The organism is Xenorhabdus griffiniae, assembly GCF_037265215.1.
Lineage (GTDB): Bacteria > Pseudomonadota > Gammaproteobacteria > Enterobacterales > Enterobacteriaceae > Xenorhabdus > Xenorhabdus griffiniae.
Map to the genome: position 1 here is coordinate 3072596 of NZ_CP147737.1, position 57671 is coordinate 3130266.

Genomic DNA, 57671 nt, shown 5'->3' on the forward strand with positions numbered 1-57671 from the left:
TTCTCTAATATACCAATCTAACTTCAAGATGCGTGTGGTTTCTCCCCGCGATGCGGAGGAAATCAGGTTCCATATCATGTTGTAAATTGCAATTTGAAGTTTAATGTGTATAGATTTTTATGGAATTTAGAATGATTTTTCAAATAAGAGGTTCAAGCCGGAGCCCCTATTATCATTTTAAAAACTCGGCCACTCTCGAAAGTTATACATCATTAGGTGGGGAATCGAGAATTCTGCTGGCTGGAATTATGAGAATGAAAACAGTTTCAATCCATCTGGCAGTAACTGGAAAACACTAAAAAATGTGAAGCATTTGAGGTAGAATTTAATGCTTTTTATTATTTTAAAGTAAGTAATTGTGACTTTAAATACTATTTAATTATTTCTAAGTGTAACGTTTTTCTATATAACTTTTCATAATTATGAGAGTTTCATATTTCCTGTTCCTTTCCAACAGGTTGCTGAAGCGGTATTCAAGAAAATCTTAACTCTTTTGATGAGCTGCCACATATATTGGCAACAATGATTGCGTGTCACCGTTTCATGGAGTGATTGCCATAATCGTTCTATTTTGTTTAACCAGGGCGAGTAGACTGGAAGAAATAGAAGTGTCATGGTAGGATTATTCAACAGCCATTCTCTGACCTTCTTACTTTTATGGATACTGTAATTATCTAAAATCACGCTCAGCATTTCTGCATCACGATAGATTCGCTTTAATACTTCTAACATATTGATAAATAAATCCGAGCTTTTTCTCATGCCCCCCGTAGACACGATCTTTCCTGTTTGGGCATCAAGACAACCGGCAAAATAATATTTTTGATTTTGACCGGGTGTCACAACCCGTTTTTGTTGGCCTTTAAAGTACCAGTCAGCGCCAATTTTAGGATTGAAATCAATATCAACTTCATCTTCATAAACAACAGGATGTTTTTTGCAAGCCTGAGAAAGTGCTTCAGTAATACGCGCCATTTTTTCGTCATATTCGGGAGCAGATTGTTTTAAGGTAGGGGCCGCTCGTCGCCAGACAATGCCTTGCTTGCAGAAGTAACAGTAAAGTGTGCTGATGGAAAGAGCAATATGCATATATTTTCTGAGTAAAAACACAAAAAATGAAAGACTCCAGCGAGAACCGAGATAGCCAAATTGCTGGGGCATGCTCCAAAAAATAAGAGAGAAGAGGCAGATAACGTGCTAAATGCCACTGAATATGACGCCCGGCAGGTAAGCTCGGTAAGCCCTCCCATCCTTGTTCTCTAAACTTTTTCAGTCAACGCCAAACGGAAGATTCGGCGCAACAAAGTATCCTCGCCACTTGGGGGACAGAATGTGTTTTACACAGTAGAAGTATCCCCATGATCCGCCGTGCATAATTTTTATCACGTGTTTTTTGAACGATTTTTTTCATCTGCCGACGTTCATTTCGTGAAGTGGGTGGTATGATAAGCATGACTCGATCCTTTTTTCTGTGATTTTGCGTTTTGGGAACAAAAATTTCGCAAATTTAGAATCGAGTTTCTTTGATACTCCTACCATTTTGACAAGCTATATAAGATAAATAACCTATTTCAACATACAATTATTAAAAATTAACATGGCAAATTCAATAACCATAAAATAACATAGTATTCACCTTCAAATAACATGCAAATTATAATAATTTACTTTTCAAAAAATTTATTCGTCAAATTCACACATAGCCATATGATTTTAAATGTTTTAAATGTTTTAAATGTTTTAAATGTTTTAAATGTTTTAAATGTTTTAAATGTTTTAAATGTTTTAAATGTTTTAAATGTTTTAAATGTTTTAAATGTTTTAAATGTTTTAAATTAAGTTAAAATTCAATTGGTAAAAATTACAGTAATAATTTATTGAGGTAAGTATAATTTATTCATATAAAAACAATATATATAATTTTAAGTTTATATAATTTGGAGAGAAAAATGTCCGAGTTGCTAATAAAAGATCCAGAACTAAATATTAAACCTGAAAGATATCGTACGAAAACGGCTTTTGTTTTTCCAGAAAGGAAAAGAAATAGCTTTGAATATGAAGATGAATGCTTTTTAGGTGTTAGCTTAGAAAATAAAAACTTCAACTCTGAAAGATTCATTTCTATGATAGAATGGGTGAATAGACGATTTAGTAAATGTAAAATATTGATTGGGGATAGTATTCATAGAATCACTCTGGAAACAATTTATGGTTATCAACCTGATGAGGCTTTTTCAAAAGCAATAATTATTGGTAAAGAATTTATTAATAAAGCTGAAACTCAATTAATGGATGTTAATTATAGAACTGAATTTTCTTTTATTACTTGTAGTGAAATTCAAAGTACGAAACTATATAAAAATTATAATATAAAGCTTGTTGATTTCTTTTCTTCTTCAAAAAATTTTAAAGAATCAATTGAAAGTTTTGGTAAGAAATATCATAAAAACAAATGGGATGGTTTGAGTGAATATGAAAAAAAATATCGCTTAAATAAATCTAGTCAATATTTTTTAGAGGAGTTCTCTATCTTTGCATGTCTTGTTAAAAACGGCTCTAAAGTGATGGTCTATCCAGGAACTTTCAGTTCTCTGGCAGAAATAGCAGAAGGAAAGCATAAAGGTATCATCCAAGAGCTAGAAGATCTTACTGTGGTCTCTTTAAATATAAAAAGGAGATAATATGTTGTATAAAAGTAAAAAAAATAATTGGAAATTAGAAAAAGGAAAAATTTATAGTAATGTTTATTATAAACGTACTGATGAAAGACCTGTAACTAAAATTGCATCCCTACAACAAGCTATCATATTGGATAATAAGCTACATTTCCCCTCGTCAGATATACGTAGTCAAGCTATTAATGATGGTGTTTTTTTTCTTGAAATTCCATCATGGATTAATTTAGATGAATGTGATTCTTTTGCATCTAATTTTTATAGAGAGGATAATTCCCATAGTTATAGTAGATTTAGGAAAATCACTTCAGCTTTTTTTGATGATCCACTTCTCGGTTTTCATACACGTAGTGATCAAATAGAGCAATTTTTACTTGAGCGTCGATTTTGGCAAGATGTTTATCCTAATGCTATAACTAGTACTGGAGTCAACTTAATAAGATTAAGCAAAATAATTTTGCACTCTATTTTAGAATTAACTGATATTCCGATTAAAGATTGGTTCACAGCGACCGGTGGGTGTATTGATACACAAGGAACTTATCACCTTACATTCAATCATTATCGTCCATATTTCCAAGGCATTGGTTTATCTTCTCATAAGGATGACGGATTTTTAACAATTTTACGTAGTAATTCTCCCGGATTGGAAGTAAATATTGATAACATATGGGAATCGGTTTCTCCACTAGAGAATCATTTTATTATTAACTTTGGTCTTTCTATGGAGATATTAACAAAAAACACCATTCAGCCAGTAAATGCAATTATGCATAGAGTTTCACATCAATTAAAAGATAGGCATACATTTGGTCATTTTACCTCAAGCTATTGTAATCCAGGAGAAGACGCAGGAATTTATAGTTATTCATCTGAACAAGGATTATTTAAAATATGCAATTCAAGAGAGCTAATTAATTTTAATGATGAAGAAATATATGAAGGTACATATCCACCTGATGGGAAGAATTTATGAAATTAGAAAAATATATTCCAGAGTGCGCTAGTTTTATAGATGGTAATTTACACCTAAAATCAAAAGAATCTTTAATTAAAGCATTAAAGGATGGATTTTTCTCTTTAAAAATACCTGAATATTTTGATTTAAAGCCAGGAATTAAAATATCAAAAAATTTTTATATTGATAAAAATAGTACTGCCATTAAACAATTTGATGGATATAAAGGCTATAAAAAGGAAAAAGATATTTATTTCAATCATGAAAATTACCAAATAGAAAATATTTTGATTGATAAAGATAAAAGAGAAAAGCTATTTCCAAAGGAATTAAATGAACTATGTGATAAAATGCATGGTATAGGAAAGAACATCTTATGTGAAGTACTTTCTTTTGTTGGAGTTAACAATTCACTGTGGAAAAAGATAACTGATGATGCTACTAATGGAGGTGGTATAAAATGGTTTACAGCCAATCATTATAGATCAAATTTAAACTTAGATGGAGCTCCAGCCCATAAAGATACTGGATTTATTACTGTATTATATTGTGATAAACCTGGTCTTGAAGCCTATATTGATGGAAAATGGCTTGATGTTGATATATGTAATAAAAGTTTTTTAATTAATTTTTGTGGAGCACTTGAGTTACTAACTAAAAATATGGAAATTCCTGTTAATGCTGTACTACATAGAGTTAGAAAACATGAAAAAAAAACGCATGAAGAAGATAGATTTTCTTTTGCAGCTTTTATAAACCCTGCAAGTTATAAGTATCTATATCAAGTTGATAATAATGGTTCATTTGCAAATGAAATTATTTTATGTAAGGATTTTTTGCTAGAATTTAATAAGAAAACCTGGTCTGATAGATATTCGGATTTTGGTATTTTAAAAAAATAATTTATACAGGTATATTTTCATGAATATATTTAAAAAAAATGAAATACCATTTCCTGGAAAAATAGTTCATCACATTGGTCCTTGCTCTAAAACAGGACATGGATCATCATTTAATGATTTTACAATAACTAAAGGAAACGATGCATCTTCTTATTTTAAATGGTCAGGTATTTATGAGTTGGCAAATAATAACGGAGGGATATGCACTTTTTGGATGAATGATAATTTGGCATTATATCAGAGCACTAATACTCCATTAGTAGATGAATGCAATTTAGAGCCTTCTATTAATACAAACGCTGAGTTATTTGGTGATTTTATTGGAACATTATTATGCAATGATGCTGAAAGAAATAGGAAAAGATCTGTTATAGAACGTGTTTTTGGAAATGAAAGGTTCATAAAAAATTTACAGGATGATATTAAAAAACACTTTCATTTGTATGTAGAGAGAAATCTCGATAAACAAATCCCCTTAGATGAATTTGCTTTAAATTTAATATCTTATACGAACAGTCATTTATGTGGTGTTTTAGATCTTAAAACCAAGCCATTGAGCGATTATATATCTAGTGAAAAATATGGTTATATTGCTAAAGATTTTTTTGAAATCGCTTCCGAGGTTATCAGTAAAGTAAATCACTCATCAATACATGATGCTGATTTAATTGTTGATATGACACGAGAAATATTAAAAGATAACTTTTATTCGATTAATTTAGCGCCAAGGACTAATATTATAAAGTCACACTTTTCAGTTCTGGGATATGACTTTACAATAGAAAACATTATGAAATTAACAACAAGTGAACTTAAAGGATTAGGAACTATTATTATTGCATCGTATGATACCACTTCATTAAGTTTTACTTGGTTACTTCTTTATCTTAATAATAATTTTGGTTGTATTCAAAAAATTAAAAAATCCATTGAAAAAAATGAAGATGTATTAGAATTATCTCTTCTTTATGTGTTAGAAGCCATACGGCTAGGTGGCAGTAATCCTACGGCATTATGGAGAAGGGTAAAAAATTCTTTTTCCTTAAAATTTGGTAGATACGAAATTATTATACCTAAAGGTACAATGATTTGGCTAGACCGAAGACAGGCTAATAGGGATTCTGATATATATCCTGAACCTAATAAATTTAACATATTAAATATTAAGAAAGTTTTAACAAATGATAATCCTCTTTCAATTTTAGATAGAAGAAGAAGTGAAATAAATTCATTCAATATGATTAATACGAAAGAAATGATAAGAAAATGTCCAGGAAGATTATTTTCAGTAATAGAGCAGGCAATATTACTTTCAGAATTATATAAAAGTTACGATGTAATATTAGATGGCGGAAATCTAAATTTAGCCAAGAAATATTCAATGCCACGCCCCAAAAACTCCGGATCAATTATAATCAGAAATAAATGATTTCTTTAAAATTAGGAAATATATTATGACAAATGTTCTGCCAGATGCAAAAATAATCAACAATAACCTTGTTTTTTCAACCCAAGATGGTTTTATAAAAGCATGTCAATATGGTGCTTTTCATCTTAAGTATCCAGAAAATATAGATTTCTCCCCAGGAATAAAACTTGCTCAAAATTATTATTTGGAAAAAGATGGCGGCGTACTGGATGAATATAAAGGATTCCATAAAAAAGTTTTTGACAAAAGTTTATTAGGATATTCGTCCACAGGGAATGACCAAGATGAATTACTTCAAATTGAAAATTTCCTTTGGAAAACTTATTTTCCAAAAGGTGTTTCATCACTTTTATTTAAAATTAATGCTGTCAGTAAAATAGTGCTTAATGAAATTTTTCGTTTTTATAATATTAATCATCATGATATTGAAATAATAACTGGAGGATTAAATAAGGATGAATCTCTTCAATATTGTATATTCAACCATTATCGTTCAAACATAAAACACCCTGTCGGATTAACCGCACATAAAGATAGTGGATTCATTACTACTCTTTATACTATAGAACCAGGGTTAGAGTCTTTTTATGAAGAAAATTGGATTCCATTTGATCCTAAATGTGGTTATTTCACTATTGTTATGGGGCATTCATTAGAAATACTTACCGAGAATAAAAATATACCAATAAAAGCAAGTTATCATAGAGTCCGCCCATCAATTGAAAGAAGACATCATAAAGAAGAACGTTTTACGTTTGGAGTATATATTGGCCCTACATGGCAGCAAAATCTTTACCAATACAGCCGTGATGGTTCTCTTGTATCTATTGAATCATTTTTAGACTTTCAGAAACGCAAAGCAAAAGAAATGAAGTACAAATTTCATCCAAAAGTGGAAGTATTATATAATAAATAACTTTTATTAAGGAATAAATAATTATGATTAAATCACCGACGATGAGAAAAGAAGTTAATCTTCCACCTATGCCTAATAATTATGATTCATATCAAGAAATACCTACATTTAATATGATAAAAGGTTGGTTAAATAATAATGGAGAATTAAAATTAGATAGAGATTCAGGAATGGAATCGATATTAAAACATGGCTTCTTTTTGCTAAAATGCCCTTCTGATACTGATTTGACATTTGGTGACCTATTTGTAAATAATTTTTATAAAGAAAAACAAATGGGTGAAATGAAAGATTTTACTGGATTTAAAGAATGCATCATAAATAATGATTATGAAGGATATTTTGATCGCCCTCATGATCAGTGGGAAAATTTTTATATAGAAAAAAATAATTGGCATCTTATCCCTAAAAAAGTGTCAGAATTAGCAAATTTGATGTCATATTCAGGAATTAGTGTATTAAAGTCAGTTTTCTATTATATTGGTGTAAATTCTATTTATTGGTCAAAAATAACAGGAGGACTAACAGAAAATTATGGACATCAAATGATAGCTTTTAATCATTTTCGTTCAGAAAAGAAAATTCGAGGGTGTAAATTCCATCGTGATTCTGGTTGGGTAACTATACTACGCTCTACTGAGCCTGGACTATTAGCTTATATTGATGGAAAATTATGGGCAATAAATCCAGAACCTGGATATTTTATTGTTAATTTTGGTAGCTCGATAGAAGTATTGACTGAGTATATGCCTTCAAAAGTTCACGCTAATATTCATGGAGTTATTCGAACAAACAAAAATGATAGTGGAAAAGATAGAGTTTCATATGCCCTATTTTTGGATAGTTCCCTCGATGGAGATATCTATCGCTATGGATTTAATGGACCTGAAAAGATCCAGTCTGTAACAGAATTTGCAATACAAGAAGTTAATAGGACTTATAACAATAATAATGAAGCACTTTAATCTTCATAAGGGGGGTATATGAAAGAAGAAGTTCCTTATAGATGGGCTGAGGCCAAACTAAATGAAGGTGAAATTTTCTTTAATACGCATGATGGATTCAAACAAGCAATACAAGATGGATTCTTTTTTATTGAAAAACCAAAATCAATAGCATTGAACTATGGAGATCTTTTTGCTAATGAATTTTATAAAAATAAAAAAGGTGAGCGTAATGACGAATATAGAGGGTTTAGATTTTTAGATTCATCTATTCTTGGTAAGAGAGAAGGATACTTTCTTAGAAAGGAAGATCAGGTTGAACAATTTTTTCTTGAACAATCTCTTTGGGAAAGATTTTTTCCAAATGAATTGTCGAAATTAGCATATGAAATGAAAAAGTTTGCAATTCAAATTCTAGAAGCTATTTTAAGATGTTTAAATATACCAACAAAATTATGGGATAAAGCAACTGGATATAGTTTGTCAGGAAGAGGAACCTATCATTTGACTTTTAATCATTTTAGACCATCAGTTCGTGCAAGAGGATTAAATATTCATAAAGATTCTGGATGGATAACGATATTACGATCTTTAGAGCCAGGACTTGAAATATTAAGGAAACAAGAATGGATCCCCATTTTACCTAAAGAAGATAATTTTATTGTAAATTTTGGTTGTGCCATGGAAATTTTGACTAAAGATACTGATATTCCTGTGGCGGCTGTAGCTCACCGTGTTACTGAACAAAAAGAAAGAAACTTAAGTGATAGATTCTCATATGCTTTATTTGTTGATAGCAGCTTAGATAAAGAGCTATGTGAAGGTTTGTATCGTTATCATCCAACGAATGGATTGTTACTTGAAACTGACTTTGAAGATTTTTTAGATAAAATAGTTTACAAAACTTATGAGAAAGACACACAAGGATTATATTAATATTGATGTTTGATTTCATGCTATATGTAGTATCTAGGGCTAACACATGGGTGCTAAAAAATTAGTTAACTGCTTGAAAATTACTTCCCAATGCAGATAAAAGTCTTTACCTTATACAAAGTAAAGGTATTATTTATAACATAAATTATTTAGTGTAAAAAAACTCATGCGTTAGCTCTGATATTGCATCAAGGAAAATTAATTTCTAAATATATATTTACAGCATGGAATATATGAATTTTTATACAATATTATTCATATCAATACGACATATTTATGTATTCTTTTCAAAAAAAGAAAAGGATAAAAACTAAATTTTGATACAACTTAATCTATTAATTCAAGTATTCATATTAAGCTTGGATTCGCTTAATAAGTTCAATTTCTGAGAAAGGCGGTCAGTTGCTATAGTAGGCATCTTTCTCGCCAAAGGAAAATGCACTATGGCCTATACACAACTGACCGGAATAGAAAGATATCAGATTTTCAGCTTAAAAGAAGCCGGTTTTACGCAACGTTTGATCGCAACGTCTCTTAAACGAGCTCCGTCAACGATTAGCCGCGAATTGAAAAGAAACCAAGAAGAACAGAAGTACTGCCCTAAACAAGTCCAACTAATACTATCGTTGGAAAAGATCATAAAGGTGCATTATTAACCTTAGTTGAACGAAAATCGCTATTTACTGTCATCATTAAACTTGAAGATAAAACAGCGGAAGAGGTTGCAAAAGCGGCGATAAGACATTTATCACATATAAAATAAAAGATTAAAACCATCACTGTAGATAGCGGATTGGAATTTGCCAAACACGAACTTATCAGTAAAAATTTAGAAGTAGGGATGACTTCCCAAAAGGAACCGATTTTAATCAGGTATCAGAATGAGAGATAAGTGCTCAAGAGAAATTAATTGCAAATTGATCACCATAACCGTCCAATAGCATATTTAGCTCATCATCCATTGTCTCTTGAGTCCAAGTGATAAAACGTCGCCAGTGATATTTGGCTTGTTTCCAGACGATTTCAATCAGATTCAGCTCTGGGCTGTAGGCGGGAAGATAAAGTAAAATCAGGTTGTGCTCCCGTAACCAGCGAGTTCTGGTTTTTTCCTCGATCCCATGGTGGATACGCGCATTATCTAGCACTAAAAATGTCAGCCGGTTGTCTCCTTGTTGGGCTACCTGCTCTAAAAAATCAATCACATCAGCTCGCGTAACACTGCCTGATATTAGCTGGTAAAACAGCGTGTTGGCCGTGTAATTTAATGCCCCCAGAACGGACCGTCTGTGATGGTCTTGGGGTTCAGTTTCATGGGGTTTACCCCGAGGGCTCCACCCATATTGCACCGGCGGAGATGCGGCAAAACCGGCCTCATCAAAATAGACCAGACGGTCATGTCCTGACTGGGCTCCCACCTTAATTTTGCTTAGCAAGGCGGATTTTTTAGCAAACTCCATTTCGTTGCGCTTTTTTTCAGCGACAGGCGGGTTCGTTTATAGGTGAGCCCCTGCTTTTTCAGGGTATTCGCCAGCGTTTCAAGCGTACAGGGCAGGGAACCATGCTTTGCCTCAACGCACTGAGCGATTCGGGCGAGCGTCAGGGACTCTGCGCGAGCTGCTTCGACCGCAGTGGCAATCATTTCAGGTGTCATGGCAAGATAGCGGCCTCCGGCATGACCCCCTAATAATCCCGCTATCCCGCAATGGTGCCATGTGTGAACCCAGTTGTAGATAACCCGGAGACTGCATCCTATCTCAACGGTGATCTGGGACGGCTTGACGCCTCTGGCAAGCATGAGCAACCCCGTTCCTCGTGTCCGGACATCCCGATGTGGGTGATTCAAGGCCAGTTGTTGCAATGTCATTCGTTCAGACTCAGAAAGTGTTATCTTCGATTTCATAAGAACAAGTGGAAAATTGGGTTATCGTGTTATCGATTATAGCAGTAATGCAGATAATTTATCTTATTAACTTAAATCTCATCGCCAATCGATTAAATAAACTCCCTCTGAAGACCCGAGATTACAATGAGTTATTTAAAGGGACACCCACTCGTTTACTTCGTTCATAACGGTGTTGCACTTATTATGTAAATGCAAGAAGATATATAATAAACTTTCTAACTTTAATTTGTTTTTATAATTTACCCCAATGACATTAAACACATAAAACTATAAGTAATATTAGTTTGATTTGTACAATAAAAAACAAACCATTGTATTATTTTCATAATTGATATAGTATTATTCTCGTTAACTTCTTTTTCCAATCCTTCCATTTTTATCTAATTGTTTTAATCCAAATTAATATTTTTTATTTCCCCTATTTTTGGAGACTCTATGCATGAATCATTTTGATTTAGAAAAACACTCGTTTCAAAGTAAACTATCCGTAGGATTATTAGCTTTATTCACTGTGACTGTCTTTTTTGTGGGGGTCACAGAATTTATGCTATCATCAATGTTTCCCCCTATAGCAAAAGCTTTTAATACTTCTATTGATAAAGTCTCTTTTTTAATATCAGCTTATGCATTATCTTACGCATTAGCTGCGCCAGTGTTAGGATACTTCTCTGATAGAATAAATAAAGTTAAGTTATTGTTATTAGCATTGTTATTATTCTCAATGGATGGTATAGCAATTGCTTTTTCTCCAACAATAGAAATTGCTATCTTCTTAAGAGTACTAGGAGGACTTGCTTCTGCTGTAATTATACCAACGGTATTTTCATTAGTATCCGACCTAGTTCCCTATAAAAATCAAGCAAGTGCAATGGGGGGAGTTATGTTAGGAATGACGCTAGGTATTGCACTGGGACCAGTACTAGCTGGAAGTCTTAATGATTTTATTCACTGGCGAGCACCATTTATTTTTTGCGCTATCGGTTCTTTTATTATTTTTTCTGTAGGCTACTTTTATCTAAAAAAAATTAAGAATAGAAATTACAATACCTTTCCATTAAAGAAAAAATCATTAAAAGAAGATATTAATTGGTCAGTATTACGACCATTATTTGCTAAAGGTGCCTGGAATGGTGCAGGTGTATCAGCATTTATATTATCGGGAGAAATTTTACATCAACGTTACGGTTTTCCTCCTTCTATAACAGGATTGTCTGTTAGCTTTTTTGGCTTTGGCCTTGGTCTTGGAAACATTTCCGCTGGATTACTTCGAAAATTAATTGCAAAAGAAGAAGGAATACTAATAGCGATAAATATTATTCTTTTTATTTTTATCTCTATATTTTTCCTATTTCCCCTACCACTATGGGGATATTTTTTATGCTTAGTTGCCTGGGGATGTGCATTAGGTGCTGGAGCTCCCATCAGTACTGTAGTTATCATAAAAAGAATAACACATTATAAAACAGTTATGCTATCTCTCGCTGAGACATTAAATAATATATTCATATTTTCCCTTGTTCCTCTATCAATTATGTTTTTGAGCAATGGAAATAGATACTTATCGTTAGTGGTCTTAGGGATTGGTTTGATTATAGGATTATTATTAACTATTTTTGATTTTCTCATAATTAGGAAAAATACAAGCCACCATATAATAAAGAATGACGATTATTAATATACCCATCGCCATTGAAGATGCTTGATTTCTTATCCAAACCAAATCATGTTTGCAACCATGAAAATTCATCTGACACCAGAACAAAAACGTGCCCTCGAATTGATGCATGATACCACTCGTGACAGTCGGGTCTGTGATCGTATCAAGGCCGTGCTGTTGGCATCAGAGGGCTGGACAGCTCAGATGATTGCCCAGGCCTTACGTATTCATGAAAGTACGGTCAGCCGTCACCTAAAAGATTTCATCGCTCAGGAAAAACTCATCCCAGAAAATGGCGGTTCTGAAAGCCATCTCTCTGCCGAACAAACCGCCGACCTGATTGATTATTTGGTGGCAAATATGTGGAATCAACGCTTAGAAGAACAAAGCTCCGTTCGCCTTACCGAAGTCGGCTCAAGGGGGGAAGCTAATTTTTGGATCTCCACAGCAAATGATGAACAAGAAATTGCTCTGAATGGGGATCTTGCCCAGACAACTTTAGTTTTACCGGATGGCATTATTAGTGATTATTCCCAGCCACATTTTAATATCCCTGGAATAGTATTATCAAATGAAATTCACTACACAGAAGATACTTTCAATTCAGTCCAAAGAGCATTATTTGATACTATGACAGAACAAGAAGTTGCAAGCATGATTATTTATCAAACTATATCTCATGAATTTGGTCATGCTTTAGGTCTACTTCATCCATCTGAAAATCAAGAAGACGTCGACTTATATAGTAACGAATTTTCCATAGACACACAGGGCAGACATATTCTTGCCATGACAGTAACAGCACAGCGTCGCTTGGGACAGCAAGACTCCAACGTGCCATTAATGACACCTGATGATACTTATTTTGCCGCGTTGTCTTATCAACTGCATAGACGATTAGAAGAGAGAGATAAAAGAGATATTCTCATTCGCAGAGAGTTGCACAGAAAAACCTAATATATTTTATCCTATGGCACAAATTCTGATATCCTTTATTGCATTATTATTATATTAATATAACTTCAATAGGCATATCGAACCATGTATACAAGCAGCGTATTTAGAAGTAAAAAAGGAAACAAAACAGCCAAATAGGATGGTGAAATTCATGGAGAAATTATTATCAATATTGCTTAACAAATAATTACCTCCATGAATTTTGCTAAATTAAGGGTCGACAAATCCTTTAATTTACCATTTCATCCTGCATACCCTGCTGTTCGCGATTTTTCCGCATACGCCACAACATTTCCAATATCACAAACCACACTGGCGTACCATATAATGCAATACGGGTGTCATAATCAAACACCATGATCACCACCGTAAAGGCAAAAAATAGCAAGGTACACCATGTCATAGGAATGCCCATTGGCATTTTATAGATAGATTTTTTATGCAGGTCAGGACGTTTCTTGCGGTAAGCCAGATAAGCAATCAGTATCATGCACCAGCTATAAATCACCATAATGGCGGCCACAGTCGTAACAATAGTAAATAATTTCATGACATTGGGGATAATAAATAGCAAGAATACGCCACTTGCCATGCAAAGCACCGAAAATATCAAACTAAATATAGGAACGGCACTGTTGATTGAAAGTTGCCCAAATTTGCTGTGCGCCAGCTTTTCCGTGGACAAACCATAAAGCATACGGGTACAGGCATATAACCCACTGTTGGCCGAGGACATCGCCGAAGTCAGGGCAACAAAATTAATCACCGCTGCTGCTGCTGGCAACCCTGCCAATGCAAACAACGTCACAAAGGGACTCACTTCCGATGAAATCTGTGGCCATGAGGTAACAGCAATAATGCACATCATGGAAAGCACGTAAAAGATAATGACCCTGATCGGAATACTGTTGATCGCTTTGGGTAAGATTTTCTCTGGCTCTTTGGTTTCAGCTGTCACGGTGCCAACCAGCTCAATACCGGTAAAAGAGAAAATGGCAATCTGAAAACCCGCCAGAAATCCCAACACGCCATTGGGCAGAAAGACTTCAGGCTCCGTCAAATGGTTTATAGAAGCGGTCACACCATTGGGAGAAGTCCAGCCGACAAAAACCATGCCAATGCCAACGACAATTAAAGCCACTATCGTCACCACCTTAATCATGGTAAACCAGAATTCCGTTTCACCAAACAGCCGTACTGAGAAGAAATTACACAGGCACATCAATGCCAAAATAAACAGTGCTGTTAACCAAAGCCAACTGTCTGGGAACCAATACTGGATATAGCCACCACATACCACCACATCTGCGATGCAACTGACGATCCAGCTCATCCAATAAGTCCACCCCAGAAAATAGCTGGCCTTATCCCCAAGATAATCCGCGACAAAATCAGCAAACGTCCTGTAATCCAATTTGGTGAGCAACAGTTCCCCCATTGCCCGCATGACCATAAAAGCAAAAAAGCCAATCAAAAGATAAGTCAGGATAATTGAAGTCCCTGATACTGCGATGGTTTTCCCTGCTCCCATAAACAATCCTGTACCAATGGCACCACCAATTGCGATCAACTGAACATGGCGCTTACCCAATCCACGGTGCAGTTTTTGCTCACTGGCAGATTGTTCCACCGGTGTTTTTAATGATCTCGTCATCAATAACCTCTACGGCTTGCTGTTTTATGAATTGATTAGGTTAATTTTTCTAACAACAGTCCTGCCCGTAGCCCAACAGCAACATGAGCGTTGGGAAACAGGATAAAGTTGGCAGGCGATTCAATCTTCCAGGATTGATGTTGCTGATGGGCGATATCAAAACCTTGCGGTAATTCAGTGAAATTTTTTGTATCTTCTGGGATATTGAGCTGAAAACTGTCATGTTGTTTGATAATTGCATCAACCACACGATAGCGTTTAAGCGCCGCTTTAACGCGTTTACCTGAAGGCAATCCAGCAATCAAATCCTGCAAGGCCGTGGTAATATTGCTGAACCTGGTTAAATCATTTTGTCCAAAAGGCAGCGCCTTACCGATCTCCAGCGTGCAACTATCCACATTGTAATGTTCGCTGGTAAAGTGACTGAACGTTCCCCCTGCTGTGTTATGAAATACCAAGGCATCGAGATCGCTATCTTCCAGCCATTGTAAAAAATCCGCAGCATATTCACGTGCCTGGTATGGCAATAGGGCGAACTGTTCATGGCAGGAACCTCGGATTGCGGTATGAAGATCAAGGTGCCGATATTGCGTTGATGCCATCACCGCCGTTTCATGAAAAAATCGCTGGATAACAGACTCCAATTCCATTGCCCGCTCCGATTCATTCCCTAAAGGAAAATTTTGATAACGGCCACCAAACATACGGTTGAGATCATAATCAATATATCGCTGCCCTGCCCGCATGGCGGGTAAATTGCCAAATACCAGCAGCAGGTTATGTTGCAATGGCAATTTTCCCTGAGCCAGTTGTGATAATAACTGGATAAGTATTTCTACCGGTGCCGTTTCATTGCCATGAATTCCGGCGGAGATAATCAACGTATCGACAGATTTTTCTTGTGAAGAGGCCCCTGTTACTTGTGGTCGTTTTTGCGGTAATAACTGTAATACCCCTTCCGCTAGCCATGATGACTGAATCGTTGGCGGAAAAACCAGGTTATTTTCGATCTTGTTTTCAAGCAATAAAGTCAGTAAATCCATTTCATCTCCTGATTAATTCTGAAACTCATAAATCGAACCTAACTTGAGGATCTGTGTCAGTTCATCAAGGGCAGAATAGACCTCCCTCAATAGCTGCGGATCAGCAAGATCAGCCGCATACAGGGAATCCCGATAATGGCGTTCCACCCATGCCGTCAGGCGTTGATACAATTTTGGTGTCATCAAGGTAGCTGGATTGACAGCTGCCAACTCTTGTTCATTTAAAACAACCCTGAGTCGCAAACAAGCCGGCCCACCGCCATTGCGCATACTTTCCCGCAAGTCAAAAAAGTGGAGCTTATTGATGGGGGAATTTCCTTTTGCAATCAATTCTTGCAAATAAGCTGAGACATTGTGATTTTGGCGGCACTCTTCCGGTAAAATCAGCATCATGTTGCCATCCGGCTGGCTCAACAGCTGGCTGTTAAACAAGTAAGATTCGACCGCATCCTGAAGAGTGACTTGCTCCATAGGCACTTCAATCGCCACCAAGTTGTGCCCAAGCCGCGCCATTTTTTCCCCCAACTCGGCCAAAACTGATTGCTGATTTAAAAAAGCCTGCTGATGATGAAAAAGAACATGACGGTTGCTCACTGAGATGACATCGTTATGAAACACACCACTATCAATGGCTGCGGGATTTTGTTGGGCAAATACCGTCCTGGAGTCCTCTAATTGATGCAGGCGGGCGATTGCCTGGCTAGCTTCCAGTGTCTGCCGAGGGGGATAACGCTTAGGTACAATCCCTTCCTGCAATGCCTTGCGTCCGTAAACAAATAACTGCACACCAGCTTCGTCATATTCGCCACAAAAACGATTGTGGTTTGCCGCACCTTCATCTCCCCAATCCACATGTTGTGGCAGAGGATCATGATGAACAAAATAGTTTTGCGCTGGGAAAGTTGCTTTCAGAGCTCGTGAAGTCGTGGTGCTTTCCAGCGAACGATGCAGCTTGTTATTTAAATTTGCTACCGTGAAGTGGACACGTTGATCCGCACTATCTGCTGAAGGGGAAACCGTTGCCGCATTTGCTGTCCACATGGAAGAGGCGGAACTGAGATTAGACAATAACAACGGAGAATATTGGGCGACTTTATTTAATACCTGTTCGTCACTGCCGGTAAACCCGATCTGTCGCAACACGGGCAGGTTAGGACGCTGTTGCGGGGGCAAAACCCCCTGTACTAACCCCATATCAGACAACGCCTTCATTTTCATCAATCCCTGAAGTGCGGCTTTACGCGGATTAGATTCTTTCCCTTGATGATTGATGGACGCTTTATTCCCCGTTGACAGGCCGGCGTAATGGTGTGTCATGCCGATCAAACCATCAAAATTTGCTTCAATTCCTGACATAACCACCTCTGACATCCGATTGATTGATGAAAAAATTAAGTCCTGGTGCCGGTGTTTCAGGCAACACTAAATTTTCCGTCGTCAGGGAAGCCATCGGCCAGGCGCAATAATCCGCGGCATAATAAGCACTGGGGCGATGATTACCAGAAGCCCCAATACCACCAAACGGAGCCTTGCTGGATGCGCCTGTCAGCGGCTTATTCCAGTTCACGATCCCCGCTCTGGCCGCTTGCATTAACTTCTCAAACAGGCAGGGATCAGGAGAAATTAGCCCGGTTGCCAGCCCAAATCGGGTATCATTTGCCATTGAGATGGCTTCATCAAAAGTGGTATAGCGCTTAACTGTCAACAGAGGCCCAAAATATTCTTCGTCAGGAATATCGTTGACATTGGTGAGATCAATGATGCCGGGTGTCATAAACGTCGAATGCGGATCAGGCTGGGTTAAGGTGAGCAAAGATCTCCCCCCCAGGGCCAATAACGTATTCTGAGCGTCCAACAAACTCTCCACCGCCGCTAAAGAGATGACGCCGCCGATAAAAGGCTGAGGATCAGCATTCCAATGACCAGGCACAATCTGGCCTGCGACATCAACTAACTGTTGGATCAACGCATCGCCCTTCTCCCCTTGCTTCACCAACAACCTACGGGCACAAGTGCAGCGCTGCCCCGCAGAGATAAAGGCTGACTGGATGATGGTGTAAACCGCGGCGTCAATATCATCATAATCGTCTACAATCAGGGCATTGTTGCCGCCCATCTCCAGAGCCAGCATTTTTTCTGGCTGACCTGCCAATAAGCGATGAAAGTGAAACCCCGTTGCTGCACTGCCTGTAAATAGCACACCATCAATTTCGCGATTATCCAGCAAGGCACCGCCAGTTTCTTTGCCTCCTTGAACCAAATTCAATACCCCTACAGGCAATCCCGCTTTAATCCACAACTCCACGGTTTTTTCCGCCGTCAGCGGCGTTAATTCGCTGGGCTTGAACACCAATGTATTACCGGCAATGAGCGCAGGGACAATATGTCCATTCGGTAAATGCCCCGGAAAATTATAGGGACCGAAGATAGCCATCACTCCGTGAGGACGATGCTGTAATATCGCTTTTCCGTCTGGCATCGGTGTTTCGGAATACCCCGTTCGCTGTAGCCATGCTTCAATTGAAATGGCAACCTTACCTATCATCGATTGGACTTCTGTCCGTGTTTCCCACAAAGGCTTACTGGTTTCCTCACTGATCACCTGGGCGATTTTTTCTTTTTCTTGAGTCAGCAAATCAGCAAATGTCTGAATAATCGCAATCCGTTTTTCAACCGCCAATCCAGACCATGCAGGAAATGCTTTGCGGGCGGATTGGCAGGCTTCAACTACCTGATGCTCAGAAGCACCGTTCGCCTGCCATAAGATCCGCTGATCTACAGGAGAATATTTAATAACAGGCAGGCCCTTCCCTGCTATCCACTCACCGCCAATGTAATTTGCTTGATGATTCATTGTGAAATTCCTCAATTGCAACAGCGCTTAATGACAAAGTTTTAATTGTGAAAACCGAGAATGGTGAAAACGGCTAAGAGAAAAGAGAAACGAAGCGTACCGGATCGCCATCATCCACATGCAGTACTGCCATTTCTGCGGAGGTAAGCAGCAATTCATCGCTATCCAAAGATTCAGAAACAGACAACAGGAGTGCTTTAAACGCTTGAAAATTCAGGTTAGAGACAATGCATTGTACGCCGCCCTGTGATCGGGAAACCTGATCGTTTCTTTTAACATGCACAAGCCGGCTGGCTCTGATTGTCCGTACATTGTCAATTTCGGCATCCAGGATAGCGCCCGCATCAAAAATATCGACCGCATCGTGATAAGCAAATCCCTCTTTTTCCAAAATAGCGCGGGCAGGCAGCGTATTTTCATGTACCTGACCAATGGTCTGGCGTGCTTCTTCTGGTAACAAAGGGACATAAATGGGATGAAACGGCATCAATTCTGCAATAAACGTTTTGGAGCCAATGCCCGTCAAGTAGTCAGCTTCAGCAAAGGAGACATTAAAGAAATGTTTCCCTAGAGCATCCCAGAATGGCGATTCACCCTGTTGATTCGCAACGCCACGCATTTCCGCAAAAATGCATTTTGGAAAGAGAGGTCTGAATGCGGCAATAAACTGAAAACGGCTTCGGGAAAGAAAAACACCATTGCCTCCGCCGTGATAATCGGGATCAAGGAATAACGTACACAATTCAGTGCATCCGGTATAATCCTGCCCGACAATCAACGTTTCAAATGTGTTATAGACACCCAATTCGCGGGAAGCTCGCACTGATCGATGTACGCGAAAATTGTAAAAAGGCTCTTCCAGCCCAACAGCAACTTCCAGCGCACTGACACCAACAACACGATGCTTTTCCGTATCTTCCAAGGTAAATAAAAATCCTTGTTGTGCTCGTCCCTTTGCATCGTTGAAAGAATCAATACTGCGTGAAATCCGTGCCGCCAGATATTCCTGATTATTGGGTAATGTCGTCAGGCCAATTCCTGCACGGGACGAAAGATTGAGGATATCCCCTAAATCTTCATATTGAACGGGTCTAAATAACATCATGATATCACCTCAAATCAGCTTTATTCCTGCACAAATCGCTTGAGGGCGCTTTCAAGGCGGATGAAACCGTCATTGATATCCTGCTGTTCGATATTTAATGCAGGAGCAAAACGCAACACATTGGGACCGGCTATCAAAGCAATCAATCCCTCTTCCGCAGCGATATTAGTCAGGTTTTTCGCTTTGCCCTGATATTTTTCAACCAACTCAGCGCCCAACAATAACCCTTTACCACGTAATTCACTGAATACTTGATAACGTTGATTAAGCTTGGCCATCCTCCTCATAAATTCATGGTGACGCTCTTGCACCCCAGCAAGAAACTTCGGTTGGTTCACCAACTCGACGACTTTGTTAGCAACGGCTGCCGCCAGCGGATTTCCACCAAATGTTGTACCGTGTGATCCCGGCTGGAAAGCCTCTGCGATATGTTGCCTGACCAACATGGCACCAATCGGGAATCCACCACCCAGCCCTTTGGCACTGGTTAAGATATCTGGCTCTACCCCAATCCCCTCGTAGGCATACAAATACCCGGTGCGGCCTATGCCTGTTTGGATTTCGTCAAAAATCAGCAATGCTTGATATTGATCACATAATTCCCGTAATACTTTTAAAAATGCCGGCTCGGCAGGGATCACCCCGCCTTCCCCAATGATCGGTTCAACAATCACAGCACAGGTTTTTTCTGATATATGGGCCTTGATAGTATCGATATCATTAAATGGCAGGTGAGTAATTTGCTGCGGCAATGGCGCAAAGTCTTGAGAATATTTAGGTTGCCCTCCGACAGTCACCGTAAATAATGTTCTGCCGTGGAAGGAATTCTCAAATGAAATAATTTCGTTCTTATGATTGCCATATTTATCTAATGCATATTTCCTGGCAATTTTTAATGCAGCTTCATTTGCTTCTGCTCCTGAATTACAGAAAAAAACCTTATCTGCGAATGTATTTTCAACCAGAGATTTCGCCAGTTTTAAAACAGGTTCATTTGTATAACCATTACCAATATGCCATATGTTTTCCATTTGAAAATTTAATACATTCTTTAATTCATCATTAGCATGACCAAGTGAATTCACCGCAATTCCACCAGCAAAATCAATATATTCCTTACCATTCTGATCCCAGACACGTGAGCCTTTAGCGACGACAGGGATAAAATTTGCCGGTGAAAAACAGGGAACCATATACTGGTCAAACCAATTTCTTTGGATCGTGTTCAACATTTGTGTTTCCTCACATGATTAAAATATAAAAAATAAGGAATCATTTTATATATTATTAAATTTAACCTTTAATGATTGGTCTTATTTTCACTGCTTTGATAAACTCCTAATGACTTTACTCAATAACATTATCACGAGATTCTTTTTGATCTTTTTTGATCAGAAATTAATCTCATCATCACTTTGAGCATTAACAAAGTCAATACAATTTTTTCACAATAAATTTGCTTTATGATGATTTTCACAATTCATAAAATGCTTTTATTTTCGATTTATGCACTGTTTATGCATAAAAAAATAAACAAAAAGCAGTATAGAATTGAAGATAATGACAATGGGGTATTATTGTTAGATAATTATTCAATAATTATGGTTATAAGATATGCCGATAAACTAAAAAATGTATTTGCAATTAAAAATTTTTTATTAAAAAGATATATTCTTTTAATAATCAAATTGTTATAATGAAATTCATTTTTAGTGCCTTACCGTGAAATTCAACCTAGTTTCTTCATAAGTAACCTTTCACCAGCCCCACTATTTTTATGCTCTCCAAAAACAATTTGTTACTCACTTTCGATAGAAATCCACGAAAAGCTGATTGGAACACATTGTATATATTGAAAAATATCATTACAACGCTTTGGAGTTGTGAACCAAAAGATATAAACATTCATGTTAGTGAAAAAGAAACACCTATTGAAAACTTGATTGAATATGTTTTTCAGTTAATTGCTACTGAATGTCCTAACCTCAGCAATTTGGCAACAGAGTTGTATATCTTTGAAGGTTTAACTAAAGGTTTTTTATATATTTGAGAAGAAAATAGAAAATAAGTTTACTTTTAATTATCAATTAAATTAACATCAGATTAATAGAAGAAAGCCACTTAATTAAGCCGCTTTCTTAATTTCTTGAAGTATTGAATTATTTATTCAAAAAGAATAAAGTTGTTTTAGATATACTTCATCACCAAGGTTTACCATCTATAAATACTTTAGTTTTCGCTTCATCACCATAAAAATGTATATTTTTCATATCTTCAGCTCCATTTGTTGTAACATATATATTCCCCCCACTATTATTTACATGAATTTCAGGACCCTTCAAATTACGCAAATTAACACCAACACCATCTTCACTACTTGCTAATCGAATTCTATCATCAGCATACATACCACCTAATTCTTTAACATTGATTGAAAATTCAGGTTTGGCTCCTTCACCTTCAATAAGGCGAGTTAGTTTAGGATCTTTCATATGAGGTGCTATAGTTCCGGTCACTGCAATAATGACGGGAGCTTTAACTATGCCATTTATTTCTAAAGCCCTACTCATAAGAGAAACTCCTTTAGGGCCATTACTTATTCCGGGTTTAAGCTCTAAACCTTTTTTACCAACAGTAATTTTTCCTTTGGCTATTTCTAAAGTAAGCAAATCTTTTTTATTAAATGTAGGTTTACCTGTAGTAATAGTAAAATCATTGTTATTAATAAAACTAGCTCCATTAATCATAACACCATTAGGGTTAGCTATAATAACTCTAGCTTTATCCCCAACTACCTCTAATGCACCTAAAAGTTGAGACTGATTACCACCAACCACCTCATTAACAATTAATTCTGCGGTTCTATTTTTAAGATTAGGGTTTTTATCTAATTGGCCTGCTAATTCAGAAATTGTTTGATTTAGTGAATTATTTAAAACTAAACCTTGGTCTCCAATGTTAAATTCTTTATAGATATTTCTAGACATTCCAGAAAGAGTAGGAGTAGCTATATTAACAACTGGTACGTTGTTAACATTTTGAATTTGAGTATTAGAATCATTAGGGACTATTGGATTGGCTAAAGCTGAATTGATAAAAACAAATAAAGAGGCAAGAGAAAATGAAATTAATTTCACAACAGGGGTAGTATTTTTAAATATAGTCATAATTTAATCTTCTTTAAGTTGATAATCTCAGTTTTTAAATTACATTAATATTATCTTGAGAAACGAGAAATTGTTTTGATAAAATTTAAACTAATTTAATAAATTTTGTTACAATAGAAATTAGTTCAAGACCCCCTCATTTTTACTTAATTTTAGGCTTAAATAGTATTTTTACTAAAATATAATACATCTGAATTATGTTCAACAAAATCAAAATCTTAACCATCATCTAATAATAAGTAAAAAACTGAAAAATCTCAGTCTTATGAAATAAGATTTTTAATTCAAATCATTAAATTTTTACTAAGCCTGAAATTTTTTAAATATTTAAGCAATCAGTTGAACAGGAAAACTTATTAAAACATGTCCTGTTTTAGCATCAACACCAGTAACAACGACAAAATGACCAATTTTACTACCTTGATCACACATCATAGCACTCCAAGAACCCATTTTATTTAAGGAATCAAAAGCTTCCCATCCTACAAAACCGCCTCGCCAGCCAGTATCATGTTTGTTAAGATCCATAGCCAACTCTTCAGGACTTTTCAATCCCCCACCTAGTTTTGTTTGAGAGACCGGAATTTTTCTATCTTGAAGTCACATTTCACCACATCCCCCCACATCCTGTTGGAGTTTTTTGCCCTACAACATCAGGCTCTGCTATTTCATCTAATACGCTCCAATTTCCACCAGCACCAGCTTTTGGTGTAACAGGTTTAATATCTATTTTATTAAGAATTCCCTCTCCTCGTAATACACCTAAAGGTATTTAGCCCCTGTTAAAAATGCTGCCACATTCTCTAAAGATTTTTGATCACCTTGGGCTGCTTTTGCTACCGTTGATTTAATACCCTCCCATGCATAACCATTTCTAATAGAGTCAAATGCATTTGCAACAGCTTGATCCTTTTTATGGATCAAAATTAATGTGAAAATTTTATTTAAAAATAAAACCAGAAGACCGTAAGGATCTTACGGATTTATTTTAAAAAAACATTATTCTATTTCTCTAATATAGTACTTTTCCGGACTATACCAACGTATAGTTTTGTATTTTCCCGATATAAGTTTCTTATCGTTTTTGTAATAATCCATGACTTCTTCAGGGGACCAACTACGGCCGCATGAAAAGAGAGCTTCTTCCTTAATTAATCCTTCAATTATTTTTATTTTTTCTTCTTCTGTATCTACAAGTAATTCCATAAACTCTACAGATGTATCTACATATATACCTCTATCTAGATAGTCTCTTCTAATCTTATCGGTTATTAAAGAAAAGCCTAAAAATTTCATTTTATTAACTAGATTAGTTTCATTCTTTGTAATCATGATTTCCAAAGTATTAGTTGCCATATAATTGACAATAATTGAATTTTCAGGATATTTAATCATTTTACATTTACCTTAACTGAGGCTGAAGTAAGAATAAGGTTATAATAAATTCAATAGCTCTTCAATAAATTAAGAAAGATCTCAGTTCCATAAACTTTTTATTAAAGCATACTTAGAATTTTTATTGAACCTGAGATCTTTTAAAGATTTAACTAATCAGTTGAACAGGAAAACTAATTTCTCTACCCTTAGCACAATCCCAACTTAGTTTAGCCAGCATTCCAGTTATTCTTGGTTGAAAAGGCATTACAGACATTAACCAATTATCAAGATTTCCTATACATTTAATACTTTCTGCAACTTCTAAATAAATAACAAGTTTTGCTTGAAAATATTTAATTTTCCCATCTACATCAAAACAGTAAGTAATTATATCAGAATCTTTATCGTGATATGTCCAAGACAACTTAATAGATTTGTATTCTATTTTAGGTATTTTTGATTTTTTTTACGTTTAGGAGGATCAATTCTATTTTTGACTAAAGATAACTCTGTCCACTCTACATACCCATTAGGATATATCCATACCGCAGTTGCTGGACACTCATCACTATCAAACCAATCAGGTATTTCACGAGGTTCTTCTGAAGTTAAATTAGGTAAAAGGTTTTCTATTACATTTTGGGGTTGATCCCAGAATGGATAATGATATTTAGGAGTGGGTAAAGTTTTTCTAAACAAATCTATTTGTTCTTCGATAGTGCCTTCTAAAAATTTTCCTTTTTTACCGAGTTTGAGATGCTCTTCTTTCATTAATCTTTCCAATAACCAGAAGAAAATTTCTTTTCTATGTTCGAAAGTGAAATAAGGAGGAATTTCAATAGAGGTTGGATAAGGTCTTGAATATCTAAATAATGTTTCAAGAGAATTGCCCTCAGACAACATAATAATTTGTTCATATTCATTTTCAGATACTATATAATCATTATGAGGGAACAACTGAATTGGAAAAATAACTTTTTTACCTCTAACATATCTATAGGTTATTTCAATTAACTCACTAGATCTATAAGGTAATCTAGATAATTTATAATCCTCTAAATCGTTTAAAATTTCAATACTTATTCCACCATGAAGTTTTGCCTGAAAATGTTCGCTAATTCCATCTATATTCAAATAATAAGTAACCACATTTGAATCTCTATTATGATTCATCGATATCAAAATAATATTTTTAATATTTAAAGATAATTTTTTCATTCTAAACACTATACTTATAGATTATATCAAGATTAGAAAGATCTCAGCTTAAGAAAAAATTCATTAAAACTGAGATCTTTTAAAATCATATTAACTGAACAGGGAAATTAATTTCCCTTCTTTTTTCAATGTAATCCCAAGTGATTCTATGAAATTTATGAATAACTTTAAAATCAATAGGTAGTAGACATGTTAAAAACCCCTCTAATTCAGAATTAGCAGAAATAAGTTGTATTCCTTCTAAATCTTCAGCAGTAGTAGAAAATATTTTTTCCATATTGTCATGTAAGAAATAAAAAACGATTTTTTTAGTATCGTAATCGTAATCTATATGTGTGATCTGTACATTACTTTTGTTTAAAGACGGCATTTCCGCTCCAAGTATTCATAAATTCAGATTCAGTCATTTTATAGCTAGTTTTATTCCAAGGATCTTTTATTAAAACATGCCCTGTTTTAGCATCAACACCGGTAACAACTACAAAATGGCCAATTTTATTACCTTGATCCCACATTATAGCACTCCAATAACCTAATTTATTTAAATTATCAAAGTTTTCCCATCCTACAAAACCACCTCTCCAGCCAGTATCATGTTTATTAAGATCTCTAGCCAGTTTTTCAACATCCTTTAATCCTCCACCTAATTCAACTTGGGTAACATCTGTAATATTTCTATCTTTAAGTAACATTTCACCAAAAGCGCCTCCACATCCTGTTGGAGTTTTTTGTTTTACAACGTTGGGATCTACTAATTCATCTAATACGTTCCAATTTCCACCAGCACCACCTTTTGGTGAAGCAAGTTTAATATTTACTTTATTAAGAACTCCCTCTCCATGTACTACTCCTAAAGGTACTTTAACTCCAGTCAAAAATCCAGCCACATGCTCTAAAGATTTTTGATCACCTTGGGCTGCTTTTGCTACCGTTGATTTAATACCTTCCCATGCATAACCATTTCTAATAGAGTCAAATGCATTTGCAACAGCTTGATCCTTTTTAGACAAATCACTTATCGCTCTATTTATAGCTGATTCTTTTTATGGATCAATATTAATGAAAAAATTTGATGTGATAATAAAACCAGAAGACCGTAAGGGTCTTCCGGCTTTATTTAAAAAAAATATTATTCTATTTCTCTAATATAGTACTTTTCCGAGCCATACCAATGTATAGTTTTGTATTTTTCCGATATAAGTTTTTTATCATTTTTGTAATAATCCATGACTTCTTCAGGGGACCAACTACGACCACATGAAAAGAGAGCTTCTTCTTTGATTAATGATTTAATTATTTTTATTTTTTCTTCTTCCGTATCTACTGATAGTTTCATAAAATTTGCAAAGGGGTCTATATAATATCTATCATTATCCTTATAGTATTCTCTGATTTCATCAGTTATTAGAAAAAAACCTAATAATTTCATCTTGTTAATTAAACTATCTCCATTTTTTGTAACCATAATCCTTAAAGTATCAGTAGATATATCTTCAACAATAATTGAATTTTCAGGATATCTGCTCATTGTACATTTACCTTAACTGAGACTGAAGTAAGAATAGGGTTATAATAAATTCAATAGCTCTTCAATAAATTAAGAAAGATCTCAGTTCCATAAACTTTTTATTAAAGCATACTTAGAACTTTTATTGAACCTGAGATCTTTTAAATAGTTAACTAATCAACTGAATAGGAAAACTAATTTCTCTACCCTTAGCACAATCCCAACTTAGTTTAGCCAGCATTCCAGTTATTCTTGGTTGAAAAGACATTACAGACATTAACCAATTATCAAGATTTCCTATACATTTAATACTTTCTGCAACTTCTAAATAAATAACAAGTTTTGCTTGAAAATATTTAATTTTCCCATCCACATCAAAACAGTAAGTAATTATATCAGAATCTTTATCGTGATGTATCCAAGACAACTTAATAGATTTGTATTCTATTTTAGGTATTTTTGATTTTTTTTTGCGTTTAGGAGGATCAATTCTATTTTTGACTAAAGATAACTCTGTCCACTCTACATACCCATTAGGGTATATCCATACCGCAGTTGCTGGACACTCATCACTATCAAACCAATCAGGTATTTCACGAGGTTCTTCTGAAGTTAAATTAGGTAAAAGGTTTTCTATTACATTTTGGGGTTGATCCCAGAATGGATAATGATATCTAGGAGTGGGTAAAGTTTTTCTAAACAAATCTATTTGTTCTTCGATAGTGCCTTCTAAAAATTTTCCTTTTTTACCGAGTTTAAGATGCCCTTCTTTCATTAATCTTTCCAATAACCAAAAGAAATTTTCTTTTCTATGTTCGAAAGTAAAAGAAGGATCTGTCTCAACAGAAGTTGGATAAGGTCTTGAATATTTAAATAGTGTTTCAAGAGGATTACCTTCAGATAGCATAATAATTTGCTCATACTCATTTTCAGTCACCATATAGTCATTATAAGGAAATAACTGAATTGGAAAAATAACTTTTTTACCTCTGATATACCTATAGGTTATTTCAGTTAATTCCCTAGATTTATGAGGCAATTTAAATAGTTTATTTTCTTCTGAATTGGTTGAAATTTCAATACTTATTCCACCGTAAATTTTTACCTGAAAGTATTTATTAATTCCATCTATATTCAAATAATAAGTAACCACATTTGAATCTCTATTATGATTCATCGATATCAAAATAATATTTTTAATATTTAACATTATAAAACCCTCAAATTTTTTAAAAAACATGAATGTATATCTTTTTTAAAGCCACCTTAAGTGGCTTTTTATAAACTTAAACCTAATACTAATTACTTTTGTTTAAAGACGGCATTTCCGCTCCAAGCATTCATAAAATCAGTTTCAGTCATTTTATAGCTAGTTCCACCTTCACCTTTCCTTCCTCCTTTCCAAGGATCTTTTATTAAAACATGTCCTGTTTTAGCATCAACACCGGTAACAACTACAAAATGACCAATTTTACTACCTTGATCCCATATTATAGCACTCCAAGAACCTAATTTATTTAAATTATCAAAGTTTTCCCATCCTACAAAACCGCCTTGCCAGCCAGTATCATGTTTATTAAGATCTCTAGCCAACTCTTCAGGACTTTTCAATCCCCCACCTAGTTTTGTTTGATTAACATCTGTAATATTTCTATCTTTAAGTAACATTTCACCACAAGCACCTCCACACCCTGTTGGAGTTTTTTGTCCTACAACATTAGGGTCTACTAATTCATCTAATACGTTCCAATTTCCACCAGCACCACCTTTTAGTGTAACAGGTTTAATATTTACTTTATTAAGAATTCCCTCTCCACGTACCACTCCTAAAGGTACTTTGGCTCCAATTAAAAATCCAGCCACATGCTCTAAAGATTTTTGATCACCTTGGGCTGCTTTTGCTACCGTTGATTTAATACCTTCCCATGCATAACCATTTCTAATAGAGTCAAATGCATTTGCAACAGCTTGGTCTTTCTTAGCTAAATCACTTCTTGCTCTGTCACAATAATTACTTCCAGTTGCACAGGTTACTAAAGCTGCTGCTGCATCAAATGTAGTATCTAATCCAGCTGCTGCCAAATCTCCAGTTTCATATAAGAAAATTAACACACCATTGACCATTGAAGATGCTACATTCTCGCCAATTTTTTCGCGAACTAATGTTTTTATATATTCCGCATCTGCTTCAAGCGCCTTTCTAGCCTTATTTCCAGATAGTGAGTTAAATTCAATAGCTATTTCACCAGCATGAGCTCCACTATGAACACCTTCTGCGGTTCCTGAAACAAGCCCTCCTGCAATACCGCCAACTATTTTAGTTTTAATTAAACCGCTAGTCGTATCTTTGTAAAAATTATCACCTAAAGATAAAACTGCAATTTCAGCAGCTAGTGCTCCAGCCGCGGCAGCTTTAGGATCATTATCTCCAATTTCAGCCGCTAAAGCAGAAATTGCAGCATGACTAAATAATTTTCCAGGTATGCCTAAAGCAGGCGTATTCTCAGCAATTAAATTAGCCCCTTCTGCATGTATTTGATCAGCAACAGTAGATAACAATGCTGTTCTAAAGTTATCCTTAAAACTTCCACCTTGAATAGCGGTGTTTAAACCTGATTTAATCAAGGTCTGACCGGTAACACGTTGCGCTGTTCTAATCCAATCGCCTTTAGTTAATAGTGCCAATTTAGCTTTATCAGCACCTCCCGCGGCCTTAGTCCAGCCCATTGCAGAATCGAAACCAGCTAATGCTCCCCCAACTACCATTGAAGTGACCACTGATTTAACTGTGTCACTATTACCCAGGTCTTTAAAGATCTTAGAAAACCCTCATTTTCAACTACTGAAACTGCCGCTTTACTGGCTACAGCCGCCATACCCGCAGTGATTGCTCCTTGCGCTACTGCACTACCACCCGCTAATGAAGCTGCAGCTGGAGCTGCATATCCCGCAGTTACTGCCGCAACAGCGACTGCAATAACTGCCCCAACAACCGGATTTAAATGTTTATTAGTTTGATTCCATTCAGTGTAGGCATCTTGGACTTTGTTCCATTGAACATCGCTACGTTTATTAATATCTTTGATCCAAGACATGCCCTGCTCAGTACTTAGTAAAGTAACGGCATCTTCTAAGATTTGATCATTTTTGGCTTTAATATCGGATGTAATGCCTTGAGCTGCATTAACTGTAAGTGTTCCTCCTACATTAACTTGAGGTAAAATCCATTTATTTTCTTGATAGCCTTGATCGTTTTGTTTAATGAAAAAACCCTTAGAGACTGTAATGGTTTGTTTAAATTTATTAGCTTCTACAGCTTTAAAATTAATTTTTCCTTGTAAACTAGTTAAATTAGTATTTTTACCAGCCTCAATTTTACTGGCTTCAAAAGTACTATCATCTCTACTTAGAATATTAATATAACCTGTAGAGGCCGAAAACTCAGTTACTACTGGAGTCGTTGTTCGATTAATTTCTTTGATTTCTTTTTTCTTTCCCCACCAGTTTCGTTTTGTGGCGGTTGATTCATAATATACAGTTTCATCTAAAGCCTGAGCATATAAATATCCGCCTTTAGCAGCTATATCCATAGTACCAGAAGCCATAGCTTCTCTTAGAGAACCATTTGAAACATCTGCAAGATTTCTTAAACCTTCAACAGCTAATTTAGTAGCTTTGAATAAAATACTTCCTTCTGAAGTTATCGTTAATAAACCATTAGCTCCTAAAGTTGTTCCTTTATGAGTTACATGCTCATAATTATCATCTTTCATAGAATATTTTCTATTAAGAACGGAATCGAAACTAATATTATTTCCCGAAGTTACAGTAAGATTTCTTCCAGATATCAAATCAGTGCCTTGGGTTGAAATATCTCCATTAGCTACCAAAGCAAGATCTTTATCACTTTTAATAGACGTTATTAAATTAGCATCAAGAAAATAATTTGAATCTGGATCTCCTCTACCATAATCTTTAGCAACAGATACTAAATGATTTCCAGCTAATAATGAAGTACTTCCCTTAGAATTAATTTGAGCTGCTTGTAGTACGAGAAGTCCGCCAGAATTTATCGCTATATTTCCAGAATTAATAAATGTAGTTAAGTCTTCTACATTACCCCAATCAAAAGCATATCTTTGATTAAACTTTTTCAAACCTATTGCAATGCCTTTCCCCGCAGTTAAATTAACACTATCAGTTGCATCTACTTTCACTAAATCATTATTACCGCCACAATTATTTGCTAAGCCCCCTAAACAATTTATCTGCACACCAGCCAAAACCAGATTTTTACCCGCAGTCATTGAAAGATTTTTAGCAAGAATCGGGCTTCTAAGATCAAAAGGTTCTTTAAGAATTTGTTTTGATATCTGTTCATGAGCTGGGCTCATGATGTAGTTTTTAAGTTCTTTATCATTATTTTCAATAGTAATATCTTCATTTGCAGAAAATATCATATTTTGGGTTTTACCAATAAGTTTAGTATTCTCAAAAGTAATATTTTTTCCAGCTGAAACAATTAAATCTTGTAAAGTACCGATAAAACCAGCTATCGCATAAGGCAAATCAGTATAAGATTTAACCATAGAATCTTCATCACTGATGCCATAAACTTTAACATTCCCCTCTTTTGCAATTAAATTAGCAGATTTTGCATATAGTTTAAGTCTTCTAAGATCAATGTTATTACCTGCTATAAGGGATACTTCGTTTTCCGATCTTAATTCACTTTTTATTGCATTTATATCAGTATTTGCAATAAATTTAAGATCGTTATTAGCTTTTATCGCCCCATGAACATTGATTTCATTAGCTTTCAATACAACGTTATTACCTTCAACAGAAATTGAATCGTCATTAGCATTATTCATTCTGTATGCATATTGATCATCTGTTCTAAAATAAGCATCATCAAGCTGTACAGTATTTATATTAACTGACTTATTAAAATCTACTACCAAATTATTTTCTGCTTTTATCTGGGGGGTTATTTTTAAATAAGGATTAGGTTCATAATACAAGCCACTGATATAAGAATGATTTAAGTCTTGTCCAGTAAGAATTAAATCTTTTTTAGAGGCAATATTATTAGTACTATTCAATATATCAGCATAAATATAAGAATTACCCCATGAATGAAGCCCTTCTCTAGAAAATGCCAATTCAAAACCTTTATTTTTAGAAAAAGTATCATTATAGTCTGTTAACCTATCAAATTTAGATATTACTTTATTTTCTAAATGTTTAGTTCTAACTATTAGATCTCCACTATTAGTGGTAATTCTAGCTCCGATATTTTTAACTAGATCAGATTTATCTCCCCGAACGTTTTTTTGAATCCATAAGTTATTTCCGGCTGAAATTGAAGGGGAGCTACTAAAATCATTGAAATCACGCTCATTTCCGTTTGTAATGACACGTCCTAATAATCTTAAATCGTTTCCAGCTGTTAGTTGAATATTATTTTCAATTTTATTTTTACTTGCTAAAGTAATGCTACCTCCAGCACTTACTGATTCAAGTCTAGGAAAAATCTTTTCATTATCCTTAGCGGTTCTTTTATCTAAAGAACCTATAATAATATTATTAGCCCCTATATTTAAATCTGTTTTAGCTAAAATATTTCTATTCTTAGTTTTATCATTGTTGAATTCACTCACAAGGCTTACATCACCATTAACATTTATAGTAATGTCTCCTTGAATACTCCGTAAATCATTTAAATTAACACCAACACCATCTTCGGTAGCTAATATATTGATTTTATTAGCATACATACCACCCAAGGCTTTAGTATCTACTGCTAACCTTGGTGAATTTCCTTCACCTTTAATATTACCAATTAACATACCATTTTGGTAATTTATTTGATTAGTACCTTGAATTATGGTTAGATTAGTTGGCTTTGCTTGAATTTTACTATTTAATTCTAAAGCTCTACTAATGATGTCGATAGAACTTAATTCACCTAAACTACCATCTAAACCTTCGCCATTAATATTAATTTTCCCTTTAGTTACTTTTAAAGTATCTAAAAATCCTTCACTATTTAGAGTAGGTTTACCGGTAGTTAATGTTGCATTAGATAGGTTAAAAAATCCGCAGCCATCACAAGTAATTCCATTAGGATTAGATATCATTACAGCGGCTTTATCACCAGCTATTTCTAATATACCCTTAAGTTGAGATTGGTTTCCATTCGTTACTTCATTGATAATTAATTTTGCAGTTTTATTTGTAAAATTAGGGTTTTTATCTAAATCCCCTATTATTTCAGAAGTTACTTGTCCCAATGAATTATTTAATACCAAACCTTGCTCTTCAACATTAAAATCTTTATAAGTATTGTAAGAGACACCAGCATTATTAGGTTTAGCTATATTAATAACTGGTACATCATCAAGTATATCAACTTGAGTTTGAGAATTATTGGGAACTACTGGATTTGCAAAAGCTGAATTGAGAGGGTATATACCTATTAAGTATATAAGTAGATAGCAGAGTATATTTGCATATTGATTGGGATTATCAGATTTTTTCATAATTTTTCCATTATAGTATCTTATAATCTCAATTTTTAATAAACAACCTTTAAAAACTGAGAAGTATAACTAATAAATATGTGCATACACATTTTATCCGTTTCTTACAATTAATATCGGGTTACTTATATCAATTAATAGTGTATTATTTCAGTCATTTAATTCTTCCTTCTATATAAGTTGATTTTTACAATTGAAACCCATTTATTTCAAATGGGTTTCTTTAATCTAACTTGAAACATTAAGTTTTATAGTCCTACTTGAACCCAACCACCATTATCTGACCATTGATATTTTATGCCTTTATGAGTAAATTGAGGAGTTCTTATATTAATCATATCCCCCCTAAGAAGTCCTTTGATATTAACGTTATTACTATTAACAGCATCTATAGTAAGTTGATTTTTACCATCTAAATCATTAAAATTAACACCAGCTCCTCTTTCAGTAATTTTTACCATAATTCTATTAGCATATATACCGCCAAGATCACTAGTATCTATTGAAAATTCAGGCTTAACTCCTTCTCCTTCAATTGCATTATAAGCAAGTTTTTTCATGTCAACCAAAACACCTCCAGCATTGATACCAACGAAATCTGCTTCAATATCACCATGAATTTTGAAAGATCTACCAAACATATTAAGATAGTTAACATTGGTACTATCTATACCATTTTCGCCAATAGTAATTTCACCTTTAGTTACCTTTAATGCAATCGGATTTCGTTTCCTATCAAAATCGAAAATCCCAGTACTAATATTAGCTTCATGTATATTATTAAAACTAAGCCCGTTAATCATAACACCATTGGGGTTAGCTATCATTACAGTGGCTGGAATTCCAGCCACTTCTAATTTTCCTAAAAGTTGAGATTGATTACCTCCAATTACTTCATTTATAATTACACCTGCTGGTAGTGTTCTAAAATTAGGATTTTTATCTAACTGACCTACTAATTCAGAAGTTACCTGTTCCATTGCATTATTTAGTACTAATCCCTGCTCTCCAACATTAAATTCTTTGTAAATGTTGCGCGATACTCTTGAAAGATTAGGAGCGGATATATTAACAACGGGTATATTGTTAATGTTTTGAACTTGTGTTTTTGAATCATTAGGAATTACTCCATCTGCGAAAGCTGAATTTGCAGTTACTAAAGATATAAAAGAACTTAGTATAACTAACTTAAATTTGATAGTCATATAGCTATTTCCTTATGTAATTAGAAATTAATTGAAGCAGACCAATATATAACTAAATTATCCGGTTTAAGATATTTAGGATAATTTATAGGCTTTCCAATTGTAATTGAATAATTACTTATACTATTATTTAGAGTTAACCCTAATGAAGTTCCTGTTAAATTACCTCCTTCTGAAGATTTAGCTATTTCTTCTTTAAGCCAGCCAGTATCCAATGAACCGTTCAAAGAAAATTCACCCAATTTTGGAATAGTTATCATTTTCCAATTAAGTTCGTTTCTCCAATATCCTCCAGAATTTCCTGTGATATATCGTTCTTTAAATCCTCTGACCGAATACAACCCCCCTATAGACAATCTTTCACTAGAATAAAGATTCTTTAAACTATATTGCCCATAAGCAGAAGTAAAATAATAAATATCGTTAGTTAAAGGTTTGTAATAACTTAAACTACCACTAAATTTATGAAATTTACTTTTAGGTGTATTTTTAAAATTATCATCTTTAGTAGCCCCTAATGTAGATAACCCTTTGGTTATTGTAGGATTAAATCTAAAATATCCTCCTAATAAAGCAGAGCTGTAATTAAAACCCAGATATAAAGTATTTAAATTTGCTCCACTAGATAATTTATAATCTCCTAGAATATTTTCAGTTTTACGGGAAGTAAAACCGGCATTCAAACCTAACTTTTGTTTCCCATCTCTATATAAAGTTCTATTTGCTGATACAGAATGTGACCGACCTTTACCTATATAACGTAATGCCCCGAAATAATTTATAGGAATGTCTTGATATGATTCATTTTTTGAATATTGGTAATTAAATAACCAATAACCAATAACCATAAGGAATACTTATATTTGAAGAAATGTACCAAGTTTTATGATTACCTTTGAAATCAATATCTTTATTACCGTAAAATGACCAAGAATCAGCTAAGCGTAATACATTATCTAACTGTAAAGAAACATTAAGCTGATCTCTACCTTTACTTTTTTGTCCGCTGTTATCTAAACCAAAACCTATATTTAAAGGTAATCTAGATGAAATTTTTTCTAATACAATATCAGAATACCCTACTTTATCAGAAGGTCTGATATCTATTTTAACTTGATAAGATTGTAATCTATTTAATTGATCTAACCCTTGTTCAATATCTCTTAAATTAAGTATTTTTTCTTTTATATTGGGAAAAACCATTTTTAATTCTAAAGGTTCTTCATTATCAATAGTTATTCTATTAATCTTGCCTTCAACAACTGTGATGACAAGATTACCTTCATGTATATCAAATACATCTTACTGCCTTAAAAAAGCTCTTGAAGTAATAAAACCTATTTCCATATAATAAGCGGATATTTCATCAATTAAAGAAGAAATATCTTTAGATGTCATACAATTGAAAATATTTTCCTTTATTAAATTTTCTTGATTTGATTTTGGAAAATGTAAGGCGTTATTAATAGAGATACTAGTAATTATTTGACAAGGTAGATTATTACTTAAAATAGGAGATTCTTTTGGTTTAACTACTTTAAGATCTGAACCTAGGTCTTGCTGTTTCTGAGAATCACTTAATATATCTTTTTGTTTTTGTTTAAGAATTTCTTGATCTACGGGGTTAATATTAGATAATTTATAAGGTACAGCTATAGTTTTCGAAGAAAATACTAGAATTGTATAGAGGAAGAGTTTGATAATTTTTTTGACTGTCATTTGCTTTATGATCTTATTCTGATTTTTTGAAAAATTAGAATTATGTAGAGTAAATTTTTACATAAAGTTGACATAATCCTAACTAAATGAAATTTATAAGGATGTTTATCGAAAAAGCCCACTTAATTTGGTGGACTTTTTCTTCTTATTTATTTATTAAATATAGTGCCGTAGGGATTTCCATCTTGTATAAAAACTAGCCCTTCACTAGATGTGATCTGTGCATTATTTTGAGTAAAATGTTGAGGAGCAAAGGATGAGATATGTTTTTTACTCTTAATATCGCTAATAAATCGTACCGGACCACTAGATATTATGGAAATGCCAATGCCATTATTTCCAACACTTTGTAAATTACCTAGATTAATACCAAGTCCATTTTCAGTAGAGGATATCTGAATGTTATTAGCATACATACCACCTAGAGCTTTAGTATCAATTGCAAACTGAGGTTTGTTTTTGTAATCTGTTTCATTACCACCTGTTTGTATAAAAAGACTTTTCGCATTAATTTTACCATTCAATTCAAGAGCTCTACTTATAAGAGCAACCGAATTTGCACCAGTGGCATCTAATCCTCTTTCACCAATAGTAATTTTACCATTAGCTACCTTAGTACCTTGTAATGCTCCATCTGGTCTTAGAGCAACTTTACCGGTATTTAAACTTATACTATCTGAATTAACAAAACTGGCTCCGTTAATTACAATGCCGTTTTGGTTAGATATTAATACATTAGCTTTATTACCAGCTACTTCTAGTTTCCCTAAAAGTTGAGATTGATTACCACCAACTACTTCATTAATAATAACCTTAGCAGAATTACTCAAGTTAGGATTTTTATTTAAATAACCCGCTAGCTGAGAGTTTACTCCATTTGTAGAGTTATTTAAAACAGCTCCACGAGTTTCTACGTTAAACTCTTTATAAAGATTATGAGAAACTCCAGCACCATTTGGATTAGCTATATTAACAACAGGTACATTGTTAACATTTTGGACTTGTGTTTGTGAATTATCTGGGATTATTGGATTAGCAAAAGCTGTTATACTTGCAAAAGAAATAAAAGAACTTACTAGCGTTTTTGTGAAAATTTTAGATTTCTTAAATTTTGTCATGATTTAAATTACCTTTATTAAATAATGGATACATACTACTTACTTAATTCATCCCAATCTAAAAGGAATGTTTTTATAATTAAATAATCAAGTTATGAAATTATATTTTCGTTATCATTGGTAACTATAAATTAACATCATTAAAAATAAATCAATGAAAATTAATTTTAATTAATAAAATCGTTTCATGTTTCACATTTATAATTAGTCATTAGATTAAAAAAATCATGCCGAAATTAAAATCTGATAGCAAATATAATTTCACCATCAGGACGATATAGTGAAGAAAATGTTAACAATATCCCGATCTAGAATCCTTGACTAATTCCCATTTACAAAAAAGCGTGATGTTTATCCTCTTGATTCTCTTTTGCCTGTTAATAGTAATGCCATTCCTTCTCTTTTCTCAGCCCAAAAACCAAGCACTTTTTCGAGACTCCAATACTCCTTATCATCATTAAAATAACCCATCTATATAATAACAAATAGTTACCATTAACATTGAGAATTATATTTATTAATATTGCCATGCCATAAATCACGCTTGCAGTTTTATAAGAAAAAAATAACCATAGTGGATTGAGTAAGCAGATATATGAATTTTCATATTAATTATAACCTCCGAAATGGCTTGTTTTTTATGACTCTAATAGCTTATTTATATCGTCAATCTTGGGTATTACTGTTGGTATCGACAATAAGCGCATTAATTAGTGGGTTTGCCGGTGCTTCGATAGTTGGGATGATCAGTCAAGGAGTAACAGAAGAAATTAACCTGATTACATTTCTTTGGAGCTTTTTTGGTATCTGTTTTATTTTTTTTATTACTAAGACTGTGTCAGAAATTACATTATCGCATTTAGCCCAATCCACGGTTTTTTCATTACGTCTAAGTTTAAGTAATAAAATTTTGCGGGCACCACTTAAAAAACTACATAAACTTGGGCGGCACGGTCTATTGGCGGTTTTAACCAAAGATGTCGATGTTTTTGTACACTCCTTTATGTTGGCCCCCTCTGTTTTTGGTAATATCACCCTAATCATAGCCTGTTTTGGTTATTTAGCCTGGATGTCATGGCAACTGTTTCTCATTTTAGCGGCACTTAGCCTTATCGGTATGTATGTGTTTTATCTATGGGAAAAATATCCATTACAATTAATGACAGATATGCGTGATCAAATAGATAAAATATACCTTAATTTCCAAAGCCTGATTGATGGCAGTAAAGAGCTGCAACTCAATAAACAAAAAGGAAATCTTTTCATTGATAAAGTGATTGCACCTGCTGCCAAAGTGTTCCAGGAGATCTGTATTAAAGCGAACTCCAGCTATGCTTGGGTGATTAATGCCAGTTCTGTAACATTTTATGTCATGATTGGTATTATTATTTTTGTTGTTCCGATTTGGCTTCCCCAGGAACCATCAACATTGGTGACTGTATCGTTGCTTGTTCTCTTCTTATCAGGCCCAATCAGTGAAGTTATTGGCGCAATTCCGGAGCTGAGAGAGGCGGAAGTTTCATTAAATAAAATGCGGCGTCTTGACAGCCAACTGGAAGAAGCCCTGTCGGCACAAATTGAAGGTCCCAACCCATTTAACAAACAGCAAGCCATCGAGATTGAGCTGAAAGATGTTATCCACCATTACACAACGGATAAAGAAGATCGCCAGTTTGCACTCGGTCCATTAAGTTTAAAAATATCGCAAGGTGAAATTGTTTTTATTGTCGGTGGGAATGGCAGTGGGAAAACAACTCTTGCTATGTTGCTTGTTGGCCTGTTTGAGCAAGAATCCGGTACTATCTCATTAAATGGTGTGGAAGTTACACCAGCAAATAATGAACATTATCGTCAACATTTTGCGGCCGTTTTTTCTGATTACCATCTATTTGAGCAGTTACTCAATAGCGATGCGAATGTCACCGAAAAAGCAACACATTATATTGAAGCATTAAATATGGCGCACAAAGTTAAAATTGTTGATGGCGGATTTTCCACCACAAATCTTTCCGCAGGTCAACGGAAGCGACTGGCTTTAGTTTCAGCTTACCTGGAAGACCGCCCTATTTATCTGTTTGATGAGTGGGCCGCCGACCAGGACCCTGTGTTTAAACGCTTATTCTATACTGAACTACTGCCGGAATTAAAAGCCAGAGGTAAAACTGTCCTGGTTATTAGTCATGACGATGCTTACTTTAATATATCTGACCGCATTATTAAATTAGAGGATGGTCATATTAAAGAAGTTGATCACAAGGACCATTATATTCAATAAAATGAAATAAAGCTTATCGCAGAGAGCCTGATAAAGCAGGCTCTTATTTCACTTTATATACCCAGAAAAACCTGAGAAAAAATCACTAACGGTAATAAAATTTATTACATAATTCCTATAATAAAATGAGATACATTAGAAAAACATTATTAGAAATGTGTAATATGTCAATCATCTTTCAAGACGTGCCTTATATCTCCGCCGCTAAGCGGGGAGATATAAACAATTACATTGATTTGCAAGCTGCAACTTGAAGTTGGATTGGTATAAACATAACTTCCTAATCGGCAAGAAGGAATTAAATAAATATAAAAAATAAGACTGTTCTTTTTTATTAGAATGGTCAGTTATTTTTATTGTTAAAACCCAAGTGTGATTTTTTGTTTTATCAGTTCTCATGTTTTTATTTTTAATGTACCCATAAAAAGGGAGCTATAGAATGAATTACCCTGAAAAATTGAAATCATTCCCTTTATCAGAAGCTCAACGCAGCCGCTGGTTTCAATATCAAATTGACCCTGACAAACGCGGTCAAAATAATAGTGCATTTTGTGCACGCATTAAAGGATTAACGGCCAAGCGTTTAGAAGAAGCTCTCAATAAACTGGTACAAAGACATCCGATGCTGCGGGCAAGTTTTGGACTACACCACGGCGAATTAGGTTATTGCATCGCAGACAGCGCTAATATCACACTTGCAGTACAGGATGCTCAACATCTTAGCGAAGAAACGCTTAAACAGCGTGTTCACGACGATTGCTGGCATATGTTTGACCTGGCCCATCCGTTGCGGGTTTATGCCAGCTGGTATCAATGCAATCAACAAGAAAGTGTCATGGTCTTGACCTTTGATCATCTGGCCGTTGATGGCTGGTCTTATTGGATGCTGTTAGATGAACTTGATGCTCTGCTGTCGGCAAAACCCCTGGAACCCGCACCAGAAAATAGTTTCCACGATTATGTGGAATGGCAACAACAATGGCTAAAAAGTACCAGCGCTAAAAAACAACAACAATTCTGGCAAAACACATTGGCGGGGGATTTAGCTGTCTCACAATGGCCACCGAAAAACAGCCCCCTGCCCGCCACAGGAAAAATATCGTTAAAGAAAATCATTAACCAGTCACTGACGCACAAGCTGCAAACATTAGCACTAAAATATGACAACAGCCTATTTGCTGTTTTTCTGGCTGCTTACCAAATTCTTCTCAGCCGTTATACCGCAGTGGATGACGTCATTATCGGTTCTATCTTGCCGGGCAGAGGCCGTGCACGTTGGGGAAAATTAGTCGGCGAATTTATCAATCCGGTTGCTTTACGCTGCCAGATAAACCGTGATATGACCGTACAGGAACATATCACACAAGCGATGAAGACTATTCGGCAGGGTATTGAAAACCAGAAATATCCGTTCACCAAGATACTGGAACAACTAAAACTGCAACGCAATGCAGAGGTTCACCCCGTTTTCCAGACAGTCATGATATTCCAAAAAGCCAGATATATCGGTGACCTGACTACCCTCTGGATGGCTGAAGATGACGATATCACGGTACAGTGGGGAAATGCAGAGTTACGACCTTTCCCATATCCCCTCTATGCCGATGTCCCCGTTCCATTGATGATAAATGTCTTAGAATCTGGCGAGCATATTGGTTATACCTTTTATTACGACACGGCAATATTTGACGCAGCATTCATCTCCCAGCTTATGCAAAACCTTTTGACTCTGCTGGAAGCGATGGTAAACGACGAACAACAGACAATTGATCGTTTGCCATTGATGGATGAACAGGCACGTCAGAAAATCCTTCATGATTTTAACAATACGGATAAGCCCTTCCCGCAACACGCCTTAATCCATCAATTTATTGAGCAACAAGCAGCACGCAACCCAACTGCCATTGCACTGCTATATGAGAATACGCAGCTCAGTTATATGGAATTGAATCAGCGGGCTAACCAGCTAGCTCATGCCCTTGTCGCAACGGGAATTCATCCCGATGATCGCGTCGCCGTTTGCATGGAGCGTAGTTTGGATATGGTCATTAGTCTGTTGGGGATTTTGAAAGCGGGGGCGGCTTATGTGCCACTCGATCCGGAATATCCCACAGACAGGCTCGCTTATATCCTGTCAGACAGTGAACCTGTGATCCTGCTAACTCATCATGGCTTGCAAGAACAACTGCCCGTGACTGAAATTCCTGTCTGGTTTTTAGATAATCCCACCGTTCAGGCTAATATTACCCGCCAGGATAATGATAACTTAGAGGCCGCTTATTTAGGGCTGACATCACGTCATCTGGCCTATGTCCTCTATACCTCTGGCTCAACCGGACTCCCCAAAGGGGTGATGAATGAGCATCGCGGCGTGGTTAACCGTTTGCTTTGGGCGCAAGAAGCTTATCAATTAACCCCACACGATCGCGTCTTACAAAAAACGCCGTTTAGTTTTGATGTTTCCGTCTGGGAATTCTTCCTTCCCCTGATGGTTGGGGCGCAATTAGTGATGGCTCGCCCCGGTGGTCATAAAGAACCGCATTATTTATTGGAAGAGATAGAACGCCGTCATATCACGACGATCCACTTTGTGCCCTCCATGTTGCAAAGTTTTCTCCATTACATTCCGGCCGGACGCTGCCTTTCCCTACGCCAAATTTTATGCAGTGGGGAAGCGCTGCCTTATGCCTTGCAACAACACTGTCTTTCTCACTTGCCTCACAGTGAACTGCATAATTTATATGGCCCCACGGAGGCCGCCATTGATGTCACGGCCTGGCAATGTGTTCCGGATCGCTATATCGGACAAGTGCCGATTGGACAGCCTATTGCCAATATCCAAATCTATATTCTCGATACTCATGGAGAAGCCGTTCCAATTGGTATGGCGGGGGAAATTTATATCGGTGGAGTGGGTGTCGCCCGTGGTTATTTAAACCTGCCTGAATTAACCGCTGAACGTTTTATTAACGACCCATTTAATGCCGATCCTGATGCTCGTCTGTATAAAACTGGCGATCTGGGACGTTGGCTACCAGATGGCAGTATCGCCTATCTGGGACGCAACGACTTTCAAGTCAAAATTCGCGGATTGCGTATTGAGCTGGGTGAAATTGAAACTTGCCTGACCCAGTGTGCGGGCATTCGTGAAGCGGTGGTGATTGCCCGTGACAATGGACCCCATGACAAACGACTGGTTGCCTATTTGATCCCAAATCAGGATAGCACCCCAAGCATTTCTCAACTGCGTGAGCAATTAAGCCGCACTCTCGCCGATTACATGATACCGGCTGCCTTTGTGGTAATGGAGGCGTTTCCTCTCTCGCCAAATGGCAAACTCGATCGCAAAGCTCTGCCTGCTCCCGATCACACAGCGATGTCAAGTCGTGAATATGCGGCTCCAGAAAGCGAAACCGAAACGCAATTGGCCGCCATTTGGCAAACATTATTGGGGCTGGATCGGGTAAGTCGCTATGACAACTTCTTTGAGCTAGGTGGTCATTCTCTGTTAGTGCTACAGCTACAGTCGCAAATAAAACAAACATTTGATGTTGAATTATCTATTCATCAACTGTTTTCCCACCCAACCCTCTGTCAACTTGAAGAATGCATTATTGACTCTCTATTGCTGCAATTCGATTCAGAGTCTCTGCAAGATGTTTATAAATCAATGAATTAGATTTTAATTTACCTTGTTTTAAATGGTGATAATCAAATGAATAATAACGAGCTTTCATCTCTACCATTAGCGGAACGCAGAAGACTACTTGAGTTAGCCAAATCAGCAAAAATAACCCGCCAATCGACACAAAAGACAACAATCACGGCTCAACCGCGTGATAACGGCGTGCCATTATCCTGGACACAACAACGTTTATGGTTTCTTGCTCAGTTAGATCCTGCTGCACAAACGGCATACCATATGTCAGTAGGGTTGAACCTACAAGGCAAACTAAACCTGAATGCCTTGCAAGCAGCCTTGGATCGCATTGTGGCACGCCATGAAATTCTGCGTACCACTATCGTGACGGTAGAAGGCGAAGCCCAACAAATCATTCATGATGCAGATTGTGGTTTTCCCCTGATACAAGAAGATTTCAGCCAGTCCTATTCCGCAGGAACGGATCCAGAACAACAAGCGGCCATTGAAAAAATCGCCTGTCTTGAAGCAAACCACCCTTTTGATTTTGTTCATGGCCCATTAGCACGGGGACGCTTGCTAAAACTGGCAGAAGATCAGCATGTCCTGCTGTTAACTCAACACCATATTATCTCTGATGGCTGGTCAGTCAGTGTCTTTATGCAAGAACTGTCCACACTTTATCGCGCATTCTGTCAAGGACAGCCTGATCCCATGCCCGCCCTGACCATTCAGTATGCTGATTATGTTCTCTGGCAGAAAAATGAGTTACAGGGAGAGGCGCTGGAAAAACAGGTCGAATTCTGGCGTAACACCCTGCAAGGTGCTCCCGCACTTCTGGAAGTACCTAGCGACCGTCCACGCCCCGCGAAGCAAAGCTATACCGGCGGACGGGTTAATATTATTCTTCCTCCCGCATTACAGACCGGTTTAAAAGAACTCAGCCAGCGTCACGGAACCACCTTATTTATGACGTTATTGGCGGGATGGGCTACATTGCTTGGCCGACTGAGTGGTCAGGATGATATTGTGATTGGCACTCCCATCGCCAATCGCCAGCAGCCTGAATTAGCCCCTTTAATCGGCTTTTTTGCCAATACATTGGCGTTACGTGTGCAATTGCATAATAACCCCAGTGTCAGTGAACTACTGGCACAAGTAAAAGAACAAGCAATCAATGCCTTTGTCCACCAAGACCTGCCCTTTGAACAATTGGTCGAGATCTTACAACCTCCGCGCAGCTTAAGTCATAGCCCCATTTTTCAGGTCATGCTGGCAACCAATAATACGCCGGGACAACGGCATTTTGAGCTGCCAGGATTGGTATTAGATGAGCGGCCATTAATCAGGGATAGTGCTTACTTTGACCTGACATTAACCCTGGATGAAACTGAAAATGGGTTAGTGGGTGATCTGGAATATGCCCGTGATCTGTTCGACCACGCCACGATTGAGCGTATAGTCAGCCACTTAAACTCCTTGCTGGCGGCAATGGTGGCTGATGATAGCCGGCGCGTGGCTGAACTGCCGTTGATAACACCCCAGCAACGCCAACAATTGTTGGTGGATTTTAATGACACAGACTTCACCTACCCACAAGATAAGTTGATCCACCAGCTCTTTGAACAACAAGCAGAATCAAGACCTGATGCTATTGCCTTGGTGTACCAAGATACGCAACTAAGTTATGCCGAACTAAACCAACGCGCCAACCAACTGGCCCACCGCCTGATTGCCTTTGGTATACGCCCAGATGACCGCGTGGCACTGTGTGTCGGGCGCAGCCTGGATATGATCATTGGCATGTTAGGCATTCTCAAAGCAGGGGCAGGTTACGTTCCATTCGATCCAGAATATCCTGCCGAACGGCTGGCTTATCAGTTATCAGACAGCACACCAAAGTTATTATTGACCCAAAAACAGTTACAGCCAAGTTTACCGCTGACGGAAGTGCCGTTCTGGTTACTGGATGATGAAAATTATCTAAATGTTGCGGCACAACAGCCGACCCATAATCCTGATGCCAGCCAGTCAGCACACCATCTGGCCTATATTATCTATACCTCCGGTTCGACTGGATTGCCTAAAGGCGTGATGCTGGAACACCGTAATGTCGTCAATTTTATTCATGCTCAACATCAAATCAGCCATCCCCAACCAGGGGATCGCATTCTGCAATTTGCGACCATGGCATTCGATACCTCCGTCTCAGATATTTTCCCGACCCTGGCTGCGGGGGCAACTTTAGTCCTGCGTCCTGCCCATATCCGTGTACCGGATATAGAATTTATCGATTTTTTACAGCAGCAGAAGATCACCATTATGGATGTGCCGACTGCGTTCTGGCACCAATGGGTACAGGAGATGAAAGCCGATCGTACAGGTTTCAGCCCTTACCTGCATACGGTGATTGTCGGTGGTGAGAAAGCGGAATACCGCCATTGGGTAGATTGGCAATCATTGCCCGAAACGCAACGCTGCCGTTGGATCAACACTTATGGCCCAACTGAAACCACCGTGATCGTGACTTCACTGCTCCTAAATGGTGTCACCCCCACCGAGATTATCCATAGCATTCCTATTGGCCGCCCCAATGCCAATTCCCGTATTTATATTCTCGATCCCTTCGGTCAACCTGTTCCCATCGGTGTCAGTGGAGAGATTTATATTGGTGGCGCCGGTGTCGCTCGTGGTTACTTAAACCGACCAGAACTGACGGCAGAACGCTTCATACCCGATCCGTTCAGCAAAGAAGCTAATGCCCGTCTATATAAAAGCGGCGATCTGGGGCGCTGGCTGCCGGACGGTAACATTGAATATTTAGGACGCAATGATTTTCAGGTCAAGCTACGTGGCTTCCGTATTGAATTGGGAGAAATCGAAGCGCAATTGGCAGCTTGCGACGGAGTTAAAGATGTTGTCGTCATTGCCCGTGAAGAAACGGCTGGCGACAAGCGTCTGGTTGCCTACCTGATACCACAACCTGGTGTTACGCTCACGCCTTCCCATCTGCGTGAACAATTGAGTATCCACCTGATGGAGCACATGATCCCCAGTGCATTTGTCATACTGGACACCTTCCCCCTATCCGGCAGCGGTAAATTAGATCGCAAGGCTTTGCCTGCACCGGATCGTACTGCCATTGTCAGCCGTGAATATGAAGCCCCTCAAGGGGATATTGAGCAGAAACTGGCAGAAATCTGGCAATCCCTGCTGGGGCTGGAGCAAGTGGGACGTCATGACCATTTCTTTGAGTTGGGTGGTCACTCTTTACTGACAGTACAGATGGCAACCCGCTTGCGCCAGGTTTTCAACCTTAAAGTGGACTTGCAAGATCTATTTACTCATCCCATTTTGTCCGATTTGGCACAATCACTGGATACAACCAATCAACCAGTACAACATGCCACACAACCAGCGATATTACCCGCCGACCGGCAACAAATTCTGCCACTCTCCTGGGCACAACAACGCCTGTGGTTCCTGGCGCAGTTAGATCCTGCCGCCCAAACGGCATATCACATCTCTGGTGGGTTACGTCTGCAAGGCCAGTTAAACCTGAATGCACTGCAAGCGGCTTTGGATAAGATCGTTGCCCGCCATGAAATTCTGCGCACCACGATCAAAATGGAGGAGGGTATTGTCCGGCAAGTCATTGCCGATGCGGAGCGTGGCTTCAAGTTGACCATTAAAGATCTCAGCCAGTTAACTGAGACAGAAAAACAGGCGGCTATTGATACCGCCGCTCAATTTGAAACTAACCATCCCTTTGATTTTGCCCTGGAGCCATTAATTCGCGGACAATTGCTAAAACTCGCCAATAATGAACATGTTCTGTTGTTGACTCAGCACCACATGATTTCGGATGGCTGGTCATTAAACATCCTGATATATGAATTCACCACCCTCTACCGTGCTTTCATTCAGGGGCAAAACGATCCACTGCCTGCACTGACAGTGCAATATGCTGACTATGCTCTCTGGCAGCAACAATGGCTACAGGGTGAAGTGCGGGAAAAACAGGTCAGTTTCTGGCGAAAAGCCCTGCAAGGCGCTCCGGCGTTACTGGCGCTGCCAACAGACAGGCCACGCCCTGCGGTTCAGAACTACCATGGCGATCAAGTGGCATTCACCCTTTCACCTGCATTAAGTGATGGCTTAAAGGCATTGAGCCAGCGCCATGGTGCCACATTATTTATGACATTGCTGGCTGCATGGTCAATCTTGCTTGCCCGCATCAGTGGTCAACACGATATTGTTATTGGAACCCCGATCGCTAACCGGCAGCACCGTGAATTAGAGCCGTTGATTGGTTTCTTCGCCAATACGCTGGCACTCAGGATAAAACTGGAAGATAACCCCACCGTTAGCACGTTATTGGCACAAGTCAAAGCCCATGCACTGGCAGCTTATGTACATCAAGACTTACCCTTTGAACAATTGGTCGAAGCGTTGCAACCGCCACGTAGCTTGAGTTATAGCCCGATATTTCAGGTTATGCTCGCGCTGGATAACACACCGATACAACAATCCCTTGAATTACCCGGTTTAGTGTTGGATGAATTGCCGTTGACCCGCAGAAGCACCCATTTCGATCTGTCACTTTCCATGAACGACACCAATAATGGGTTAATTGGCGAATTGGAATACGCCAGTGATCTGTTTGATCGTGCCAGTATTGAACGGCTGGCACGCTACCTGCAAACCCTGTTAGCCGCGATGGTGGTGGCTGATAATGCTCTGCGGATACAAGATTTACCGTTGCTGCAACCGCAACAACGCAAGCAGGTATTAGTGGATTTCAACCATACCGCTCAGCCCTATCCACAAGACAGGTTGATCCACCAATTATTCGAACAACAAGTGGAACAAACACCTGATGCGCTCGCATTAGTGTTTGGTGATGACCAACTCAGTTACGCCGAACTGAATCGTCATGCTAACCAACTGGCTCACCATTTGATTGCGTCTGGCGTGCGTCCCGATGACCGTATCGCTATCTGTGCCGACCGCAGTCTGGATCTGATCATTGGTCTGTATGGCATCCTTAAAGCGGGTGCAGGTTATATTCCCCTTGATCCGGAGTACCCGACAGAACGACTGGCTTATCAGCTATCAGACAGCCAACCTACCTGGCTGTTAACTCAGTGCCATTTACAGACACGTTTGCTGACACAAGGCATTCCAATCTTATTGTTAGATGATGACAGCCATCGTAACGCGGTGGCACAACAACCCACTCATAACCCTGATGTTCGCCAACTGGGACTGCAACCCCATCATTTGGCCTATATCATCTATACCTCCGGCTCCACGGGCAAACCTAAAGGGGTGATGCTGGAACACCGTAATGTGATGAACTTTATCCATGCGCAACGCCAGACCAGCCAGCCACAATGGGGTGATCGTATTCTGCAATTTGCGACCATCGCCTTTGATACTTCGGTATCCGATATCTTTCCAACCCTGGCCTCCGGCGCGACACTGGTTCTGCGTCCGCCTCATATCCGAATACCGGATATCACTTTTGTCACCTTCTTACGCGAGCAGAAGATCACCATCATAGATATGCCAACTGCCTTCTGGCACCACTGGGTACAGGAGATGATGGCAGGTCGCAGTAGTTTTAGCCCCTACCTGCACACCCTTATTGTCGGCGGCGAAAAAGCAGAACATCGTCATTTAATAAACTGGTTATCTCACCCGGAAACGCAATCCTGCCGTTGGATTAACTCCTATGGCCCGACTGAAACCACCGTTATTGCCACAACCTTAACCGTAGATCATCTGACGATAGATAACACGCAAGTTCCATATCTCAATGACAATATTCCGATTGGTCGCCCATTACCCAATACCTGTATCTATATTTTGGATACCCTCGGTCAACCGGTTCCTATTGGTGTCCGTGGTGAAATTCACATCGCTGGTTCAGGTGTTGCACGGGGTTATCTGAATAAGCCGGAGATGACAGCGGAGAAATTTGTCGCCGATCCATTCAGCGCACAGCCAAATGCGCGCATGTACAAAACCGGTGACTTAGGACGCTGGTTGCCAAACGGTATGATTGAATATCTGGGACGCAACGATTTTCAGGTCAAGATACGCGGCTTCCGCATTGAACTGGGGGAAATTGAAGCACAACTCGCCACCTGTGAAGGCGTCAGAGATGCTGTAGTCATCGCCCGTGAAGAAGAAACCGGCGACAAACGTCTGGTAGCCTACATCATTCCACAATCCGGTTTCACACTAGAAGCCAATCGCCTGCGTGAACAACTCAATAACCGTCTGGCTAGTTATATGGTGCCTGGCGCGTTTGTTGTGCTGGAAGCCTTCCCGCTAACCGGAAGCGGCAAATTAGATCGCAAGGCACTGCCAGCACCGGATCGTTCCGCCATCGCCAGCCGTGAATACGAAGCGCCCCAAGGTGAAATCGAACAGCAAATTGCCGCTATCCTGCAGAATTTATTGGGACTAGAACAAATAGGACGCCATGACAGCTTCTTTGATCTGGGTGGAAACTCCCTATCAATCATTCAGTTAATGGCAAGATTACGTGATGCATTCCATCTTGAAGTGTCTATTCAAGACATATTTACCCATCCAGAACTTTCTGAACTCGCCGAGCTTATCGCATCAAGACAGATCGAAACCTTTTTCGCACAAGAAGACATCGAATTGCTGCAAAAAGAATTGGAAAACTTGTCCGAAGATGAACTGCGTGCCCTGCTAAATGGAGATAATTAATTAAATGAGTAACAAAGAACTAAGCCTGTTTGAATTAAGACAAGCGGTACTCCAGAAAAAAATTAAAGAACGCATTGAAAACCGTCAGATTGAGGAAAAAAAGCAGATCAGAGAAAAAAGGCACATTATCCCGAGAAACGCTGATCAGCAAACGCTTCCCCTCTCCTGGGCACAGCAACGCTTATGGCTCCTGGCGCAGTTAGATCCAGCAGCACAAGCGGCATATCACATTCCAGGCGGTCTGCGTCTGCAAGGTTATCTGAATTTAGATGCCCTGCAAGCTGCATTAAACAGAATTGTTGCTCGTCATGAAATTCTGCGCACGACTATCAAGATGGTCGAAGGCCAAGCCCTGCAAGTTATTGGTAAACCAGATAGCGGCTTCTCTTTGGCAGTGGAAGAGCTCAGCCATCTTCCTGCGGAAAAACAACAAATTACCCTCGAAGAGATAACCCAGCGTGAAACCAGCCAGCCATTTGACTTTGCGCAAGGCCCCCTAATCAGGGGGCGCTTGCTGCGACTGGCTGCAAATGAACATATCCTGTTATTAACCCAGCATCATATTATTTCCGATGGTTGGTCCCTTAACATCCTGATGCACGAGCTTTCCACGCTTTATCATGCGTTCAGCGAAGGACAAGGTGATCCCCTGCCCGCTTTGACACTCCAATATGCTGACTATGCCCTTTGGCAAAGAGAGTGGCTACAGGGAGAATTATTGGAAAAACAGGTGAATTTCTGGCGCGATGCGTTACAGGGTGCTCCTGCGCTTTTGGAACTACCGACAGACCGGCCACGCCCAGAGCAGCAAAGTTATGCCGGAGGGTATGTTGATATTACTCTGTCACCGGAATTAAGTAGTGGATTAAGAAGCCTTAGCCAGCGTCACGGGACAACATTATTCATGACCTTGATGGCGGGGTGGATTACTTTACTTTCCCGTCTTAGCGGGCAGAAAGATCTGGTGGTTGGCACACCTGTTGCTAATCGGCAATATAGCGAATTAGAGCCGTTAATTGGCTTTTTTGTTAACACGCTGGCTCTGCGCATTCAAATAGATGACAATCCAACGGTCAGCGCTCTGCTAGCCAGGGTCAAGGCACATGCACTCAATGCCTACGCACATCAAGATCTGCCATTCGAACAATTGGTGGAAGTGCTAAAACCACCACGTAGCCTCAGTCATAGCCCGATTTTTCAGGTGATGATGTCAGTGGATAATACCCCTGGACAGCAGAATATAGCATTGCCGGATATCACCATTAGTGAAATCAATCTGGCTGAAAACAGCTCGCATTTCGATCTGTCTCTCTCAATAAATGATACCGAAAATGGGTTAGTGGGTGGCCTGGAATATTCCAGTGATCTGTTTGACCATGCCAGCGTTGAACGTATCGCCAGTTACCTGCAAACCCTGCTGACCGCGATGGTTAAAGATGATTCGCAACCAGTGGAAAGTTTACCCCTATTGCAATCATATCAACGCACTCAAGTGTTAGATGATTTCAATGATACGGCCTTCCCATATCCACAAACCTTATTGATCCATCAACTGTTTGAACAACAGGTGGAACAAACCCCTGACGCCACCGCTTTAGTGTTTGGCGATAGCCAACTGAGTTACGCAGAGCTAAACCGTCATGCTAACCAATTGGCACACCATTTAATCGCTTCGGGTGTTCGTCCTGATGATCGCGTGGCGATCTGCGCTGATCGCAGTCTGGATTTAATTATTGGTTTATACGCCATTCTTAAGGCTGGCGCCGGCTACATTCCACTCGATCCGGAATACCCGGCTGAACGTCTGGCCTACCAGTTATCAGACAGCAAACCGGTGTTATTGCTGACCCAACAGCACCTACAGACTCATTTGCCAATACAGGAGACTCCTGTCTGGCTGCTGGATGATCAATATAATCGGGATAACGTGGCAAAACAGCCAGCCCATAATCCCGATACTGATCAATTGGGACTGAAACCGCATCATCTGGCTTATATCATCTACACTTCCGGCTCTACCGGCCAGCCTAAAGGCGTGATGCTGGAACATCGCAATGTGGTGAACTTTATCCATGCTCAACATCAAACCAGCAAACCACAATTGGGGGATCGTATCCTGCAATTTGCGACTATCGCTTTTGATACCTCGGTATCGGATATTTTCCCCACCCTGGCCTCTGGTGCGACACTGGTGCTGCGTCCGCCCCATATTCGGATACCGGATATGACTTTTGTCACCTTCCTGCGTAAGCAGAAGATCACCATTATGGATATGCCGACCGCTTTCTGGCACTTGTGGGTACAGGAGATGATGGCTGGGCGCAGCGGTTTTAGCCCCCACCTGCATACCCTGATTGTGGGGGGGGAAAAAGCGGAGTACCGTCATTTGATCAGCTGGCTGTCTCATCAGGAAACCCAATCCTGCCGCTGGATTAACTCTTATGGCCCAACGGAAACTACGGTGATTGCCACCACGCTGAAATTGGACCACCAAAATTTACCCCAGCTTAAAGGGGTTATCCCGATTGGTTATCCGTTGCCTAATACCCGTATTTATATTCTGGATACGCACGGCCAGCCGGTTCCCATTGGCGTCAGTGGTGAAATTCATATTGCCGGTGCCGGTGTAGCCCGTGGTTACCTCAATCGCCCCGATTTAACTGCGGAAAAATTTGTGGCGGATCCATTTAGCACACAACCTGATGCCCGTATGTACAAAACCGGCGATCTGGGACGCTGGTTACCCGATGGCGCAATTGAATATTTAGGGCGCAATGATTTTCAGGTCAAGCTACGCGGGTTCCGCATTGAACTGGGGGAAATTGAAACCCAACTGGTGGCTTGCGCAGGCGTCAGCGATGCCGTGGTGATCGCCCGTGAAGAAGAAAGCGGTGATAAGCGTTTAATCGCCTATGTGATCCCAGAAACCGGCATGACACTTAGTCCGGCTGAATTACGCAAGCAACTGAGCAGCCGATTGATGGAACATATGCTACCCAGTGCCTTTGTTATGCTGGATGCCTTCCCAATGTCCGCCAACGGTAAACTGGATCGCAAGGCCCTGCCAGCACCGGATCAAAGCGCTATTGTCAGCCGTGAATACGAAGTACCACAAGGAGAAACTGAACAAACTCTGGCCGCAATCTGGCAATCCCTGCTGAATGTAGAACAAATCGGACGGCAAGATAATTTCTTTGAACTAGGCGGGCATTCACTACTCGTGGTCAATTTAATTGAGCAAGTGCGTCTTCACGGCCTGTCTCTGGATGTCAACGCGGTCTTTTCTGCTCCCACGCTGGCAGCCATGAGCAGCCTAATTCGTCACCATGATACTCAATCTACGCCTCTACAGGACGTACCGCCTAACCTGATTAAAGAAGACAGCACTATCATTACCCCAGATATGCTGCCACTGCTGGAATTGACCCAAGACCAGATAGATCAGATTGTTTCCCATGTAACAGGCGGTATCTCTAACGTCCAGGACATTTATCCATTGGGGCCATTGCAAGAAGGTATCCTGTTCCACCATTTGCTGGAAACGGAAGGTGATCTCTATCTGGACAACCATTTGATGATTTTCGACAGCCGGACACGGCTGGAGAGTTTCTTGCAGGCATTGCAGCAAGTGATTGAGCGGCACGATATTCTGCGCAGCGCTGTTTACTGGAAAGAGCTTCTTAAACCCGTACAAATCGTCTATCGTCATGCACCATTGCCAATCATTGAACTCACACTATCGACAGAGGAACCCCCAGAAACCCAGCTACGCCGCCTCACCGATCCCCGTGCAATACGGATGGATATTACTAAAGCACCTCTGTTATCTGCTCATATAGCCAACGATCCTGCTTCTGGTAAGTGGTTACTCTCCTTGCTGTATCACCACTTAGTGTGTGATCACATATCACTGGATATGATATTCAGTGAAATACAAACCCTGCTTTTGGGGGAAAGTGAAAATTTACCTACGCCACTGCCTTACCGAAACTTTATCGCGCAGATCCGCAATGTGCCTTTAGAGGTTCACCAGAACTACTTCCGCGAATTATTGGGTGATGTGGAAGAACCCACACTGCCGTTTGGGTTGCTTGACGTACAAGGTGGCGGTCTCAATGAGATAGTGGAAAACGTTCTCACGCTGGATAGCAAGCTGGCCCAAAATCTCCGTGATTGCGCCCGTCAATTGGGGATGAGTGCGGCCGTATTGTTTCATGTGGCCTGGGCGCAGGTGCTGGCGCGATGCAGTGGACGGAATGATGTCGTATTCGGTACTGTTCTGCTGGGACGGTTACAAGGTGGGATTGGTGCCTCCGAAGTGCTAGGGATGTTTATTAATACCTTACCTATTCGCGTTAAGTTACAGGCCCGTACCGTTAAGCAGACAGTACAAGAAACTTATCAGCAGCTAACCGCATTATTGGACCATGAACAGGCACCTCTGGCGGTTGCCCAACGTTGCAGTGGTATTCAGGCACCATTGCCACTGTTTAACAGTCTGCTGAATTTCCGTCATAGCCCACGCGAAGATGAACACGTGGCTGCAATGGCGTGGGAAGGTATTGATGAGATCGAGGGTGAAGAGCGCAGTAACTACCCCTTATCCCTGGATGTGGATGATTTTGATGACGGATTTGCACTGACCGCACAATGCAACCAGCAAATTAATCCGGTGCGCATTACTGCCTATATGAAGACGGCACTGGAAGGCATTGTGGCCGCGCTGCAATATGCACCTGAACAAGCCATTGAGACAATCGACATCCTGTCACGAGCCGAACGTACCCAACTACTGGAAACATTTAACGATAACGTCGTCACTTATCCGCAAGACGCCTTAATCCATCAACTGCTTGAACAGCAGGCAGCACGCACACCGGATGCGATTGCATTGGTCTTTGGTGAGAGCGAACTGAGTTATGCGGCACTAAACCGTCAGGCTAACCAACTGGCACACCAGCTGATTGCCGCGGGGGTATGCCCCGATGATCGCGTGGCAATCTGTGTTGACCGCAGTCTGGATTTGATTATTGGTTTGTACGCCATTCTTAAGGCGGGAGCCGGCTATGTTCCGCTTGATCCCGAATACCCGGCCGAACGGCTGGCGTATCAACTGTCGGACAGCAAACCGGTGTTATTGCTGACGCAGCGCCCTTTACAGGGGCTGTTGCCAATATCAGATACGCCTGTCTGGTTGCTGGATGATGAAAGCCAGCGCAATAACGTAGCAAAACAGCCGATCCATAATCCGGATATTCAACTTCAACCCCATCATCTGGCGTATATCATCTATACTTCCGGCTCCACCGGCCAGCCCAAAGGCGTGATGCTGGAGCACCGCAATGTGGTGAACTTTATCCATGCACAGCACCAGACCAGCGAACCACAATCAGGGGATCGTATCCTGCAATTTGCGACTATCGCCTTTGATACCTCGGTATCCGATATTTTCCCTACCCTGGCCGCCGGTGCGACACTGGTTTTGCGACCGCCCCATATTCGGATACCGGATATGACTTTTGTCACCTTCCTGCGTGAACAGAAGATCACCATTATAGATATGCCGACCGCCTTCTGGCACCTGTGGGTACAGGAGATGATGGCCGGCCGCAGCGGTTTTAGCCCCTATCTGCATACCCTGATTGTGGGCGGCGAAAAAGCAGAATATCGCCATTTAATCAGCTGGCTGTCTCATCAGGAAACCCAATCCTGCCGCTGGATTAATTCTTATGGCCCAACAGAAACCACGGTCATTGCGACCACATTAAAAGTGGATGGAACGAGTACGCTATCGACTGATATCACCGATAATATCCCGATTGGCTATCCACTGCCGAATACCCGTATTTATATTCTGGATACGCACGGCCGGCCGGTTCCTCTCGGCGTCAGTGGTGAAATTCATATCGGTGGCGCCGGTGTGGCCCGTGGTTACCTCAATCGCCCGGATTTAACCGCGGAAAAATTTGTAGCGGATCCGTTTAGCACCCAGCCCGATGCCCGTATGTACAAAACCGGCGATCTGGGGCGCTGGTTACCCGATGGCGCAATTGAGTATCTGGGACGCAATGATTTTCAAATTAAGATCCGTGGCTTCCGCATTGAACTGGGGGAAATTGAAACCCAACTGCTGGCTTATAAAGATGTCCACGATGCCGTGGTGATCGCCCGTGAAGAAGAAAACGGTGACAAACGCTTAATTGCCTATGTGATCCCCAAAGCCGGCAGCACGCTAAAACCGGCGGAGTTACGTGAACACCTCAGTGCCCGCCTGCTGGAATATATGTTACCCCGTGCCTTTGTTATACTGGATGCTTTCCCGATGTCCGCCAACGGTAAACTGGATCGCAAGGCCCTGCCGGCACCGGATCAAAACGCTATCGTCAGCCGTGAATATGAAGCGCCACAGGGTGAAACCGAACAGAAACTGGCGGCAGTCTGGCAATCGCTGCTGGAACTGGAACAGGTCGGGCGCCATGACAATTTCTTCGAACTGGGCGGCCATTCCCTGCTGGTCGTCAGCCTGATCGAACAGTTGCGCCAGCAAGGGCTTTCTCTGGCGGTCAGCGCGGTCTTCGCTGCCCCTACCCTGGCGGCCATGAGCGCCCGCTTACATCAAAAGCAAGATGCCGCGCTAGCGGTTATCCCGCCTAACCTGATCCGCGAAGACAGCCCGCAGATTACGCCCGCTATGCTGCCACTGGTGACATTAACCCAGGCCCAAATTGACCGTATTGTTGACCATGTCCCGGGCGGTGTCGCCAATATTCAGGATATTTACCCGCTTGGCCCCTTGCAGGAAGGCATCCTGTTCCACCATTTACTGACCGAAACCGGTGACACCTATCTTGAAAATATTCTGATGCACTTTGACAACCGGCCACGGCTGACGCGTTTCTTGCAGGCGTTGCAGCAGGTGATTGACCGGCACGATATCCAACGCAGTGCCTTCCACTGGCAGGAGCTGCCCATTCCCGTGCAGGTGGTCTACCGTCATGCGCCCCTGCCGATCACAGAGTTGACATTATCCGCCGGAGAACGTGCTGAAACCCAGCTACGGCGTCTGACCGATCCGGACAGCATACGGTTAGATATTACTCAGGCGCCATTACTGGCTGCTTATATCGCCCGGGATCCTGATACCGATCAATGGTGGTTAAGCCTGCTGCATCACCATCTGGTTTGTGACCATCTGTCACTGGAAATCATTTTCAGTGAAG

At 38.9% G+C, this 57671-nt stretch carries 36 protein-coding genes and 3 pseudogenes (1 of these 39 cut by a window edge); 14 read left to right on the forward strand and 25 right to left on the reverse strand.

What is annotated here, in order from left to right:
* Positions 1 to 420: 420 nt before the first annotated feature.
* A pseudogene (locus WDV75_RS13375) lies at positions 421 to 1453 on the reverse strand (IS630 family transposase).
* 496 nt (positions 1454 to 1949) lie between these two features.
* On the opposite strand from WDV75_RS13375, the gene WDV75_RS13380 reads away from it, so the two are divergent.
* From WDV75_RS13380 to WDV75_RS13415, 8 genes and pseudogenes are all read left to right on the forward strand, one after another.
* Positions 1950 to 2681 (forward strand): tRNA-dependent cyclodipeptide synthase, encoded by a 732-nt coding sequence (locus WDV75_RS13380; protein WP_273572067.1) that lies wholly within the window; start codon positions 1950 to 1952, stop codon positions 2679 to 2681.
* A 1-nt stretch (position 2682) separates the two neighbouring features.
* Positions 2683 to 3651 (forward strand): 2OG-Fe(II) oxygenase family protein, encoded by a 969-nt coding sequence (locus WDV75_RS13385; RefSeq protein ID WP_273572069.1) that lies wholly within the window; start codon positions 2683 to 2685, stop codon positions 3649 to 3651.
* Positions 3648 to 4535 (forward strand): 2OG-Fe(II) oxygenase family protein, encoded by an 888-nt coding sequence (locus WDV75_RS13390; RefSeq protein ID WP_273572071.1) that lies wholly within the window; start codon positions 3648 to 3650, stop codon positions 4533 to 4535. Before WDV75_RS13385 ends, WDV75_RS13390 begins: the two co-directional genes overlap by 4 nt.
* A 19-nt stretch (positions 4536 to 4554) precedes the next feature.
* Positions 4555 to 5964: a cytochrome P450 gene (locus WDV75_RS13395; RefSeq protein ID WP_273572073.1), complete on the forward strand. Its 1410-nt coding sequence runs from the start codon at positions 4555 to 4557 to the stop codon at positions 5962 to 5964.
* 25 nt (positions 5965 to 5989) lie between these two features.
* Positions 5990 to 6880, forward strand: coding sequence for a 2OG-Fe(II) oxygenase family protein (locus tag WDV75_RS13400; RefSeq protein WP_273572075.1), 891 nt, complete (start codon positions 5990 to 5992; stop codon positions 6878 to 6880).
* Positions 6881 to 6903: 23 nt separating this feature from the next.
* Complete coding sequence (locus tag WDV75_RS13405) at positions 6904 to 7845, forward strand: 2OG-Fe(II) oxygenase family protein (RefSeq protein WP_273572076.1); 942 nt, start codon at positions 6904 to 6906, stop codon at positions 7843 to 7845.
* Between the two features lie 18 nt (positions 7846 to 7863).
* Positions 7864 to 8760 carry a 2OG-Fe(II) oxygenase family protein gene (locus tag WDV75_RS13410; RefSeq protein WP_273572077.1) on the forward strand — a complete coding sequence of 299 codons (897 nt, stop codon included), beginning with the start codon at positions 7864 to 7866 and terminating at the stop codon, positions 8758 to 8760.
* Between the two features lie 443 nt (positions 8761 to 9203).
* Positions 9204 to 9595: pseudogene (locus WDV75_RS13415) on the forward strand (transposase); the annotation flags it as partial.
* Between the two features lie 61 nt (positions 9596 to 9656).
* On the opposite strand, the gene WDV75_RS13420 reads toward WDV75_RS13415, so the two are convergent.
* Both WDV75_RS13420 and WDV75_RS13425 read right to left on the reverse strand, forming a co-directional pair.
* Complete coding sequence (locus tag WDV75_RS13420; RefSeq protein WP_338859983.1) at positions 9657 to 10217, reverse strand: IS630 family transposase; 561 nt, start codon at positions 10215 to 10217, stop codon at positions 9657 to 9659.
* Positions 10187 to 10624, reverse strand: a complete 438-nt coding sequence (locus WDV75_RS13425; RefSeq protein ID WP_338803898.1) for a helix-turn-helix domain-containing protein — start codon at positions 10622 to 10624, stop codon at positions 10187 to 10189. Before WDV75_RS13425 ends, WDV75_RS13420 begins: the two co-directional genes overlap by 31 nt.
* Before the next feature lie 478 nt (positions 10625 to 11102).
* On the opposite strand from WDV75_RS13425, the gene WDV75_RS13430 reads away from it, so the two are divergent.
* A complete protein-coding gene (locus WDV75_RS13430) occupies positions 11103 to 12338 on the forward strand; it encodes an MFS transporter (RefSeq protein ID WP_273558316.1) in 1236 nt (411 codons plus the stop codon).
* 60 nt (positions 12339 to 12398) lie between these two features.
* Positions 12399 to 12734, forward strand: a pseudogene (locus WDV75_RS13435) (helix-turn-helix domain-containing protein); the annotation flags it as partial.
* Positions 12735 to 13506: 772 nt separating this feature from the next.
* Here WDV75_RS13435 and WDV75_RS13440 read toward each other — a convergent pair.
* The 22 genes from WDV75_RS13440 to WDV75_RS13545 form a co-directional block, all read right to left on the reverse strand.
* Complete coding sequence (locus WDV75_RS13440; RefSeq protein WP_273558315.1) at positions 13507 to 14931, reverse strand: amino acid permease; 1425 nt, start codon at positions 14929 to 14931, stop codon at positions 13507 to 13509.
* Positions 14932 to 14966: 35 nt separating this feature from the next.
* On the reverse strand, positions 14967 to 15974 hold the full coding sequence (gene astE / locus WDV75_RS13445; protein ID WP_273558314.1) for a succinylglutamate desuccinylase: 1008 nt from the start codon (positions 15972 to 15974) through the stop codon (positions 14967 to 14969).
* Positions 15975 to 15986: 12 nt separating this feature from the next.
* Positions 15987 to 17330 (reverse strand): N-succinylarginine dihydrolase, encoded by a 1344-nt coding sequence (astB, locus tag WDV75_RS13450; protein WP_273558313.1) that lies wholly within the window; start codon positions 17328 to 17330, stop codon positions 15987 to 15989.
* A complete protein-coding gene (gene astD, locus WDV75_RS13455; RefSeq protein WP_273558312.1) occupies positions 17317 to 18828 on the reverse strand; it encodes a succinylglutamate-semialdehyde dehydrogenase in 1512 nt (503 codons plus the stop codon). Before astD ends, astB begins: the two co-directional genes overlap by 14 nt.
* Before the next feature lie 73 nt (positions 18829 to 18901).
* Entirely contained in the window at positions 18902 to 19930 is a 1029-nt protein-coding gene (gene astA, locus WDV75_RS13460; protein WP_420497504.1) for an arginine N-succinyltransferase, read from the reverse strand.
* A gap of 23 nt (positions 19931 to 19953) precedes the next feature.
* Complete coding sequence (locus tag WDV75_RS13465) at positions 19954 to 21165, reverse strand: aspartate aminotransferase family protein (RefSeq protein ID WP_273558310.1); 1212 nt, start codon at positions 21163 to 21165, stop codon at positions 19954 to 19956.
* 969 nt (positions 21166 to 22134) lie between these two features.
* Positions 22135 to 23100: a filamentous hemagglutinin N-terminal domain-containing protein gene (locus tag WDV75_RS13470; protein ID WP_273558309.1), complete on the reverse strand. Its 966-nt coding sequence runs from the start codon at positions 23098 to 23100 to the stop codon at positions 22135 to 22137.
* Between the two features lie 327 nt (positions 23101 to 23427).
* Positions 23428 to 23652, reverse strand: a complete 225-nt coding sequence (locus WDV75_RS13475; protein WP_273558308.1) for a hypothetical protein — start codon at positions 23650 to 23652, stop codon at positions 23428 to 23430.
* A gap of 447 nt (positions 23653 to 24099) precedes the next feature.
* Positions 24100 to 24495, reverse strand: coding sequence for a hypothetical protein (locus WDV75_RS13480; protein WP_273558307.1), 396 nt, complete (start codon positions 24493 to 24495; stop codon positions 24100 to 24102).
* A gap of 148 nt (positions 24496 to 24643) precedes the next feature.
* A complete protein-coding gene (locus WDV75_RS13485; RefSeq protein WP_273558306.1) occupies positions 24644 to 24901 on the reverse strand; it encodes a hypothetical protein in 258 nt (85 codons plus the stop codon).
* A gap of 17 nt (positions 24902 to 24918) precedes the next feature.
* The gene (locus tag WDV75_RS13490; protein WP_273558305.1) at positions 24919 to 25695 is read right to left on the reverse strand and encodes a DUF596 domain-containing protein; all 777 of its coding nucleotides are present in this window, start codon (positions 25693 to 25695) and stop codon (positions 24919 to 24921) included.
* 85 nt (positions 25696 to 25780) lie between these two features.
* Positions 25781 to 26065: a hypothetical protein gene (locus WDV75_RS13495; RefSeq protein ID WP_273558304.1), complete on the reverse strand. Its 285-nt coding sequence runs from the start codon at positions 26063 to 26065 to the stop codon at positions 25781 to 25783.
* Positions 26043 to 26705 carry a cysteine peptidase family C39 domain-containing protein gene (locus tag WDV75_RS13500; protein ID WP_273558303.1) on the reverse strand — a complete coding sequence of 221 codons (663 nt, stop codon included), beginning with the start codon at positions 26703 to 26705 and terminating at the stop codon, positions 26043 to 26045. The genes WDV75_RS13495 and WDV75_RS13500 overlap by 23 nt, the downstream gene beginning before the upstream one ends.
* A 119-nt stretch (positions 26706 to 26824) precedes the next feature.
* Positions 26825 to 27223 carry a hypothetical protein gene (locus WDV75_RS13505; protein ID WP_273558302.1) on the reverse strand — a complete coding sequence of 133 codons (399 nt, stop codon included), beginning with the start codon at positions 27221 to 27223 and terminating at the stop codon, positions 26825 to 26827.
* A 148-nt stretch (positions 27224 to 27371) separates the two neighbouring features.
* The gene (locus tag WDV75_RS13510; RefSeq protein ID WP_273558301.1) at positions 27372 to 28412 is read right to left on the reverse strand and encodes a DUF596 domain-containing protein; all 1041 of its coding nucleotides are present in this window, start codon (positions 28410 to 28412) and stop codon (positions 27372 to 27374) included.
* 92 nt (positions 28413 to 28504) lie between these two features.
* Positions 28505 to 29968 (reverse strand): DUF637 domain-containing protein, encoded by a 1464-nt coding sequence (locus WDV75_RS13515; protein WP_273558300.1) that lies wholly within the window; start codon positions 29966 to 29968, stop codon positions 28505 to 28507.
* Positions 29962 to 33747, reverse strand: a complete 3786-nt coding sequence (locus WDV75_RS13520) for a filamentous hemagglutinin N-terminal domain-containing protein (RefSeq protein ID WP_273558299.1) — start codon at positions 33745 to 33747, stop codon at positions 29962 to 29964. The genes WDV75_RS13515 and WDV75_RS13520 overlap by 7 nt, the downstream gene beginning before the upstream one ends.
* 248 nt (positions 33748 to 33995) lie before the next feature.
* The gene (locus WDV75_RS13525) at positions 33996 to 34952 is read right to left on the reverse strand and encodes a filamentous hemagglutinin N-terminal domain-containing protein (RefSeq protein ID WP_273558298.1); all 957 of its coding nucleotides are present in this window, start codon (positions 34950 to 34952) and stop codon (positions 33996 to 33998) included.
* Positions 34953 to 34972: 20 nt separating this feature from the next.
* Positions 34973 to 35800, reverse strand: a complete 828-nt coding sequence (locus WDV75_RS13530) for a ShlB/FhaC/HecB family hemolysin secretion/activation protein (RefSeq protein WP_273558297.1) — start codon at positions 35798 to 35800, stop codon at positions 34973 to 34975.
* A complete protein-coding gene (locus tag WDV75_RS13535) occupies positions 35775 to 36155 on the reverse strand; it encodes a ShlB/FhaC/HecB family hemolysin secretion/activation protein (protein WP_273558296.1) in 381 nt (126 codons plus the stop codon). Before WDV75_RS13535 ends, WDV75_RS13530 begins: the two co-directional genes overlap by 26 nt.
* Before the next feature lie 99 nt (positions 36156 to 36254).
* Positions 36255 to 36671 carry a POTRA domain-containing protein gene (locus tag WDV75_RS13540; protein WP_273558295.1) on the reverse strand — a complete coding sequence of 139 codons (417 nt, stop codon included), beginning with the start codon at positions 36669 to 36671 and terminating at the stop codon, positions 36255 to 36257.
* Between the two features lie 149 nt (positions 36672 to 36820).
* The gene (locus WDV75_RS13545) at positions 36821 to 37789 is read right to left on the reverse strand and encodes a filamentous hemagglutinin N-terminal domain-containing protein (protein WP_273558294.1); all 969 of its coding nucleotides are present in this window, start codon (positions 37787 to 37789) and stop codon (positions 36821 to 36823) included.
* 640 nt (positions 37790 to 38429) lie between these two features.
* Between WDV75_RS13545 and WDV75_RS13550 the strand changes: the two genes are divergently transcribed.
* The 4 genes from WDV75_RS13550 to WDV75_RS13565 all read left to right on the forward strand — a co-directional run.
* Positions 38430 to 40064, forward strand: a complete 1635-nt coding sequence (locus tag WDV75_RS13550) for a cyclic peptide export ABC transporter (protein ID WP_273558293.1) — start codon at positions 38430 to 38432, stop codon at positions 40062 to 40064.
* Between the two features lie 439 nt (positions 40065 to 40503).
* A complete protein-coding gene (locus WDV75_RS13555; protein ID WP_273558292.1) occupies positions 40504 to 43743 on the forward strand; it encodes a non-ribosomal peptide synthetase in 3240 nt (1079 codons plus the stop codon).
* 36 nt (positions 43744 to 43779) lie between these two features.
* Positions 43780 to 50451: a non-ribosomal peptide synthetase gene (locus WDV75_RS13560; protein WP_273558291.1), complete on the forward strand. Its 6672-nt coding sequence runs from the start codon at positions 43780 to 43782 to the stop codon at positions 50449 to 50451.
* A gap of 4 nt (positions 50452 to 50455) precedes the next feature.
* Positions 50456 to 57671, forward strand: the start of a protein-coding gene (locus WDV75_RS13565; protein ID WP_273558290.1) for a non-ribosomal peptide synthetase. 10145 nt of this gene lie beyond the right edge of the window; 7216 of the gene's 17361 nt are visible here — the first part of the coding sequence; the start codon lies at positions 50456 to 50458; its stop codon lies off the right edge, out of view.

Excerpts from the sequence above, each read along its gene's own strand:
- WDV75_RS13380 (WP_273572067.1), top strand. The coding sequence starts at position 1,950 with ATGTCCGAGTTGCTAATAAAAGATCCAGAACTAAATATTAAACCTGAA.
- WDV75_RS13385 (WP_273572069.1), top strand. The coding sequence starts at position 2,683 with ATGTTGTATAAAAGTAAAAAAAATAATTGGAAATTAGAAAAAGGAAAA.
- WDV75_RS13390 (WP_273572071.1), top strand. The coding sequence starts at position 3,648 with ATGAAATTAGAAAAATATATTCCAGAGTGCGCTAGTTTTATAGATGGT.
- WDV75_RS13395 (WP_273572073.1), top strand. The coding sequence starts at position 4,555 with ATGAATATATTTAAAAAAAATGAAATACCATTTCCTGGAAAAATAGTT.
- WDV75_RS13400 (WP_273572075.1), top strand. The coding sequence starts at position 5,990 with ATGACAAATGTTCTGCCAGATGCAAAAATAATCAACAATAACCTTGTT.
- WDV75_RS13405 (WP_273572076.1), top strand. The coding sequence starts at position 6,904 with ATGATTAAATCACCGACGATGAGAAAAGAAGTTAATCTTCCACCTATG.
- WDV75_RS13410 (WP_273572077.1), top strand. The coding sequence starts at position 7,864 with ATGAAAGAAGAAGTTCCTTATAGATGGGCTGAGGCCAAACTAAATGAA.
- WDV75_RS13420 (WP_338859983.1), bottom strand. The coding sequence starts at position 10,217 with ATGGAGTTTGCTAAAAAATCCGCCTTGCTAAGCAAAATTAAGGTGGGA.
- WDV75_RS13425 (WP_338803898.1), bottom strand. The coding sequence starts at position 10,624 with ATGACATTGCAACAACTGGCCTTGAATCACCCACATCGGGATGTCCGG.
- WDV75_RS13430 (WP_273558316.1), top strand. The coding sequence starts at position 11,103 with ATGAATCATTTTGATTTAGAAAAACACTCGTTTCAAAGTAAACTATCC.
- WDV75_RS13440 (WP_273558315.1), bottom strand. The coding sequence starts at position 14,931 with ATGACGAGATCATTAAAAACACCGGTGGAACAATCTGCCAGTGAGCAA.
- astE (WP_273558314.1), bottom strand. The coding sequence starts at position 15,974 with ATGGATTTACTGACTTTATTGCTTGAAAACAAGATCGAAAATAACCTG.
- astB (WP_273558313.1), bottom strand. The coding sequence starts at position 17,330 with ATGTCAGGAATTGAAGCAAATTTTGATGGTTTGATCGGCATGACACAC.
- astD (WP_273558312.1), bottom strand. The coding sequence starts at position 18,828 with ATGAATCATCAAGCAAATTACATTGGCGGTGAGTGGATAGCAGGGAAG.
- astA (WP_420497504.1), bottom strand. The coding sequence starts at position 19,930 with ATGTTATTTAGACCCGTTCAATATGAAGATTTAGGGGATATCCTCAAT.
- WDV75_RS13465 (WP_273558310.1), bottom strand. The coding sequence starts at position 21,165 with ATGTTGAACACGATCCAAAGAAATTGGTTTGACCAGTATATGGTTCCC.
- WDV75_RS13470 (WP_273558309.1), bottom strand. The coding sequence starts at position 23,100 with ATGACTATATTTAAAAATACTACCCCTGTTGTGAAATTAATTTCATTT.
- WDV75_RS13480 (WP_273558307.1), bottom strand. The coding sequence starts at position 24,495 with ATGATTAAATATCCTGAAAATTCAATTATTGTCAATTATATGGCAACT.
- WDV75_RS13490 (WP_273558305.1), bottom strand. The coding sequence starts at position 25,695 with ATGAAAAAATTATCTTTAAATATTAAAAATATTATTTTGATATCGATG.
- WDV75_RS13495 (WP_273558304.1), bottom strand. The coding sequence starts at position 26,065 with ATGCCGTCTTTAAACAAAAGTAATGTACAGATCACACATATAGATTAC.
- WDV75_RS13505 (WP_273558302.1), bottom strand. The coding sequence starts at position 27,223 with ATGAGCAGATATCCTGAAAATTCAATTATTGTTGAAGATATATCTACT.
- WDV75_RS13510 (WP_273558301.1), bottom strand. The coding sequence starts at position 28,412 with ATGTTAAATATTAAAAATATTATTTTGATATCGATGAATCATAATAGA.
- WDV75_RS13515 (WP_273558300.1), bottom strand. The coding sequence starts at position 29,968 with ATGGTAGTTGGGGGAGCATTAGCTGGTTTCGATTCTGCAATGGGCTGG.
- WDV75_RS13520 (WP_273558299.1), bottom strand. The coding sequence starts at position 33,747 with ATGAAAAAATCTGATAATCCCAATCAATATGCAAATATACTCTGCTAT.
- WDV75_RS13525 (WP_273558298.1), bottom strand. The coding sequence starts at position 34,952 with ATGACTATCAAATTTAAGTTAGTTATACTAAGTTCTTTTATATCTTTA.
- WDV75_RS13530 (WP_273558297.1), bottom strand. The coding sequence starts at position 35,800 with ATGGTTATTGGTTATTGGTTATTTAATTACCAATATTCAAAAAATGAA.
- WDV75_RS13535 (WP_273558296.1), bottom strand. The coding sequence starts at position 36,155 with ATGGTTTTTCCCAATATAAAAGAAAAAATACTTAATTTAAGAGATATT.
- WDV75_RS13540 (WP_273558295.1), bottom strand. The coding sequence starts at position 36,671 with ATGACAGTCAAAAAAATTATCAAACTCTTCCTCTATACAATTCTAGTA.
- WDV75_RS13545 (WP_273558294.1), bottom strand. The coding sequence starts at position 37,789 with ATGACAAAATTTAAGAAATCTAAAATTTTCACAAAAACGCTAGTAAGT.
- WDV75_RS13550 (WP_273558293.1), top strand. The coding sequence starts at position 38,430 with ATGACTCTAATAGCTTATTTATATCGTCAATCTTGGGTATTACTGTTG.
- WDV75_RS13555 (WP_273558292.1), top strand. The coding sequence starts at position 40,504 with ATGAATTACCCTGAAAAATTGAAATCATTCCCTTTATCAGAAGCTCAA.
- WDV75_RS13560 (WP_273558291.1), top strand. The coding sequence starts at position 43,780 with ATGAATAATAACGAGCTTTCATCTCTACCATTAGCGGAACGCAGAAGA.